Raw genomic sequence first — 56,825 nt, 5'->3', positions numbered from 1 at the left:
CAGACCAGTGCTGCTGTCTGCATGTCTCCGATAAGTGCGTAGTCCTCGATGCGCCCGGCCACGTGCATCTCCAGTCGAACGGCCACGTCGCCCCCCGAGGGGCGGTCGCTCTGCGGTCAAGGGAACGGTGTTGAAGCGTCGGTGCGAAACGTCAATTGTCGGTGCGATGAGCGGTGTGATTGTCGTTGCGCAACGAACTGACGAGCTCTCGTGGTTCCGGGATACGGGCGGGGATGGTGCCGTGTGCCGGCCGGGCTCGGCAGCGAGTGTCCGAGCAGGATACGACGCACGTGGATGATCCGCGTGCCGCTCCCGGCAACCCGGATGAGCCGATCGGGTGAGTGCCGTGCGGGGTCCGTGTCGACCTGTGTGCAGAGCGTGGCCGGAAGCGGTCTCCTCCTGTCGCTGATACCCTGGTAGCCCGTGGACCGGTGGGCAAGAAACCCCCGAACCGCAGCGACGGCGCCCCCGGAATCTTCCCGGTGGGACGCCGGCACGCACCCCATACCGCGACCACGGGAGCCCCCTCTTGGCCATGCCGCCCGCTGCTTTCCGAAACAGCACAGCCACGACGACCAAGCACATCTTCGTCACCGGGGGTGTCGCCTCCTCCCTCGGCAAGGGCCTGACCGCCTCCAGCCTGGGCGCGCTGCTCAAGGCGCGGGGTCTGCGGGTCACGATGCAGAAGCTCGACCCGTATTTGAATGTCGACCCGGGCACGATGAACCCGTTCCAGCACGGAGAGGTGTTCGTCACCAACGATGGTGCCGAGACCGACCTGGACATCGGACACTACGAGCGCTTCCTCGACGTTGACTTGGACGGCTCCGCCAATGTCACTACAGGACAGGTGTACTCGACGGTCATCGCCAAGGAGCGGCGCGGCGAGTACCTGGGCGACACCGTCCAGGTCATCCCGCACATCACCAACGAGATCAAGCACCGCATCCGCCGTATGGCGACGGACGACGTCGACGTCGTGATCACCGAGGTCGGTGGCACGGTCGGCGACATCGAGTCGCTGCCGTTCCTGGAGACCGTCCGCCAGGTCCGTCACGAGGTCGGTCGCGACAACGTCTTCGTGGTGCACATCTCGCTCCTGCCGTACATCGGTCCGTCCGGGGAGCTGAAGACGAAGCCCACCCAGCACTCGGTTGCGGCGCTGCGGAACATCGGTATCCAGCCCGACGCGATCGTCCTGCGCGCCGACCGCGAGGTGCCGACCGCCATCAAGCGCAAGATCTCGCTGATGTGCGACGTCGACGAGGCGGCCGTGGTCGCGGCCATCGACGCCAAGTCGATCTACGACATCCCGAAGGTCCTGCACACCGAGGGCCTCGACGCGTACGTCGTCCGCAAGCTGGACCTGCCGTTCCGCGACGTGGACTGGACGACCTGGGACGACCTGCTCGACCGCGTCCACAACCCGCTGCACGAGATCAACCTGGCGCTGGTCGGCAAGTACATCGACCTGCCCGACGCCTACCTCTCGGTCACCGAGGCACTGCGCGCCGGCGGCTTCGCCAACAAGGCCCGCGTGAAGATCAAGTGGGTCACCTCGGACGACTGCAAGACCCCGGCGGGCGCCGCGGGGCAGCTCGGTGACGTCGACGCGATCTGCATCCCCGGCGGCTTCGGCGACCGCGGTGTCTCCGGCAAGGTCGGCGCCATCCAGTACGCCCGCGAGAACAAGATCCCGCTGCTGGGTCTCTGCCTGGGTCTGCAGTGCATCGTGATCGAGGCCGCGCGCAACCTGGCCGACATCCCGGACGCCAACTCCACCGAGTTCGACTCCGCCACCGGCCACCCGGTCATCTCCACCATGGCCGAGCAGCTCGACATCGTGGCGGGCGAGGGCGACATGGGCGGCACGATGCGTCTGGGCATGTACCCGGCCAAGCTCGCCGAGGGCTCCATCGTGCGCGAGGTGTACGACGGCAAGGAGTACGTCGAGGAGCGCCACCGTCACCGCTACGAGGTGAACAACGCCTACCGTGCCGAACTGGAGAAGCAGGCCGGTCTGCAGTTCTCCGGCACTTCCCCGGACGGCAAGCTCGTGGAGTACGTCGAGTACCCGCGCGAGGTGCACCCTTACCTGGTGGCGACCCAGGCGCACCCCGAGCTGCGCTCGCGTCCCACCCGCCCGCACCCGCTCTTCGCGGGCCTGGTCAAGGCCGCTGTGGAGCGCAAGACGGGCAAGTGACACAAGGGTTGTACGGTGGCCGGGGTGCGCGTCCTTCACGAGGTGCGCGTCCCGGCTTTCCCTTTCCGGCTTGCTTTTTCGCCGGATTCTTTTTTGTCAGCTGCTTTTGTGTACGTGTGCGGTACGTGTGGGAGGACAGGGCATGACGATCAACGACATCGCCGAGGAGTGGGAGGTCAAGGCGACCTCGACCCCCTTCGTCGGGAACAAGACCTCCGTGCGCACCGACGACGTGGTCATGCCCGACGGCTCGGTCGTCCACCGCGACTACCAGGTCCACCCCGGCTCCGTGGCCGTCCTCGCCCTCGACGACGAGGAGCGCGTCGTGGTGCTGCGCCAGTACCGGCACCCCGTGCGCCACAAGCTCTGGGAGATCCCCGCCGGCCTGCTCGACATCCCCGGCGAGAACCCGCTGCACGCGGCCCAGCGCGAACTGTACGAAGAGGCGCACATCAAGGCCGAGGACTGGCGTGTGCTGACCGACGTCTACACGACCCCCGGCGGCTGCGACGAGGCCGTCCGCATCTTCCTCGCCCGCGACCTGTCCGAGGCCGACGGGCAGCGCTTCGAGGTCGAGGACGAGGAGGCCGACATGGAACTCGCCCGGGTCTCCGTCGACGAACTCGTCCGTGGTGTCCTGGCCGGAGACCTGCACAACAACTGTCTGGTCGTCGGCGTCCTGTCGCTGGTCGCGGCCAGGAACGGCGAGGGACTCGACGCGCTGCGCCCCGCCGAGGCGCCGTGGCCCGCCCGACCCTTCGAGGCCTGACCCCTCCGCACCGCGCCCACGACACCTCCGGTCCTACGATCGGCTGATCCGATCGGGGGATGTGTCCGCCGCGCTCCACACGGATCGTCGCAGAGCGTGAACTAGGCTCTGAAAACGCCCCGTCCGGAGTCCCGGCGGGCTTGCGCGCGCAGTGGGACGGGAGTGTGGCCCGTGACGGATCAGGCGGTGGCCAACGACGGCACGAAAGTGTCGTCACAGGGGCAGCGCCCGGCTGCCCGGTCCGCTCCCACGGAGAGTCAGTTCCTCGGCCGTACAAGAGAGTTGAGGGAACTCAGGGCCGACATCGAGCGTGCCGGCCTCGACACCCTCTCCGGCCGCAAGGCGCCCCGCGCCCGGGTGCTGCTCATCGCGGGCAAGCCCGGTTCCGGCCGCACCGCGCTCGCCGAGGAACTCGTACGGCAGGTCGCCGAGAGTTACTCCGACGGAGTGCTGCGCGCCCGGCTCACCGAGCCCGACGGCACGCCGGTGCCCCCCGAGCGCACCGCCCGCGACCTGCTCACCGCGCTGGAGCTGCCCGCCCCCGCCGGAGCCTCGGCCGACGACCTCGCCCATACGCTGCGCGAGGCCCTCGCCACCCGCCGAGCCGTCCTGCTGCTCGACGACGCCGCGGACGCCGAGCAGGTCGACGCGCTGCTGCCGGACCGGCCCGAGTGCCTGGTCGTCGCCGTCTCCGGGGGGCCGCTGACCGGCATCGCGGACGTGCGGCCCTGCACCCTGGGCGGGCTGGACACCAAGTCCGCCCTGGAGCTGCTCACCCGGCACACCGGCTCGGTGCGCATCACCGTCGACCCGCGTGCCGCCGAGGACCTGGTCGAGGAGTGCGCCGGCCAGCCCGCGGCCCTGGAGCTCGCCGGGCGCTGGCTGGCCGCCCGGCCCCAGGCAGCCGTCGCCGACCTCGCCAAGCATCTGCGCACCGAGGGCGAGGAGGGCACGGTACTGGCCCGGGCCTTCCGGCTCTCCTACGCCCTGCTGCCCAGTGCCGCCGCGCGGATACTGCGACTGCTCTCCCTCGCCCCCGCCGGCCTCGTGGACCCGCACACCGCCTCGGCGCTCGCCGGCTGTTCGGTCAACGCGGCCCGCACCACCCTGGACGACTTCGTGGCGCTCGGCCTCGTCCGGGCCGTCGACTCGCCGCTGCCGCAGTACGAGGTGCCGGGCTGCCTGCTCCCGCTGCTGGGCGCCCTCACCGAGACCCACGACCGCCCGGCCGAGCTGCAGCTGGCCCGCGCCCGCATGCTGGAGCGGACCGTACGGCTGCTGGTGTCCTGTCGCGCCATCACCGAGACCGACAGCTCGCCCGCCCGCGAGAAGCTCGCCGGGATGCCCCGTGCCCTGCGCTTCCCCAGCCCCCGGGCCGCCGAGGACTGGCTGCGCATCCGGCAGCCCGCCCTGCTCGCCTCCGCCCGGCTCGCGGTCGCCGACGGGGAGCTGGACACCCTCGCCCGGCGCCTGATGGCGGCGCTGGTGCGGGCGATGGTCGCGCACTTCGGTACGCGGGCGGCGGCGCCCGAGCTGTACGGCATCCACCGGCTCGTCCTCGATGTCGCCGAGCGCCGCGAGCTGCCCCGGGAGCAGGCCGCGGCCCTGCTGAACCTCGGCGACCTGGACGCGCAGACCGGCCGCACGACCGACGCGCTGGCCCGCTACCGGGCGGCCCTGGACGCCGGACGCGAGGCGAACGACCCGTACGCGACCGGCCGCGCGATGGAATCCGTAGGCGGCGCCCACCAGGAGCTGGAGGACTGGGACCGGGCCGCCGACTGGTACGGCAGGGCGCTCGCCCAGCGCCTCGCCCGCGACGAGCGGGTGGACGCCGCCCGGCTGTACGGCCGTATCGCCACCGCGCACACCTACGCGGGCCGCTACGGCGAGGCGCTGCGGAACTGGCGCGCCGCGCTCGCCGGGCACCGCAAGAACGGCGATGTGGGCGCCCAGGCAAGGGCGTTGAGCGAGATGGCGCGGGTGCAGGAGTACGCGGGCCGTCCCGAGGAGTCGCTGCGCACCTGCCAGGAGGCGGTCGAGTGGGCGCGTCGCGCCGAGGAGGTCCGTCTGCAGGCCGCGCTGCAGCTGCGGATGGCCGACACGCTGGACCGGCTCGGCGACTCCGCCGCCGCCCGACTGCACCGAGGGGCGGCCGAGCGCATGCTGGGAGATGAGCTCCCACAGAGCGCGACAGCCAGGGAACAAGGCGCTAACGCCTACGAAATCCGTAGTGCATCCGCAGAAGATTGATGCATTGAAAGGCTAGACAGAGAGAAACCCTTCATTAGACTGGCTCTGCCGCGTTCTTTCGTGGTGTCTCCCGGTGCGCCCCTGTGCATCCGGATATGACATGCATTGCCCCGGCTCGCATGGGCCTGGCAACCGCAGCCCCAGAACCCTCTGAGCCAAGGACCGTGATCCACGTGAAGGTCGGCATCCCCCGCGAGGTCAAGAACAACGAGTTCCGGGTGGCCATCACCCCCGCCGGTGTGCACGAGCTCGTGCGCCACGGCCACCAGGTCGTCATCGAGCAGGGCGCCGGTGCGGGCTCGTCGATCCCGGACGAGGAGTACGTCTCCGCCGGTGCCCGGATCCTCGCGACCGCGGACGAGGTGTGGGCCACCGCCGACCTGCTGCTGAAGGTCAAGGAGCCCATCGCCGAGGAGTACCACCGTCTCCGCAAGGACCAGACGCTCTTCACCTACCTGCACCTGGCCGCCTCCAAGGAGTGCACCGACGCGCTCATCGAGTCCGGCACCACGGCGATCGCGTACGAGACCGTCGAGCTCCCCAGCCGCGCCCTGCCCCTGCTCGCCCCGATGTCCGAGGTCGCGGGCCGGCTGGCCCCGCAGGTCGGCGCCTACCACCTGATGCGCTCGGTCGGCGGCCGCGGTGTGCTCCCCGGCGGCGTCCCCGGCACGCAGCCCGCGCGGGCCGTCGTCATCGGCGGCGGCGTCTCCGGCTGGAACGCCACGCAGATCGCCGTCGGCATGGGCTTCCACATCACGCTGCTCGACCGCGACATCAACAAGCTGCGCGAGGCGGACAAGGTCTTCGGCACCAAGGTCCGGGCGATCATGTCCAACGCCTTCGAGCTCGAGAAGGCCGTTCTGGACGCCGACCTCGTCATCGGCGCGGTGCTCATCCCGGGCGCCAAGGCCCCGAAGCTCGTCACCAACGAGCTCGTGTCGCGGATGAAGCCGGGAAGTGTTCTTGTCGACATCGCGATCGACCAGGGCGGCTGCTTCGAGGACTCGCGCCCCACCACGCACGCCGAGCCGACCTTCCCGGTCCACAACTCGGTCTTCTACTGCGTCGCCAACATGCCCGGCGCCGTGCCCAACACCTCGACGTACGCGCTGACCAACGCCACGCTGCCGTACATCGTGGAGCTCGCCGACCGGGGCTGGGTCGAGGCGCTGCGCCGCGACGCCGCGCTCGCCAAGGGGCTCAACACCCATGACGGCAAGGTCGTTTACCGCGAGGTCGCCGAGGCGCACGGCCTGGAGCACGTCGAGTTGGAGACTTTGCTCGGCTGAGCCCGCCGAGGGCGCCAGGAGTCGACTTACCGGCTGACTCATGACTGCCGCCCGGTCGACTCGCGGCCGACAAAAGGCGATACGTCAACACAGGTCGTCAACACCGCGCACCCGGCCGGACCTTGCCAGACAAGGTCCGGCCGGATGTGTGTCGGGTCACTTTGCGACACTCGATCAACTTGCCGCGAACGTAACTCTTTAACCGATTCGCACACCGGTGAAACCTGCTGTGCGACGGCCTTACGCCCTTGACAGAGGGGTGTTCGGTTGCCGACACATCGGGCCGGGTCCGGCGGATTGTGTTGCTGCGGACCGGTGACACGCCATAGAGTCGCCAACCGTCGGCATGGTGCCACGCTGACCTATCTAGAAGTTTCCTGGTCACCAAGGAGGTAAGACGACTTGTGAATGAGTCGACATTTACTCCCGGGGGTGGTCAACCAGGAATGCCTGCGCGGGGCCAGGGCCCGGTCGGGCTCGAGGCTGTCGGCTCCGTCGCTGTGCGTACCTTCGCCGCCCGTCAAAGTCCGCAGAAGACTCGGACAGCACACCAGAGCATGGATGGCCATCACGTGAACGCCATGGCCGGCAACGGAAGTGGCGAGAACCACACCCACTTCGCCGACTACGACGAACTGCCCGAAGGGCACTTCTACGACCCCGACGCCGAGTACGAGCCCGATCCCGAGTACGCGGCCACGCTCGCGCCCGACGCTGCCCGCCAGCGCCGCGAGCGCGTCGGTCCCACCGGGCGCCCGCTGCCGTACTTCCCGATTCCGGGCCCGCTGACCGATCACGGACCCGCGAAGATCATCGCGATGTGCAACCAGAAGGGCGGCGTGGGCAAGACCACGTCGACCATCAACCTGGGTGCCGCGCTCGCGGAGTACGGACGCCGGGTGCTGCTCGTCGACTTCGACCCGCAGGGCGCGCTGTCCGTGGGCCTCGGCGTCAACCCGATGGAGCTCGACCTCACCGTCTACAACCTGCTCATGGAGCGGGGCATGGCGGCCGACGAGGTGCTCCTGAAGACGGCGGTCCCGAACATGGACCTGCTGCCCAGCAACATCGACCTGTCCGCCGCCGAGGTGCAGCTCGTCTCCGAGGTCGCGCGCGAGTCCACGCTCCAGCGTGCGCTCAAGCCCCTGATGGCCGACTACGACTACATCGTGATCGACTGTCAGCCCTCGCTCGGTCTGCTCACCGTCAACGCCCTGACGGCCGCCCACAAGGTGATAGTGCCGTTGGAGTGCGAGTTCTTCGCGCTGCGTGGTGTCGCGCTGCTCACCGAGACCATCGAGAAGGTCCAGGAGCGGCTGAACCCCGAGCTGGAGCTCGACGGCATCCTCGCCACGATGTACGACTCCCGCACGGTGCACAGCCGTGAGGTGCTCGCGCGCGTGGTCGAGGCGTTCGACGATCACGTCTACCACACGGTGATCGGCCGGACCGTCCGCTTCCCGGAGACCACCGTCGCCGGTGAACCGATCACCACGTACGCCTCCAACTCCGTTGGTGCCGCCGCCTATCGCCAGCTCGCCAGGGAGGTGCTCGCCCGGTGTCACGCCGAGTGAGTCTGCCGGGGGCCGACGAACTGTTCCGTACCACCGGGGGAATGGCGCTGCAGGCGTCCAGCCCCTCTCGCCGGGCCAACGGCGAGGCCCGGGTGCCGGGTCCGGCGGGGGAGAGCGACGCGGCCGCCGCCGGTGACGACGCACCGCAGTCGGTGCCCGTCCAGGGCGGTGACGGCGAGGGCGACGAACATGTCGCCACCGACGCCGAGTCCGACGCGGGGGAATCCCGCAGCCGGGCCGCGGCGGCGGAGCGCTCCGGGCGACGTCAGGGACCGCAGGAAGGTTCTGCCGCGGCCGAGTCGCGCAGCAGCAAGCGCCAGCGCGCCGCCAACCGCCGCCCCAGCGGGCGGGAGCGGCACGACGAGAAGATCACGGTGTACGTGTCCGCCGAGGAGCTCATGGACCTGGAGCACGCCCGTCTGGTGCTCCGGGGCGAGCACGGGCTCGCCGTCGACCGCGGGCGGATCGTCCGCGAGGCGGTCGCCGTGGTGCTCGCGGACCTGGAATCCCGCGGCGACGCGAGCATTCTCGTACGGCGGCTGCGCGGCCGTTAGGCGATAGCCTGCGACCGCCATGACCTCGAACGACGTCCCCACCCCCGCTCCCGGCTCCGCCGGCCGTAGGCGTGCGCTGGGGCGGGGGCCCGGGGCGGTTCCCCCGCCCGAGGGGGGCGCGCCCGAGCCGCCTGTGGTGGAACCTGGACCGCCTGTGGTGGAGCCCGAGCCGCCTGTGGTGGAGTCCGAACCGCCTGTGGTGGAGTCCGAACCGCCGCCCGCGGATCCCATGCCGCCCATCCCGCCGGTGGCGGAGAGCGAGTCCCCCGGGGCGAGCGAGTCTCCCGTCGAGGACGACTCCTCGCCTGCCGCCGGCGACGGTGTCTTCAAGGTTCGCCTCTCGAACTTCGAGGGGCCCTTCGATCTGCTCCTCCAGCTGATCTCCAAGCACAAGCTCGACGTCACCGAGGTCGCCCTCTCCAAGGTGACCGACGAGTTCATGGCGCACATCCGGGCGATGGGGCCGGACTGGGACCTCGACCAGACGACGGAGTTCCTGGTCGTCGCCGCCACGCTGCTGGACCTCAAGGCGGCGCGGCTGCTGCCCACCGCCGAGGTGGAGGACGAGGCGGATCTGGCGCTGCTGGAGGCCCGGGACCTGCTGTTCGCGCGGCTGCTGCAGTACCGGGCGTACAAGCGGATCGCCGACATCTTCAACGCCCGCCTCGACGAGGAGGCCCGCCGCTACCCCCGGACCGTGGGCCTGGAGGCCCATCACGCCGAGCTGCTGCCCGAGGTCGTGATCAGCATCGGGGCGGAGGGGTTCGCCAAGCTCGCCGTGAAGGCCATGCAGCCGAGGGCCAAGCCGCAGGTGTACGTCGATCACATCCACGCGCCGCTGGTGAGCGTGCAGGAACAGGCCGGGATCGTCGTGGCGCGGCTGCGGGAGCTGGGGGAGGCCAGCTTCCGGACGCTCGTCGAGGACACCGACGACACCCTCACCGTCGTGGCCCGCTTCCTCGCCCTGCTGGAGCTGTACCGCGAGAAGGCGGTCACGCTGGACCAGGAGGACGCCCTCGGGGACCTGATCGTCCGCTGGACCGGTGGGGAAGGCGGGGACCAGCCGAGGGTGACGGACGAGTTCGACCGGCCCTTAGAGGACGCCAAGGAGGAGAAGAAGGCGTGAGCGAGCAGATCAGTGAGGCACCGGCGGGCCCGCGCACCGTCGCCGACCTCGACCTCAAGCCCGCCCTGGAGGCCGTCCTCATGGTCGTGGACGAGCCCGCGACCGAGGAGCACCTCGCGAAGATCGTGGAGCGGCCGCGGCGCCAGGTCGCGGACGCGCTGCGGGAGCTGGCCGACGAGTACACGGTCCAGGGGCGCGGCTTCGAACTGCGGCTCATCGCCGGCGGCTGGCGCTTCTACACCCGCCCCGAGTACGCGGCGGCCGTGGAACGCTTCGTTCTCGACGGCCAGCAGGCCCGGCTCACCCAGGCGGCCCTGGAGACCCTCGCGGTCGTCGCCTACCGCCAGCCGGTCAGCCGCAGCAGGGTCTCGGCGGTCCGCGGAGTGAACTGCGACGGCGTGATGCGCACCCTCCTGCAGCGCGGTCTGGTCGAGGAGGCGGGCGCGGAACCCGAAACAGGTGCGATCCTGTACAGGACGACGAACTACTTTCTGGAGCGGATGGGCCTGCGCGGTCTGGACGAACTCCCGGAGCTCGCGCCCTTCCTTCCCGAGGCGGATGCGATCGAGGCCGAGACACAGGAAGGTGTTCCGTCGTTCGACCCGGACGCTCCTGACGCGCCGGGTGAAGACGACGCAGACGACTAGACGGAACTTTGATGCGAAGCAGTAGCGGCAGGAACAGCAGCGGAAACAACGGCGGGAGCCGTGGTGGCAACAGCGGCGGCCGCGGCGGGAGCAGCGGTGGCCGCGGTAACTACCGCGGTGCCGGGAACGACCGCGACGACAAGCAGGGCGGCCGGCCGGCGGCCGGTGGAGGGCGCGACGACAGGCCGAAGCGCGCCGGAAAGCCCCGTCCCGAGGAGCGTCGTTACGACGTGGGCCCCGGCGCCACCCACGAGGGCCCGAAGTCGGGGCGCGGCAACGCGGCCCGCGGCGGCGCCAAGGGCGGCCCCAAGCAGGGGCAGCAGCGCGGCGGACGTACGGCTCCGGCCCGTTCCCGCGAGCTGGAGGCGCGGACCGAGGAGCGCAACCGCGACCGGTACGCGGGCAAGGCGGACATCAAGCCGCCCAAGACGTTCCCGGGCGCCGAGCAGGAGGGTGAGCGCCTGCAGAAGGTGCTCGCACGCGCGGGCTACGGCTCGCGGCGTTCCTGCGAGGAGCTGATCGAGCAGGCGCGCGTCGAGGTCAACGGCGAGATCGTCCTGGAGCAGGGCATGCGCGTCGACCCGGAGAACGACGAGATCAGGGTCGACGGGCTGACCGTGGCCACGCAGTCGTACCAGTTCTTCTCGCTGAACAAGCCCGCCGGTGTCGTCTCGACCATGGAGGACACCGAGGGCCGGCAGTGCCTCGGTGACTACGTGACGAACCGCGAGACGCGGCTCTTCCACGTGGGCCGGCTCGACACCGAGACCGAGGGTGTGATCCTGCTCACCAACCACGGCGAGCTGGCGCACCGCCTGACCCACCCCAAGTACGGCGTGAAGAAGGTCTACCTCGCGCACATCGTGGGCCCGATCCCGCGCGACCTGGGCAAGCAGCTCAAGGACGGCATCCAGCTGGAGGACGGGTACGCGAAGGCGGACCACTTCCGCGTCGTCGAGCAGACCGGCAAGAACTACCTCGTAGAGGTGACCCTGCACGAGGGCCGCAAGCACATCGTGCGCCGCATGCTCGCCGAGGCCGGCTTCCCGGTCGACAAGCTGGTGCGTGTCTCCTTCGGCCCGATCACCCTGGGAGACCAGAAGTCGGGCTGGCTGCGCCGCCTGTCCAACACCGAGGTCGGCATGCTGATGCAGGAAGTCGACCTGTAGTCCGACCCTGCGCCCCGACTCTCACAGTCCCAGCGCGCGCGCGTCGGCCGGTTCCGGATTTTCTCCGGGACCGGCCGATTCGTTTTCGCCGCCCCGCCGGTCTGTACCGGTGACGAAGGGAGCGGCCATGACCGCGACGACGGACCGCGACGAGTTCGTACGGCTGACGGAGACGTACCGACGGGAGCTCCTTGCCCACTGCTACCGGATGCTCGGCTCGGTGGACGACGCGGAGGACCTGGTGCAGGAGACGTATCTGCGGGCCTGGCGGTCCTACGGCGGATACGAGGGCCGTGCCTCGCTGCGCACCTGGCTGCACCGGATCGCCACGAATACGTGTCTGACGGCTCTGGAGGGCCGGATGCGCCGTCCGCTGCCCTCCGGGCTCGCAGGGCCCTCAGACACGCCTGAGGAGCCTCTGAGGGCCCCTGCGAGCGACGTGCCGTGGCTGCAGCCGCTGCCCGACGCGCTCGTCGACCCGGCGACCGTCGTGGCGGCGCGCGGCAGCCTGCGGCTCGCGCTGGTCGCCGCGCTGCAGCACCTCCCTGCCCGCCAGCGGGCCGTGCTCATCCTGCGGGACGTGCTGGCCTGGCGGGCCCCCGAGGTCGCCGCGCTGCTCGGGACCTCGACGGCCGCCGTCAAAAGCAGCCTCCAACGCGCGCGTGCCCGCCTCGACGAGGTCGCTCCCGACGAGGACCTGGTGACCGAGCCCGACGTCGCGGGGGACCGCGAGCTGATCGACCGCTATGCGGCGGCCTTCGAGCACGCCGACATGGACGCCCTGCTCGACCTGCTCCAGGACGGCGCCGAACTGGAGATGCCGCCCTACTTGGAGTGGTTCAGCGGCAAGAAGGACGTCATCCGCTTCCTGGCCGCCCGGGTCGGCGGGCCGGGACGCCTGCGGATGGTGCCAACCCGGGCCAACGGGCAGCCCGCCCTGGCGACGTACGAACGAGGCGCGGACGGCGTCTACCGGGCCTACTTCGTGCAGGTGCTCACGCTCGCCCCCGGCGGGCGGAACATCGCCCGGATCACCGCCTTCCTCGACGACCCGGAGCTCTTCGAGCACTTCCGCATGCCGCAGGTGTGGGCGTGAACTCCGGGGAGCTGCTGGAGCGTTCGCTCGCGTACGCGCTCGGAAGCGTCGCCACCGTGGTGCCCGGCAGCCTCGGGCGGGCCACCCCGTGCGCGCAGTGGGACCTCGGGGAGCTGCTGCGGCACCTCGACGACTCGGTGGACGCGCTGTACGAGGGGGTCGCAGGCGGAAGCGTCGGACTGTGCCCCGGGCGGGAGGCGGCCGATCCGGTGTGCGCGTTCCGGGAGCGTGCGGGCGCGCTGCTGGGCGCGTGGGCGGTCGCGGCGGGGGAGGTGCCGTGTGCCGACGCCCCGGTGGATGTCGGTGGACAGTCGCTGGAACTGGACGTGCTGGCCGCCGTGGGCGCCGTCGAGATCGCCGTGCACGGGTGGGACGTGGCCCAGGCGTGCGGGCGGCCGCGCCCGCTGCCGCCGGCGCTCGCCGCCGACCTGTTCCCCGTCGCGCGGTGCGTCGTCGCGGACGAGGACCGGGGAGTGCGCTTCGCCGAACCGGTCGGCGTGCAGCCCCGCTCCTGCCCCGGCGACCGGCTCGTCGCCTTCCTCGGGCGTCGGCCGGGTCCGCCGCGATTCCTTTCCGGGGCGGGGCTGGTCTGCCTTTCGTGAGGGAGCCCGTGATGTCACGGAACCTCCTTAAGTTTCCGTGTTCTCACGAAAGGTTCCGTCATGGCTGACACTGTGACCGTCCCGGTCCGCGGGCCCGCCGAACAGCAGGCGCCGCCACGACGCGCGTGGACCGTCGTACTGGCCGGGCTCGGCGCGTTGTTGTGCTCCCTGGACGTGGTGGTCGTCTCCACGGCGCTGCCCGCGCTGCGGGCCGACTTCGGGGCGAGCCTGTCCGATCTGGAATGGACGATCAACGCGTACAACCTCGTCTTCGCCTGCCTCACCCTGACGGGCGCCGCGCTCGGCGACCGGTTCGGACGGCGGCGGATGTACGTCCTCGGGCTCGCCGTCTTCACCCTCGCCTCGGCGGCGTCGGCGCTCTCGGGCGGGCCGGGTCAGCTGATCGCCGCGCGCATGGTGCAGGGCGCCGGAGCGGCGGTCCTGCTGCCGCTCACGCTGACGCTGATCAGCGACGCGTTCCCGGCCGAGAAGCGGGGCGTCGCCATCGGGCTGTGGGGCGGGGTGACCGGGGTCGGGGTGGCCGCCGGGCCGGTGCTCGGCGGGGCCGTCACCGAAGGCCTGTCGTGGCAGTGGATCTTCTGGCTGAACGTCCCCCTCGGGATCGCCATGCTTCCGCTGTCGGCGCTGAAGCTGCGTGAGAGCCACGGTCCGCGGCCCCAACTCGACGTCGTCGGACTGCTGTTGGCGGCGGTGGCGCTGACCGGGCTGGCCTGGGCGCCGGTGCGGGCCCCCGAGGCCGGGTGGGGGAGCGCCGAGGTGATCGGCGCGCTGGCGGCCGGGATCGTGTTCGTGGCCGCCTTCCTCGGCTGGGAGCGGTCCGCGGCCCGGTATCCGATGCTGCCGCTCGGCTACTTCCGGGTGCGCGGCTTCTCCACCGCGAACGGAGCGATCTTCCTGCAGCTGTTCTCGCTGCTGGGCGCGCTCTTCATGATCACGCAGCTCTTCCAGCTCGGGCTCGGGCAGTCGCCGCTGGAGGCAGGCGTACGCATCCTCGTGTGGACCGGGATGCCGCTTCTGGTCGCGCCGGTCGCGGGCGCGCTGGCGGACCGGTTCGGGAACCGGCCCTTCATGCTGGCGGGGCTGGCGCTCCAGGCGGTCGCCTACGCGCTGATGGCCTGGCAGGTCGAACCGGGGGTCGGCTACGGAGACCTGGTCGTGCCGCTGATCATCTCCGGGGTCGGCATCTCCATGGTCTTCCCCACCGCCGCGAACGCCGTGACCATGTCCGTGCCGGTGGCCGACGCGGGCGTCGCGGCCGGCGTCAACATGGCACTGCGCGAGCTGGGCGGGGTCTTCGGCATCGCCGTCGCGGCAGCCGTGTTCGCCCACTACGGCGGCTATGCCTCGCCCGCCGCCTTCGCCGACGGGTGCGGGCCCGCGCTGTGGGTCTCGGCGGGGGCTGCCGCGGCGGGGGCCGCGGTGGCGGCGCTCGCGCCGTCCCGCCCGGGCGGGACGGCTTAGCGAAAAATCCTTTCAACCACCGGAAGTTGAGCCCCTACGAGGCTTGTGCGAGCACGCCCGCCCTCTTTATAGTCGGAATGACTATTGGTCACACTGACCATTAAGGGGGGTGGGCGTGCTGACGCAGCAGGATCGCGCGCCCGGCGGCCAGGCGCCCGCCGGCTACGACAAGTACGCCTTCGAGCCCTTTGCCGTCACTGTCGACCTGGCCGTCCTGACCGTCCGCGCGGGCGTGCTCCAGGTGCTGCTCGTCGAACGCGGCCAGGAGCCGTACATGGGCCGCTGGGCGCTGCCCGGCGGCTTCGTGAAGCCGGACGAGTCCGCGGAGACCGCCGCCCTGCGCGAACTCGCCGAGGAGACCGGCCTGTCGGACATCTCCGGGCTCCACCTGGAACAGCTGAGGACCTACAGCGAACCAGACCGCGACCCCCGGATGCGGATCGTCTCCGTCGCCTTCGCCGCCCTGCTCCCGGACCCTCCCGAGCCGCACGGCGGCGGCGACGCGGCCCAGGCCCAGTGGCTGCGCTTCAACGCCCTCGGTCCGCTCGCCTTCGACCACGACCGCATCCTGGCCGACGCCCACGAACGCGTCGGCGCCAAGCTCGAGTACACCTGTCTCGCCACGTCCTTCTGCCCGCCCGAGTTCACCCTCGGCGAGCTGCAGCAGGTCTACGAGACCGTGTGGGGCACCGCGCTGGACCGCCCCAACTTCCGGCGCAAGGTCCTCACCACACCCGGCTTCGTCGAACCGATCCCGGGCGCCGCGCGGCTGACCGGCGGCCGCGGAAAGCCGGCCGCGCTGTACCGCGCCGGCGGTGCCACCGCTCTGCACCCGCCCCTGCTGCGCCCCACTTCGGAAGGACGGCCCTCATGACCACCACGACGCTCGCCAAGCGCGCCGCCACCGGAACACTGCTCGGCCTGGCCCTCGGTGACGCACTCGGCTTCCCGACCGAGTTCAACGACGTGCCGTCCATCCTCGCCAAGTGCGGGCCCTGGCGCACGATGGAGCTGCCCAGGCCCGCGTACGTCACCGACGACACGCAGATGACGCTCGCGCTCGCACGGGGGCTGCGCACGGCCACGGACCGCGGGCTGCTCGGGCCGCTGCGGATGGAGCGGCCGGTGCGCGAGGAGTTCGTGGACTGGTACCAGTCGCCCGACAACAACCGTGCGCCCGGCCGCACCTGCCTGGTCGCCTGCAACCTCCTCAAGACCGAAGGCCGCCCCTGGCAGGAGGCCAGCCAGATCAACTCCAAGGGCTGCGGCGCCAACATGCGCGTCGCCCCCGTCGGGCTCGTGCGGGGACTGAGCGACGAACAGCGCGCCGGCGCCGCCCAGTTGCAGGCCGCACTCACCCACGGGCACCCCACGGCGCTCGCCGCCTCCGACCTCACCGCGCACGCGATCCGGCTCCTCGCACAGGGCGCCGAACCGATGGGCCTGATCGGACAACTGCGGTCGTACGCCTACGAGAACCGCCAGCGCTACCACTCCCGCTGGCTCGGCGACCTGTGGTCCCGCAGTGAGGACCCCACGCCGGAGCACTTCATCGCCCGCGGCTGGGACGAGTGCCTGGAGGCTCTGGACCGGGTCCGGCACGCCGTGCGCACGGTCTCGCCCGAGACCGACCCGTGCCTGGCCACCGGCGAGGGCTGGATCGCCGAGGAGGCGCTCGCCACCGGCCTGCTGTGCTTCCTCCTCTTCGTCGACGAACCCCTCACCGCGCTGCGCCGGGCCGCCTGCACCTCCGGCGACTCCGACTCCATCGCCTGCCTGGCGGGCGCCTTCGCCGGCGCCTACCACGGCTCGGAGGCCTGGCCCACGGAATGGGCCGACCGCATCGAGTACCAGGGCGATCTCATGTCGCTGGGAGCGCTCTGGGACGCTTAGGGGATGACCGCCAGCGCCCTCGACCTCGACGACATCGACCTCGCGCCCGTGGTGGCCGAACAGCCCGATCCCGTGCTGTTCGCCACCGTCTCGGGGGCGCACCTCTACGGCTTCCCGTCGCGCGACTCGGACGTCGACCTGCGAGGTGTGCACCTGCTCCCGGCGGCCGAGTTGCTCGGACTGCGCGAGCCCGAGGAGACCCGGTCGCGGATGTGGGACCGGGACGGGGTCGAGATGGACCTGGTCACGCACGACCTGCGCAAGTTCGTACGGCTGATGCTGCGCCGCAACGGCTATGTGCTGGAGCAGCTGCTCTCGCCGCTGGTCGTGCACACCACCGACACGCACCGGGAGCTGGCGGCGCTCGCGCCCGGCGTCCTCACCAGCCATCACGCCCACCACTACAGGGGGTTCGCGGGCACCCAGTGGCGGCTCTTCGAGAAGACCGGTGAACTCAAGCCGCTGCTCTACACGTTCCGTGTGCTGCTGACCGGCATCCACCTGATGCGCAGCGGCGAGGTGCAGGCCCATCTGCCCACCCTCGTCGAACAGGTCCCGGCACCGGCGTACCTGCCGGAGCTGATCGCCGCGAAGGCCGAGCGGGAGCACGGGGAGGCGGGCGTCGGCCACGCGCGCGTGCAGGACGACGTGGAGCGGCTGCACGCCGTGCTGGACGACGCGCAGGAGGCCTCAGCGCTGCCGGACGCCCCCGCCGCGTACGACGCCCTCCACGCGCTCGTCGTCCGGGTCCGCCTGGAGGGCTGAGGCGCGACGGGCGCGGACGAGGAAGTCCTCCACGCGCGCGTGGTCGGGCTCGGACGGCAACGGGCTCGCGGCCGCCGCGCTGTCCGTCTCCGCCGCCAGACGTGACATCCAGGACTCGACCCGCGGCCAGGGGACCTCGCCGCGCTTGACCGCCAGCAGCGGTTCGCGCTGGTCGCCGACGTCGATCGTCAGCTCACCCGTGCGGAGCAGGTCGCGGCAGCTCATCAGGAGGCGCAGCAGGTGCATCGCGTGCTTCCAGCGCGGGGCGCCGTGCGTGCGGACGTCCGCGTCCAGTTTCTTGCGCTGGCCCAGTGCGTAGCGCGCGAACGTCTCGTGGGCCTGACGTGAGAGGAACGCGCCGCGCAGGGCCAGCAGTTCACGGCCCGTGTCGTCGACGTACTCCACCAGCGGGGAGTGCAGGCACTCCAGGACGTTCGGGTTCGCGCGCAGGGCCAGCTCGCAGAAGCGCTCCAGCTCCCAGCTGAACTGCTCCTCGGCCGGTCCCTCCACGTGCGTCGGCGGCTTCTCGAAGCGCCAGAACAGCGCGGTGGGCGCCAGGAACACCCCGCGCCGGTCCGTGTCGCTGCCGTCGGTGGCCAGACCGAAGGCGCGCGACCCCATGACACAGGAGTAGACGGTGTGGTCGCGGACCAGGTCGGTTGCGGGCATGGGCGCGAGCGTACGTGCCCGCTCACGCCAGGTTGATCGAATTTCCCTTCACCGTGATCTCCTTGGCGGGCAGCGGCTTCGGCGCCGGACCGCCGGCCACCGAACCGTCCGCGATGCGGTACTTGCTGTGGTGGCAGGGGCATTCGATGATGCCGTCGGAGACGGTGCCCACCGTGCAGCCCTGGTGGGTGCAGACCGCCGAGAAGGCCTTGAAGTCGCCCTTCTTCGGCTGGGTCACCACGACCTTCTCGTCCTTGAAGATCTTGCCGCCGCCGACCGGGATGTCGGCCGTCTTGGCGAGCTCCTGACCGCTGGAGGCGTTCGCGGCCGATTCCGAGGAGTTGTTGTCGCCGTACTTGCTGCACCCGCAGACCAGCGCGGCCGCGCCCGTCGCGAGAACCGTGCGACGCGTCGAGCGGTGGGTCATGTCGTCACTCCGAACGTGCGGAAGAACCAGAGGGCGGACGTCAGCCAGAGGACCGTGAGAACGGTGAAGACGAGGCCGCCGACGATCGGCAGCAGCCAGCCGGGAAGGCGCTCCGAGCGGAGCAGCAGCATCTTGGCACTGAAGGCCCCGAAGAAGAAGCAACCCAGGAGCGAGTGCCACAAGACGCGCGTTTCGTACGTCTGATAGCCGAACGCGTACAGACAGTGCACCGCGACCGGGACCGCGACCAGGAAGGCGATCCGGCCCGACCAGCGGTGCAGCACCGCCGCCCAGCTCGGCCCCGGCAGCTTCCCGTACACCATGAACGCGGAGACGAGCTGGACGAGCGCGAAGGCGAACGCGATGGTCGCCAGCCACGACTTCACCGCGCCGGTGCTGCTGAACCCCGCGAGGTTGAAGGCGGTCCCCGCCGGGTCGTGCACCTTCCCGTACGCGCCGAGGCCCACCGCGACCGCGGCGGCGACGAGGGCCGGGACGAGATAGCGGGCCGCGCCGGGACGGCGGTGGGCGGGCTCGGGGGACGGGAAGCCCTGGGTGGCTGCGTTCGGATCGATGCTCATCGCCGACTCCCTGCGTACGTCGGGTGCACGGTCATGTTCGACTCCCTGGCGGAGCGGAAGAGGTGTCAGGGGCTGGGACGGTCAGGGCGTGACCGGGCGGGCCGTGAGCTGCTGCCCGTCGACGGTCACCGCACCCGTCGCCGGGTCGATCTTCGGCGCGGCCGCGGGCTCGCCGTCGCGGTCGACGATGCCGACCTGCCGGCCGCCCGGCAGCACGATCCAGCCGCCCTCGATCTTCGCGCCGCGCACCGTGGCCGTCGCCCGGTACAGCCCGGACGGCTTGACCGCCTTGTCGGCGGTGAACCCGTAGTGGCCGCCGGCGATGTCCACGGTGCCGCGGATCAGCTTGTTGTTCTTCAGGGTGCCCGTCAGCGCGGCGCCGTCTTTGCCGGTGAGCTTCATGGTGCCGTCGTCCTTGACGTCACCCTTCAGCCAGGACTCCTTGTCGTGGCCGTCGCAGAAGTACGCGATGCCCTTGCCGTCACGCAGCGAGACGGCGACCGCGGAGGAGTCGTCGTCGGTGCGTCCCGCGTAGTCCGCGTTGGGGACGGGAGGCTTCGACGGGGACAGGCTGGGCGGCGGTGTGGTCTTGGCGGGCGGGGAAGTCGGGCTCGGCGACTTGGTCACACCGGACGGTTCCTCCCGGTACGTCGACGCGCTCTTCGTCCCTGTCGTCGCATTGAGCGACAGCATGAACAGGCCGAGCAACAGTCCTGCGAGAAGGGTGAACAGCGGTCCGGGACGCTTCATACGGGCCTCCCCCGAGGCGAGTCTTCTGCCATGAGAGCGGACCGACGCCCCCGCGTCCAGTAGCGCACTGGGGTGTTCTGCCCTCAAGTAGCGGAATAGGGACATTCAGGTGACATTGTCGTGAGTCCTCGGCCTCCCGGACGGCTGTCCCGCCGTCTCGGCAGGCGGGCGCCGCGCACCGGCCCGGTGCGGCCTGACTACGCTGGTGTGACAAGCAGCTTCCGTACATCAGCAAGGAGCATCACCGTGGCGGTACGAGCGGTCCGGGGCGCCGTCCAACTGGAGCGGGACGAGGCCGGGCACATGGACGAGCAGGTCAGCGAGCTGCTCACCGCCGTCCTGGAGCGCAACGGGCTCACCACCGACGACCTGATCAGCATCTGGTTCACGGCGACGCCCGACCTGCACAGCGACTTCCCGGCGGCGGCCGCGCGCAAGCTCGGCATCGTCGACGTACCGCTGATCTGCGCCCAGGAACTGGACATCGAGGGCGCGATGCCCCGGGTCGTACGGATCCTCGCGCACATCGAGTCCGATCTGCCGCGCTCCGAGATCGCCCACGTCTACCTCGGGGCCGCGGGCGCGCTGCGCAAGGACATCGCCCAGTGAGAACCGCACTCGTCATCGGAACGGGGCTGATCGGCACGTCCGCCGCACTGGCGCTCGTCTCGCGCGGCGTCGTCGTCCACCTCGCCGACCACGACCCGGAGCAGGCCCGCACGGCCGCCGCGCTCGGCGCCGGCACCGACGAGGCGCCCGAGGGGCCCGTCGACCTCGCGATCGTGGCGGCCCCGCCCGCCCATGTGGCCGCCACGCTCGCCGACGCCATGCGGCGCGGCGCTGCCCGTGGCTACCTCGACGTGGCCAGCGTCAAGGGCGGCCCGCGCCGCGAGCTGGAGGCGCTCGGCCTCGACCTCTCCTCGTACATCGGCTCGCACCCCATGTCGGGCCGGGAGAAGTCGGGCCCGCTGGCCGCGACCGGCGACCTCTTCGAGGGCCGCCCCTGGGTCCTCACCCCCACCCGGGACACGGACACCGAGGTCCTGAACCTCGCCCTGGAGCTGGTCTCGCACTGCCGCGCCGTGCCCGTCGTGATGGACGCCGACGCCCACGACCGCGCCGTCGCCCTCGTCTCGCACATGCCCCACCTGGTGTCCAGCATGGTCGCCGCACGCCTGGAGAACGCCGAGGAGGCGGCCGTACGCCTCTGTGGCCAGGGCATCCGCGACGTCACCCGCATCGCGGCCTCCGACCCCCGGATGTGGATCGACATCCTCTCCGCGAACCCGGGCCCGGTGGCCGACCTCCTCGCCGACGTCTCCGCCGACCTCGACGAGACCGTCCAGGCCCTGCGCGCCCTGCAGTCCTCCGACGAGGCCAAGCGCCGCGAGGGAGCCACCGGCATCGAGGACGTCCTGCGCCGCGGCAACGCCGGCCAGGTCCGCGTCCCCGGCAAGCACGGCTCCGCCCCGCGCGCCTACGAGATCGTCGCCGTCCTCATCGACGACCAGCCCGGCCAGCTGGCCCGCATCTTCGCCGACGCGGGAATGGCCGGGGTCAATATCGAGGACGTACGCATCGAGCACGCCACCGGACAGCAGGCGGGCCTGGTCCAGCTCATGGTGGAGCCGAAGGCGGCCCAGGTACTGAGCACGGCGCTGCGGGAGCGCGGCTGGGCACTGAGGGGCTGAACAGCCCGTCCGGCGTTTGAGGACGAGGCCGTCCAGGCCGATACGGGGGTCCGGGGGCGGAGCCCCCGCGGCAGTGGGCGTACAGGGCGGCACGAGGCGCCCGGTAACCTTGTGCAGGGCACCCTCCGTGCCCACCGCACCCACCACCCCGCACCAGGAAGGTGTCCCCACCGTGGAAAACGGCGCCGCCCGGACCGCCCCGGCAGTGATTGTCGCCATCGACGGCCCCTCCGGCACGGGCAAGTCGAGCACCTCGAAGGCCGTTGCCGCGCAGCTCGGCCTGAGCTACCTGGACACGGGGGCCCAGTACCGGGCGATCACCTGGTGGATGGTGAGCAACGGCATCGACGTCACGGACCGGAGCGCGATCGCCGACGCGGCCGGGAAGCCCGAGATCCTCTCCGGTACGGACCCGTCCGAGCCGACGATCACGGTGGACGGCACGGACGTCGCGGGCCCGATCCGTACGCAGGAGGTCACCTCCAAGGTCAGCGCGGTCAGCGCGGTGCCCGAGGTGCGTGCCCGGATCACCGAGCTGCAGCGCTCGCTCGCCGAGAACGCGGAGAACGGCATAGTCGTGGAGGGCCGTGACATCGGCACGACGGTGCTTCCCGACGCCGACCTCAAGATCTTCCTCACCGCCTCGCCGGAGGCGCGTGCCGCCCGTCGCAGCGGTGAGCTGAAGGGCGCGGACATCAACGCGACCCGCGAGGCCCTGATCAAGCGGGACGCGGCCGACTCCAGCCGCAAGACCTCGCCGCTCGCCAAGGCGGACGACGCGGTCGAGGTGGACACCTCCGACCTCACGCTCCAGCAGGTCATCGAGTGCGTCGTCACCCTCGTCGAGGAGAAGCGGGCCGCGAAGTGAGCCAAGCCGTGTCCGCCCCGTCGCTGCGGGGTGCCGAGGTCGGCCGCCGTATCGGCGTCGGCCTGATGTACGGCCTGTGGAAGCCGCGCGTCCTGGGCGCCTGGAAGGTCCCCGCGACCGGCCCGGTGATCCTGGCCGTGAACCATTCGCACAACATCGACGGCCCGATGGTCATGGGCACGGCACCCAGGCCCACACACTTCCTGATCAAGAAGGAAGCGTTCATCGGCCCGCTCGACCCGTTCCTGCTCGGCATCGGGCAGGTCAAGGTGGACCGCACGACCGCCGACCGCACCGCGATCACCCACGCCCTGGGCGTGCTGGACAACGGCGGCGTCCTCGGGATCTTCCCGGAGGGCACCCGAGGCGAGGGCGACTTCGCGTCGCTGCGGGCCGGGCTCGCGTACTTCGCCGTGCGCGGCGGCGCCCCGATCGTCCCGGTCGCGGTGCTGGGAAGCACGGAGCGGCGCGGACGGTTGATAAAGGGGCTGCCTCCGCTCAGGAGCCGGGTGGACGTCGTCTTCGGCGACCCCTTCGAAGCGGGCGACGGCAGCGGACGGCGCACGCGCAAGGCCCTCGACGAGGCGACCGTGCGCATCCAGAAGCAGCTCACCGCGCACCTGGAGCACGCCAGGCGGCTGACCGGTCGCCCGGAAAACGCCGGGCGCTCCACCGAGCACTAGGCGACACTTGAGTAGTGGATCTCCCGATATCCGGGCGTTCCACCGATCACCACGATGAACGACGAGGTACGGACTTCATGAACGACCAGATTCAGCCCGACGGCTCGGCACACGAGCACGGGGCACTTGGCGATGCCGAGTTCGCGGAGTTCATGGAGCTCGCCGCGGAGGAGGGCTTCGACGCCGAGGACGTCGAGGGCGCGATCGACGAGGCGGGCCACGGCCCGCTGCCCGTCCTCGCCGTCGTCGGCCGTCCGAACGTCGGCAAGTCGACCCTGGTGAACCGCATCATCGGCCGCCGCGAGGCCGTCGTCGAGGACAAGCCGGGCGTCACCCGCGACCGCGTCACCTATGAGGCCGAGTGGGCGGGCCGCCGCTTCAAGCTGGTCGACACCGGCGGCTGGGAGCAGGACGTCCTCGGCATCGACGCGTCCGTGGCCGCGCAGGCCGAGTACGCGATCGAGGCCGCCGACGCGGTCGTCTTCGTCGTCGACGCCAAGGTCGGCGCCACCGACACCGACGAAGCGGTCGTACGGCTGCTGCGCAAGGCCGGCAAGCCCGTCATCCTGTGCGCCAACAAGGTCGACGGCCAGAGCGGCGAGGCCGACGCCTCGTATCTGTGGGCGCTGGGTCTCGGCGAGCCGCACCCCGTCTCCGCGCTGCACGGCCGCGGCACCGGCGACATGCTGGACGCCGTCCTGGAGGCGCTGCCCGAGGCCCCGGAGCAGACCTTCGGTACCGCGGTCGGCGGTCCTCGCCGCATCGCGCTGATCGGCCGTCCGAACGTCGGCAAGTCGTCGCTGCTGAACAAGGTGGCGAACGAGGACCGCGTCGTGGTCAACGAGATCGCGGGCACCACCCGTGACCCGGTCGACGAGCTCATCGAACTCGGCGGCGTCACCTGGAAGTTCGTCGACACGGCGGGCATCCGCAAGCGGGTCCACCTCCAGCAGGGCGCCGACTACTACGCCTCGCTGCGCACGGCCGCCGCTGTCGAGAAGGCGGAGGTCGCGGTGATCCTGATCGACGCCTCCGAGTCCATTTCCATCCAGGACCAGCGCATCGTCACGATGGCGGTCGACGCGGGCCGCGCGATCGTCCTCGCCTTCAACAAGTGGGACACCCTCGACGAGGAGCGCCGCTACTACCTGGAGCGGGAGATCGAGACCGAGCTCGGCCAGGTGGCCTGGGCGCCGCGGGTGAACGTGTCCGCGCGCACCGGCCGCCACATGGAGAAGCTCGTCCCCGCGATCGAGACGGCGCTGGACGGCTGGGAGACCCGTGTTCCGACGGGCCGGCTGAACGCGTTCCTCGGCGAGCTCGTCGCCGCCCACCCGCACCCGGTCCGGGGCGGCAAGCAGCCGCGCATCCTCTTCGGCACGCAGGCGGGCACCAAGCCGCCGCGGTTCGTCCTCTTCGCCTCCGGCTTCATCGAGGCGGGCTACCGGCGCTTCATCGAGCGCCGGCTGCGCGAGGAGTTCGCCTTCGAGGGGACGCCGATCCACATCTCCGTGCGGGTGCGCGAGAAGCGCGGCAGCAAGAAGAAGTAGCGGTGCCGGCGGTACCGACGACGAAGCGGGGGGCTCCCCAGGGAGCCGCCCGCTTCGTGTTCAGAACCCCCGGCGCGGCCCGGGAGGCAGCGCGGCGGGGATGTGGTGCATCCCGGTGGGGTGCTGTCGCCCGCTTGTCTGCCATACGGCGGTCGCGGTGGCCGCGTGGCCGGCTCCCGTCTCGGAGCGGGTGGCGAGGTGGCCGGTCGCGTGCTGGGCGGCACCGTGGCGTGCGTTGTACGCCCCCGCGCTGTACGCGCTGAAGGAGTTGAACGAGCCGCCGCTGTACGAGCCGCCGTACGCACTGGCACCGTGCGGAAGGCTCCCGAAGGCCGTGAAGCCGAGCTCCTCCTCGCCGTGGCGGTCGCCGGGCAGCGCCCTGAAGGATCTGACCCACTCCTTGTAGAGCGCGTCGTAGATCGGCGTGGCCGATGGGCCCCCAGGGGGGTCTTGAGCCGGTCGCGAGGACAGGACCGGCTGGAACGACTGGCGGCGGGGGACGTCGTATGCGTGCACGTAGGTGCCAACGACCCCGCCGCTCAACGGATGCGGCCGCCGTCCCGGTTTCGCAGGTCACCCGGAGTGTGCCCGGCGCCCCGCGAGCCCGCGCGCGAGCCCCGGCTCGGGCGGGCGGGCGTGACGCGGGGCGGGCGCGCACCCTGCACCCGGCCGGAGCAGTGCGCCCGCCCGCCGACGCGACCGCTCAGGTTCCCGCGAGCGGCATCGCGCTTCCTACCAGCTTGCCGTTGGCCGCGGCCTTGTCCAGGGCGTCGCGCAGGAGGTCCTCGCGGGGCTGGCGGCCGATGGAGCCCACGGGGGCCGCGAACAGCAGGACCTGCTGGTGCTTGTTGGCGGCGGCCCGCCAGCTCTCGGTGACCTGGAGCGCCTGGTGGGCCTGCCACCAGGCGACGGGCGAGCCGCCGCCCGTGCCGGGCTGCAGCACGGCGTGCAGCTGGCCCATGGCGAGCAGCACGGACCAGCCGTGCAGCACCGGTGGCGGCGAGTTCAGCTCGGTCAGCGGCATGAAGCCCTGCTCGATGAGCAGCGGCAGGAAGTCGTCGCCGATGTCGGTCGAGCCGGGCCGCACGATCGGCCCGGTCGGCTCGACGACGAGCGCCGGATGCAACTCCCCGGCGATCAGGACGAGTCCGCTGGTGACACCGAGCACGGCCTGTTCGGGGCCGGTGTTCGCGGGCCCGTCGGCGGAGATGGAGCGGACGGCGCCCTGGAGCTGCTCCTCGGTGACCTGGACGACCTGCGAGGGCAGGCAGGTGGCGTGGGCGAACGCGAGGACGGCGGTCTCGTCGCCGATGAACAGGACGGTGCTGGTGCGCTCCTGTTCCGAGTCGCCCTGGGTGCGGCAGGACGTGCAGTCGTAGCTGCCGGGGGCGTTCTCTCCGGCGAGCAGCCGGTCGGCTTCTTCGTCGCCGATCTCGGCGCGTACGTCGTCGCCGACGTCGAGCATGCGCGGCACGGGTGGCTCCTCGGGATGCGGTGCGTGGCGATGCCGGGTGGCTCCCGGCCCATGAAGCCGGTGGCCCCGGCTCATGAAGAAGACAACGGGTGATCTGTGGCCGGAGTCACGCCCGAGAGCGAACGGAATCGAACCATCCGACGCACAGGGTGAACCCGACCGCGGAATCCGTCACTCCACGCCAACTCGTAGGAGTTCCAAGGAAGTTGGTTGCGTGAAGTGGGTCACAGATCACCAGGGCGACAGGTCGACAAATCCGGATATCAGTGAATGAAGTGGGTGGCCGAAAATCGCCGATACCCACGGTAACGGCTAACTGGCCTGGAATGACAAGGAGTTGGTTGATATCGGACCGCCCGGCTCCCTAGATTCCTCGGCCGTGTGCAACGAGCACCGCTCGGGATCGTCCGCCGGCCGCACCACAGCCAGCTCGCAGCACAGCCTCCGGCGGACGGGGCGGAGCGCGACGACCGCGTCCTACGCGACGGGAGCCGCGCCCCGCCTTGGGGGACCCCGGGTACGTCGAGAGGGAAATACATGTCCGCATGTGCCGAGAACACTCGTCAGCCCAGTAAGGCTCGTACGGCTCGCACGACTCGTACGACGGCGGTCCTCGCCGGCGCGGCACTGCTCGCCCCGCTCGGACTGCTCGCCGCGACCGGCAACGCCGCCGCGGCCGACAGCGGAGTGTGGGACCGCATCGCCAAGTGCGAGAGCGGCGGGAACTGGCACATCAACACCGGCAACGGCTACTACGGAGGACTCCAGTTCTCCGCGGGCACCTGGCGTGCGTACGGCGGAGCGGCCTACGCGTCGACCGCCGACAAGGCCTCCAGGTCCGCGCAGATCGCCGTCGCCACCAAGGTCCAGCGCGCACAGGGGTGGGGCGCGTGGCCCACCTGCTCGGCGCGCGCCGGAGCGTACGGCGGCGCGCCCGCCTCCTCGGGCGGCTCGGCCGGCTCCGGCTCGGCCACCACCAAGTCCGCCCCCGTGAAGACGCACAAGTCCGCTCCCGCGAAGACGAAGCCGTCGAAGACGCCGGCTCGTTCGCAGGGACACGCCGACCGCGGTACGTCCCGCGGCAACTACACCGTCCGCAGCGGTGACACGCTGAGCACGATCGCGGCACAGCACGGGACCACCTGGCGGAACGTCTACGCCGCCAACAGGGCCGTCATCGGCGGTGATCCCGACCTGATTCTGCCCGGGCAGCGGCTCGCACTCTGAGCCCCGCTCCTCCCGCCCCCGGGCAACGGCGCCCCATCCGGTCCTCCGACCGGGTGGGGCGCTCGCGGGGGCGGGCGCGGCTCGACGGACGGCCGGGGCGGGCTGCATAGCGTGGGCCGATGTACCCCATGTCGACGAGCAAGCGCGTTCGGTACGCGGCCGTGGTCGCCGCCGCCCTGACCGTCCTCGCCCCCGCCCGGGCGAGCGCGGGGGCACCACCGCCGCCGCTTCCGGGCCCCCAGGCGGGCCGTGTCCCGTACGACTGCGTCGAGGACCAGTGGCCCTGGGGCTGTCTCGCCGAGTGCGAGAGCAGCAGGCGCTGGGACGCGAACACCGGCAACGGCTTCTACGGAGGGCTGCAGTTCTGGCAGCCCAGCTGGGAGGGTTTCGGCGGTCTCGCGTACGCCCCGCGCGCGGACCTCGCCTCACGCGCGGATCAGATCACGGTCGCCGAGAAGGTCCTCGCCGCCCAGGGGTGGGAGGCGTGGCCCGTCTGTTCCAGGAGGTACGGGCTGGCGGGTCGCATGCACGTGGTGAAGTCCGGCCAGACGCTGTCGTCGATCGCCCGCCTGTACCAGGTGAAGGGCGGCTGGCGGGCGTTGTACAAGGCCAACGAGCAGATGGTCGGGCCGCATCCGGACCGGCTGAACCCGGGCACGCTGCTGCTGATCCCGAAGGGGTCGGGTGTCCCGAAGGACACGGCAGCCGCCACCGGGGCAGGCGCGTCCAAGAGCCCGGCCACGGCTATGGGCCCTGGAGGCGTCCAGGCCTCGTCCCCGGCCCTGTTCGGCCCGCCCCTCTCTCCCCTTCCGCCCCTCGCACCCGCCTCACCTCTGCCGCCTCTCCGCTGAACACGACGGCACCACGGCGCAGTTCATGGACGTACGTCGTCCGGCCCGCGGACGCCCGCAGGCCGGGCGGCAGCCGCTGCTCGGCGATCACCACGCAGGCGTCGAGGCCGCTCAGCAGTTCGTACGTGCGGGCCGCCACCGCCGGCGACATGCCCTGCGTGGGTTCGTCGACGAGCACCACGCGCGCGTGTGACAGCAGGGCGCGGGAGAGCGCGAGCATGCGCTGTTCGCCGCCGGAGAGGGTGCCCGCGCGGCGGGGGAGCAGCGGGCGCAGTGGGGGGTAGGAGTCGAGGGCGAGGTCGAAGGAGCGCGTCCCCGAGGCCAGTTCGAGGTTCTCGCGGACCGTGAGGGAGCCGAAGACGGCCCGGCGTTCCGGGACGAGGCACAGGCCGCGGCGGGCGCGTTCGTACGCGGGCAGCCGGGTCACGTCGGCGCCGTCCCAGACGACGGCACCACCGGACAGCGGGAGCGTCCCGGCCAGGGCGCGCAGTGCGGTCGTACGGCCGGAGCCGTTGCGGCCGAGCAGCACGGTGAGGCCGGGGCCCGGGGCGAGGAGGGTCACGCCGTGCAGGGCCTCAAGGGGGCCGTAGCGCACGCGCGCGCGGCGCAGGGCGATGCTCATCGGCCGGTTCCTGTCTCGATCGTCGGCTCGCCTGCCGTCTCGATCGTGCCGAGTGTCTCCAGTACGCGGTCGGCGGGCCCGGAGGCCACGATGCGGCCCGCGGCCATGACATGCACCGTGTGGGCGAGGTCGGCGACCAGGTCGAGGTCGTGCTCGACGACGAGCAGGGCCATGCCGTCCGCGGCGAGGGCCCGCAGCAGCCGGGCCAGTGCGGTGACTTCCCTGCTGTCGAGCCCCGCGGCCGGTTCGTCCAGCAGCAGCACCCGTGGGCTGCCGGCGAGCGCCCGGGCCAGTTCGACACGCCGCAGGGTTCCCGTCGGCAGCTCCGCCGCGGGCAGTGTCCGTAGCGGCCCGTCGAGGTTCAGCAGCCGCAACGCTCGCTCCGCGGCGCCCCGATCGGTGACGCGGCCCTGCTCGGCCCCCACCCGTACGTTTTCGGCCACGGTCAGCGACGGGAAGACGGCCAGCTGCTGAAAGGTCCGCGCCACCCCGAGCCGCGTCCGCGCATGCGCCGCCCGCCGCGTCACCTCCCGCTCCCCGAGCAGCACCCGCCCGCTGTCGGGCCGCACGGTCCCGGCCAGACAGTGGAACAGGGTGCTCTTCCCGGCCCCGTTGGGTCCTACGACCGCGGTGATCCGCCCCGCCGGGACGTCGAGGTCGACACCGTCCAGTGCGGTGAACCCGCCGTAAGTGACGTGGAGTCGGCGAGCCCGCAGGAGGGGGTGCAGGGCGGACGAGGCGGCCGGCACCCGTCCGGCCGGGCCCGGCCGCGCCGCAGGGCGCCCCGGCGCGGCGGCACCCTCGGAACTCCTCGGCTGCCCCGTCCCGTCGGGCTGCGCCGTACCGTCCGCGCTTGGCCCGCTCAGGGCTTCACCGGCGCTGCGCGACTGCGTCGGCTGCGGCGTCCCACCCTCGCTCCGGACCGCCCCGGCCCCGCTGCCGTGATCGCCGATCCCGGCTCCCGCGGCCCCCAACCGCCTCCGCGCCTGCGCACCCACCGGCGTGAGTGCCACTCTCCGTCGTAGTCGCAGGCGGGACGCCGCCAGGCGCAGGGCCTCGTAGGGGCCGCCGGGGAAGCGGCCCACCAGGACGGCGAGAAGGCCGATCGAGGCTGCCGCGACGCCCCCGCGGGTGCCCGCGTCGAGGCCGACGAGAAGGGCCGCGGCGGCCAGGGCGCCCAGGACACTGTCGGCGCCGAGGACGACGATCGCGGCGAACCAGAGGAGACCGCGGACGGGGTCGTAGGCACCGGGGTCGAAGGCGCGCAGGCCCATGCCGAGCATGCCGCCGCCCAGGGCCGCCAGCGCGGCGCCCGCCACGAACGCCGTCAGTTTCAGGGCCGGGACGCGTACTCCCGCCGCCGAGGCGCCCGACTCGTGGTCCCGCATGGCTGCCAGGGCTCTGCCGGTGCGGCCGCGGCGCAGGGCGCGGGCCGCGAGCAACGCCCCGGCCAGGAGGGCGAGTTCGAGGACGTAGTACGCGCGGTCGCCGTCGAAGCCGGTGGGGCGGTCCAGGGAGAGGCCCGCCGTGGCGTACGGCTGGGCGAAGACGAAGCGGCTGACACCGACGCCCACCGCGAACGTGGCGAGGGCGAGGGCCAGGCCGTGGCGGCTGATCGCGGGCCGGCCGGTCAGGACGCCGAGGGGGGCCACCAGCACCACCGCCAGGGCCAGCGCGGCCAGTTCGGGCAGGCGCGGCAGGCCGGGGAAGCGGCCCGCGGCGAGCAGGGCCGTGAAGAGGGCGCCCAGGCCCGCGTACGCCGCCTGGCCGAGGGAGATCTGGCCGCCGCGGCCGGTGACGACGACCAGGGACAGCAGCACCACGCCGAGCGCCGGGACCTGGACCGAGGTGTGCAGGTCCGAGCCCGCGAAGCCGAGCGGGAGCAGGAAGAGGACCACGGCCACGATCCACGCCCCCGGCGGCGTGGGCACGCGGGCCGTCGCCGTGCGCGGGAGCGCGTCGCGCGTGCCGATGCCGGGCAGGACGAGGGCCGCGACGAGCAGGGCGACCACGAACAGGTTGGCGCCCACGGCCTGGAACAGCGGTTCCGCCCAGCCCGACGGATGCAGACGGGTCAGCTGGCTCTGCGCGACCGCGATGCCCAGCGCCGCCACGACGGCCACCGGCAGGCTGCGCATCCGGGCGGCCACCGCGACGGCCATCACCTCCATGACGAGCAGCGGCATCCCGTACGGGTCCAGGCGCACGTACGGGGCGAGCAGCACACCCGTCAGGCCCGCCGTGAACGAGCCGAAGGCCCAGCCCGCCGCGGCCACCCGGTCCGCGTCGATGCCGCCGAGCACGGCGAGCGAGCGGTCGTCGACGACCGCGCGCAGTTCCCGGCCGAAACGCGTCCAGCGGGTCACGGCCCCGACACCGGCGGCCAGGACGACCGCCACCGCCAGCTGCCCCCACGGATCCGCCGACACCAGCGTCGGCGCGTCCGCGCGCGCACCGGGTCCCCACACCAGGGCCGCCCCGCCCACCAGCAGCACGAACAGCCCGATGGAGGCCACCAGGGTCTGCGCGGGATCACTGCCCAGCACGGACAGCGGTCGGAAGACGAAGCGCTCCAGGACCACGCCGATCGCCGGAGCCACCACGAGCAGTGTCACCGCGGCCCCGAGCGCGAGCGGCCAGTGCCACTCCACCGTGAACTGCCGCAGCACGTACGCGCAGACCATCGCGATCGCGCCGTGCGCGAAGTTCAGGACGCCCGTCGCGCGGTGCGTCACGATCAGGCCGATTCCGGTGAGCGCGGCGGCGCTGCCGACCGAGAGACCGGCGAGCGTGAGGTCGTACGTCAGGGACGCCATCACCGACCCGGACGCCCGGGGCCGGTCGCGGGCGGTTCGCAGATGGGGCACGGCCCGAGGTCCCCGCCCCCAAGGACATGCGAGTCCACCGGTACGGCCTCGGCCTTGCCGGCGACCAGCGGGCAGTCCGCGCGGTGCCAGAGCGTGCCGCCCGGCACCATCAGCAGCTCCCCGCTGGTGGCCACGGGTTCGGCGGCCGGCTGCCCGGACTCCTCGCCGTCGGCGGGTCCGGCCGCCACCAGCAGGCCGTACAGCTCCTCCACGCGCGCCGCCGCCAGCGCGTTCCTGCCGTGCGTGAGCAGCACCGCGCCCGCGATGATCAGGGCGGCGCCGGGCACCGTGCAGGACGCGAGGTAGGGCAGCTGCCGCTCCGCGTACCGCTCGCCCGAGATGCCGTACCAGCCGATGACGCACAGCACCGCGCCGGTGGCGAGCGCCGCCCACCCGGCCCAGAGGACGGGGTGCACGGTCCGCAGTCGAGCTGTCCGCATCCGGGGCTCCCACATGTCGGGTCTCTGTCCGGCCCTTCCAAGTCCACCGATGGACTTGCACTATGCCTTCTGCAAGCTGACCCTGAAAGCACCGGGCGCACTTGGCCCGGACCGACACCCGGTGGTGAGCCAGATGGTTCTCGGGAGCGACCTCAGGCGAGGGAACGGCCGGCGGGGACGCGGGCCCGGGAGGGCCACCGGACGGCTGACGGCACTGGGAGCCGCCGCCGTCCTCGTCCTCGCCCCGGCCCTCGCGGCGTGCAGCGACGACAGCGGCGGGAGCAGCAGCGCACCGCCGACCCCCTCGGTCGAGAAGCCGACCAGTGCCCAGCCGAGCCCGACGGCCCCGTCGGACCCCGCGGCGGCCGAGAAGGAGATCAAGCAGAACTGGGAGAAGTTCTTCGACCCTGCCGTCTCCATGAAGGACAAGCAGGCGGTTCTGGAGAACGGCGACAAGATGACCGCCGTACTGAAGGGCTTCAGCGGTGACCAGCGCGGTCAGCAGGTCAAGGCGCACGTCGAGAAGATCGAGTTCACCTCGCCGACCGAGGCGAACGTGACGTACGCGCTGCTGCTGAAGGGCGCCACCGCGTTGCCGGGAGCCGCCGGGACCTCCGTCGAGCAGGACGGCACCTGGAAGGTCTCCGTGAAGACCCTGTGCGCCCTCGTCCAGCTGAGCGGCGATGCGTCGTCGAGCCCGGCCGCGGGTTGCTGAGACGGTTGCCGCGGGCCTGCTGCTCCTTGTGGGCACGGCCTGCGGCAGCCGCCTTCCCGAGAGCGACTTCGAGCACCGCGCCACATCGTCCGTACCGGGCGGCGCCGAACCGATCCGGGTCGGCATCATCACCAGCGTCACCAGCCCGGTCGGCGGCTCCACGTTCACCGGCCCGCGCGACGGGGCGAAGGCCTGGTTCGACCGGCTCAACGCGCGCGGCGGCATCGGCGGCCGCACGGTCGAGGTGCACACCTGCGACGACGGCGGCAGCGGCGTCGGCGACAACGAGTGCGTGCACAAGCTGATCGACGAGGACCGGGTGACCGCCCTGGTCGCCACCACTGCCCTCGACTACGCGGGCGCCTCCCGCGTGTCCGACGCGCGCGTGCCCGACATCGGGGGCCAGCCCATCGGCGCCGCCTACGACACCTACCCGCACCTGTACGGCATCTACGGCAGCCTCGCGCCGCGCACCGGCACGCCGGGCTGGGACGGAAAGCTGTACGGCGGCACCGAGGTCTACCGCTACTTCAAGCGCGAGCAGGGCGCCCGCACGGCGGCCGTGGTCTCCTACAACCAGTCCGCGTCGGCCTCCTACGCCCGCCTCGTCACCCAGGGCCTGAAGGCCGAGGGCTACAAGGTGGTCAGCGAGCAGGTCGACTTCGCGCTGCCCAACTTCCGCGCCGTCGCGGCCGATCTGAAGGACCAGGGCGCCGACCTCGTCTTCGACGCCATCGACACACACGGCAACGCCCAGCTGTGCGAGGCGATGGACGACGTCGGCGCCGAGGCCATCGCCAAGGTCACCAACGTGCAGAACTGGGCGTCCACCGTCCCCGAGGACTACAAGAACGCCCCGCGCTGCCGCAACGCCCTGTGGGCAACCGGTTCCAGCCGCAGCTACGAGGAAACGGGCAACCCGGCCGTACGGGAGTTCCGGGACGCGACCAAGGGCCTCAAGACGCACTCCCAGTGGCAGTTGGAGGGGTGGGCGGCCGCGAAGTGGTTCACCGACGCGGCCGAGTCCTGCGCCGGGACGGGCATCACGCGCGCGTGCGTGGACCGCTTCATGAACCGCAGCGAGCCCTACACCGCCGACGGTCTGCTCGTCCCGGTCGTCCACGAACGCCTGCCCGAGCCCCCGAAGACCCGCAGGACATGCCTGTCGGTGGCCCGCTGGAAGGACGGCAAGGGCTGGGTCTCCCAGGGCGACATGGACAAGAACTGCTTCGACGTACCGCAGTTGCCCTACACACCCTGAAGTGGCGTGGTGAAGGCAACCAATGGGCCGGGTCGGCGGTCTAACCCCCAAAGGCGAACGCACGCGGTGCCGGACGCATCGCACGCACGAGGGGGCGCCCGCATGACGACGTCGGCTCCGCGGACCGCGCGTCGGCGCGCCGGAGAGGACGCCGCCATGCCTCCGCGCGCCGACTGCATCGCCGACTCCGCGGGCGGACTGACCTTCGACGTCACGGAGACCGGCGAGCAGGGTGCCGCGCTGCTGGTGCTGCGCCGCCGCGACCGCGACGAGGAGGTCAGCCTGCCGCTGACCCCGGTCGGCAACGGCCGGCTGCGCGCCGCGTTGCCCAGCGGCGTCGCCCTGGCCGAGGGCCGCTGGGACGCCTACGCGCAGGTCGCGGGCGGCGAGCCGCGCCGCCTCGCCCCCGGCGTCAACGACCTGCGCTCCCTCGTCGACCGCGTGCCGAGCGGCTCCCTCGGCCATGTCGCCGTCCGCATCCCGTACGTCACCCGGCAGGGCAACCTCAGCGTCCGCAGCTGGCTGCGCGCCCCGCACGCCGAGGCGCACGAACTGCGGCCCGCCGAGGACGGGTTGGTGGTGCACGGCCGGGTGTACGGCACCGCACTCGCACCGGCCGCCCGCGCCGAGGCCCGCCACCGGGGCTCCGGCGCCCTGCTGCATGCCGAAGTGGTCGCCGAACAGGCGGAGTTCGGCTTCGCCCTGGCCTACGGAGTGCTGCCGCCCGGCATCTGGGACCTGTGGCTGCGCCCGGCGGGGGAGAGCGGGCCGCGGGTACGGATCGCGCGGCTGCTCGACGACATCGCCGACAAACAGCCGGTGCTCACGTATCCGCGCACGGCCCTGGACACGGAGTACGGCCCGGTGCAGGCCGGGCCGTACTTCACGCGGGACAACGACCTGTCCGTGTCCGTCGTGGCGAAGGGGGCCGTCGCCCCCGTCACCGGAGCGGACGGAAGAACTCCCTGACGTCACCGGTCAGCAGGTCCGGCGTCTCCAGCGCGGCGAAGTGCCCGCCCTGGTCGAACTCGGCCCAGTGGGCGACGGTGTTGGACCGCTCGGCGACCACCCGGACCGCGCGGTCGACCGCGAAGTTCGCGACGCCCGTGGGCACGCCCGAGGGGGCGGGCGGGCTTCCCCAGGTGCTCGCGGACTCGTAGTAGAGCCGGGCAGAGGAGCCCGCGGTCCCGGTCAGCCAGTACAGCATCACGTTCGTCAGCAGCCGGTCCCGGTCCACCGCGTCCTCGGGCAGCACCGCCGACGGATTCGTCCACTCCTGGAACTTCTCGACGATCCAGGCGAGTTGGCCCACCGGAGAGTCGTTCAGCCCGTACGCGAGGGTCTGCGGGCGCGTCGACTGGATCGCCACGTACCCCAACTGGTCCCGGCCGAACTGCTGCAGCGCGAGCCGTTCGCGCTCCCGGTCGCTCAGCGCCGCCCGGTCCTCGGCGGAGAGCGGGCCGAGCGGCGTGAAACCGGCCGACGCCGCGTTCACATGGACACCCACGACGGCGTCCGGCGCGACCCGGCCCAGCTCGGGCGAGATCACCGCACCCCAGTCGCCGCCCTGGGCACCGTAGCGCTCGTATCCGAGCCGGCGCATCAGCTCGGCCCACGCCTGGGCGATCCGCTGCACGTTCCAGCCACGCTCGCGGGTGGGCCCGGAGAAGCCGAAGCCGGGGATCGCCGGGATCACCAGATGGAAGGCGTCCGCCGGATCGCCGCCATGGGCACGCGGGTCGGACAGCGGGCCGATGACGTCCAGGAACTCCACGACCGACCCCGGCCAGCCGTGCGTGAGCAGGAGCGGCAGGGCGTCCGGTTCGGGGGAGCGGACGTGCAGGAAGTGCACCTGGGTGCCGTCGATCTCGGTGACGTACTGCGGGATCTCGTTCAGGGCGGCCTCGTGCTTGCGCCAGTCGTAGCCACTGCGCCAGTGCGCCGCGAGGTCGCGGACGTACGACAGCGGGGCCCCGTACTCCCAGCCCGCGCCCGGGAGTTCGTCGGGCCAGCGGGTCAGGTCCAGACGGGTGTGCAGATCCTGGAGCTGTGCCTCGGGGATCTCGATCCGGAACGGTCGTACCTCTTGGGTCGAGCTGTTGTCTGCCATGAACCCAACGTACGTACCCTTGCGGACAGTTACTGTCCTCAAAGGCTGGCAGACTCGGATCCATGTTGGAGACCTCGGCACGACTGCTGCGCCTGCTCTCGCTCCTGCAGGCCCACCGCGACTGGTCCGGCGCCGACCTGGCGGACCGCCTGGGCGTCACACCGCGCACCGTGCGGCGCGATGTGGACCGGCTGCGCGAACTCGGCTACCCCGTCAACGCCAGCCCCGGCACGGGAGGCGGCTACCAGCTCGGCGCGGGGGCCGAACTGCCGCCGCTGCTCCTCGACGACGACGAGGCGGTCGCCGTGGCGGTGGGCCTGCGCACGGCCGCCGGACAGGGCATCGAGGGCATCGGCGAGACCTCCGTACGCGCGCTCGCCAAGCTCGAACAGGTGCTCCCGAGCCGGCTGCGCCGCCGAGTGGGCGCCCTGAACGCCTTCACCGTGCCGATGCTGCGCGGCCCCCAGCCCTCCGCCGTCGACCCCGCCGTACTCACCGAGATCGCCCATCTGTGCCGGGACGCGGAGCGGCTGCGCTTCGAGTACCGCGACCATGGCGGCTCCTCGACCCGGCGCACCGTGGAACCGCACCGCCTGGTGTGCACCGAGCGCCGCTGGTACCTGGTCGCCTGGGACGTCGACCGCGACGACTGGCGTACGTTCCGGGTCGACCGCATCACGCCGAAGCCGCCGCACGGCCCGCGCTTCACGCCGCGCAATCCCCCCGCGGAGGACCTCGCCGCCTATGTCTCCCGGGGCGTCTCCGTGCGCGCGTACGCCTCGCATGCCGTCGTCCGGCTGTTCGTGCCCGTGGAGGAGGCCGCCGACCGTGTCTCGCCCTCCGCCGGGACGCTGGAGGCGGAGAGCGAGGGGACCTGTCTGCTGCGCACCGGGGCCGCGAGCCTCGATGTGATGGTGATTCACGTGATGCTGATGGGCTTCGAGTTCGAGATCCTGGAGCCGGCCGAGTTCACCGAGGCGGTCAGGACGGCGAGGGACCGGCTGACTCGGGCTCTTGAGCGGGTGCAGGAGCCAGCGCCGCGTACTCGGGATGGTGCAGGTCGAACGCCGGGGACTCGGAGCGGATCCGGGGCAGGGTGAGGAAGTTGTGCCGGGGTGGCGGACACGAGGTCGCCCACTCCAGGGAGCGGCCGTAGCCCCAGGGGTCGTCGACCTCGACCTTCGTGCCGTATTTGGCGGTCTTCCACACGTTGTAGAGGAAGGGCAGCGTGGAGAAGCCCAGCAGGAACGCGCCGATCGACGAGACGGTGTTCAGCGCGGTGAAGCCGTCGGCGGCCAGATAGTCGGCGTACCGGCGCGGCATGCCCGCGGCGCCGAGCCAGTGCTGCACCAGGAACGTGGTGTGGAAGCCGACGAAGAGCGTCCAGAAGTGGATCTTGCCCAGGCGCTCGTCGAGCATCTTCCCGGTGAGCTTCGGCCACCAGAAGTAGAAGCCCGCGAAGGTCGCGAAGACGACCGTGCCGAAGACGACGTAGTGGAAGTGGGCGACCACGAAGTACGTGTCCGTGACGTGGAAGTCGAGCGGCGGCGAGGCCAGGATCACCCCCGTCAGCCCGCCGAACAGGAACGTCGTCAGGAAGCCGGTCGCCCAGAGCATGGGCGTCTCGAAGGACAGCGAGCCCTTGAGCATCGTGCCGGTCCAGTTGAAGAACTTCACGCCCGTGGGCACCGCGATCAGGAACGACACGAAGGAGAAGAACGGCAGCAGCACCGCCCCCGTCGCGAACATGTGGTGCGCCCACACGACCACGGACAGACCGGTGATGGCCATGGTCGCGCCGACCAGGGTCAGATAGCCGAAGATCGGCTTCCGGCTGAAGACCGGCAGGATCTCCGTGATGATGCCGAAGAACGGCAGCGCGATGATGTAGACCTCGGGATGGCCGAAGAACCAGAAGAGGTGCTGCCACAGCAGCGCGCCTCCGTTCGCCGCCTCGAACACCACCGATCCGAAGCGCCGGTCCGCCTCCAGGACCAGCAGCGCCGCCGCGAGCACGGGGAACGCGAAGAGGATCAGGATCGAGGTGAACAGCGTGTTCCAGGTGAAGATCGGCAGCCGGAACATCGTCATGCCGGGGGCGCGCATGCCGATGATGGTGGTGATGAAGTTGACCGCGCCGAGGATCGTGCCGAAGCCGGCCAGCGCGAGCCCCATGATCCACATGTCGGGGCCGGGGCCCGGCGAGCGTTCCATGCTGTTGAGCGGGGCGTAGGCGAACCACCCGAAGGCGGCCGGCCCGTCGGTCACGAAGATCGAGCCCAGCACGATCAGGCCGCCGAAGAGGAAGAGCCAGTACGACAGCATGTTCAGCCGGGGGAAGGCGACGTCCGGCGAGCCGATCTGCAGCGGCATGATCTCGTTGGCGAACCCGGCGAAGGTCGGCGTCGCGAACAGCAGCAGCATGATCGTGCCGTGCAGGGTGAACAGCTGGTTGAACTGGTGGTTGTCGATGAGCTGCAGGCCGGGCCGGGCGAGTTCGGCGCGCATCAGCAGCGCCATGAGCCCGCCGACCAGGAAGAAGCCGAACGACGTGATCAGGTAGAGGTGGCCGATCTTCTTGTGGTCGGTGGTCGTGAGCCACTCGATGATCAGCCGTCCCGGCTGCTTCACCGCCGCGGGTCGCTCTGTCGCCAGCACGGTGTCCGTCCCCATCGCCCGCCCCTTCGCCATCGCGTCCTGGGCCTGCTGAAGCACCCGCCATGATGCTCGCGTCGCCCGTGCTCCGACAGGGGGCGTTCGGGTGACGTGTGGGGGATGCGTGTATTTCTCATGCGGTGTCAGATTCCGCGGGGAACACCGGAATCGGCGGAAAAGGATTCCTGCGGCAGGGTTCTCGGCCGTTTTCCATCGGATTGTTGAAGCGGCGGAAGGACGGCTGCGAATTACGTTCGAAGGCGTGCGGAAGGCGTACGGAACCCCTCGTACGTGTGACGGCCCGTCGCGCGGCAGCCGGTGTTATGGCGGCCGATACGCGTGTCGTGATCCTGTGACAGAAGCGTGACCGCGGACGGACCGCGGGGCGATAGGCCGGGCAAGGCAGGGGCGATAGGCCCGGCAAGGCAAAGCAAAGGACCCGCACTTCCCCGGCGGCGACGGGCGGCCTAACGTGGCCGTCATGGCACCCATTCCCACTCCTCCCGCAGAGCCCCACGACAGCCCGGACAGCTACGTCGGACTGGACGCGCCGGGCGCCGAGAGCCGTGCCCGGGAGCGCGGCTGGTCCACGGTGCGCTCGCTGCCACCGGGCGCGATCATCACCATGGAATACCGCGTGGGACGGCTGAACTTCGAGGTCACCGAGGGCAGGGTGACCCGCTGCTGGAAGGGCTGACCGCTCTTCGCCGACCTGCGGCTCGTCGATCTGCTGTGCGAAGGCCCCCGGCTCGTCAGGAGCCGGGGGCCTTCGCGGTGCGGGGAGGGGTTGTGCGTACCGGCCCCGCTGTCCGAGGGTGTCGGCCCGCTCAGCCGCCCGTCAGGGGGCGGGCCGGGCTGGAGCCGCGCGGCACCCGGTCCGAGTGCGGCGGGCGGCGGCTGCCGACCGGGGTGACCGGGGTGCGCTCGGAGCGGGCCGTGTGCGGGCCGGGGGCGAGGTAGCCGGGCGCCCTGGCGGAGCGGGCGGCGCCCACCGGCTCGCGGACCGGAGCTTCGTCGTCCGCAGGGGCCGGGGAGCGCTGTGCGAGCAGGGCGGGGGCGCCGACCGGAACGGCGACGGGGGCGGGCGCGGTACGGCGGCGGCGGTTGCGCAGGGAGTCGCGCAGGCCGAAGATCGCGGCCTCGGCGCGGGCGATGACCGGCTCGCACCACGGAAGCGCCAGCAGGATCAGCAGCCCGGCGGCCCAGCCGAGGAGGACATCGCTCAGCCAGTGCGTACCGAGGTAGACGGTGGTGAGGCCGACGCCCAGCGAGGTCACGGCGGAGATGGCGGACAGCCAGCGCCGGGCGCGCGGGGTCGAGGCCAGGTACGCCAGGATGCCCCAGGTCACGACGGCGTTGGCGGTGTGACCGGAGGGAAATATATCGCCGCCGAGCCCCATCTCGTTCGAGCCGATCGTGATGGCGTAGTGCGGACCGAGACGGCCCATGCCCAGCTTGGCGGCGCCGACCGTGATGTTCAGCAGCAGCAGCGAGGCACCGAGCGTCAGCAGCGGACGCAGGGTGTGCTGCCGCCAGGAACGCCAGCCCAGCCAGGCCGCGACCATCACCGCGGTGGGGCCGCGCTGGCCGAGCACCACGTAGTAGTCGAGGAACGCGTGGATCTCCGGCCACTGCTGGTAGGGCCGGAAGAACATGACCTGCCAGTCGAACCGGACCAGCCACGACGTGATCGCCACGGCCCACACGATGGCCACGTAGAAGGCCAGGGTGGCTACGAGCAGCACCACCCTGTGCCGCGACATCCGCGGCACATCGATGTGGGCCGGTCGTTCCGGCTCACGGTCCAGCCGGGCGAAGACCCGGTCCAGACGGGTGAGGTTTCGTTCGGTACGCACCCAATCGACGTTACAGCGAGTGAGCTGCGTTCCAGGCCGAATCCCTGTGTTTGTGATGACGATGTGATGTGGGATTGCTCTCAGGATCAGGTTTATTTCTATGGATTCCCTATTTGCCGGAGTGCTCGGCCTTCAATTCCATTGATCATCGCCTGTTCTTGTTTTATGGCCCTTTTGAATTCGTTCACCGAATGCTGGGCCGGAATTCCCCGGCTGCTCACCGGCGCCGCCGGGCGGCGCCGAGCCGATCATGGCGGTCCGGAGCCGTTCAGCCAGAAGGCCCCGTAGACGGCCGAAGCCACCGCCACACCCCCGGCCACCAGGGCCGACCTGGACGTTCGCAGCCGGGACAGGGCCAGTGCGAGGGGCAGCAGCAGGGGGAAGGCGGGCATCAAGAGGCGCGGTTTCGAGCCGAAGTAGCTCGACGCGCACAGAGCGAGCGCGACGACCACCCCGGAGTACACGAGCAGCGGCAGCGGCTGCCCCTGCCGTACGCCCACCACGTACAGCCAGATGACCAGGGCGACCCCGACGAGGATCGCGAGACCCGCCAGGGCCGCGGGGAACGACGTGAGCTTGTCGCCGACGAACCGGGCGAAGGCGTAGCCGCCGTCGAAGCCGTTGCGCCAGCCCGCCTGGACGTCGAGATAGCCCAGCGGGCCGTCCCCGGTGCGATGGCCGACCCACAGGACGTAGCCGGCGGCGCCCAGCGGCGCGAGCAGCATGCCGAGGGCGCGCCGCCACCGGGGCGCGCCGCCCGCCGGGAGCGCGCTTCTCTCCCGCACGAACGAGGTGATCGCGGCCACCCAGAGGGCCGCGACGACCGCGGCCCCGACCGGGCGGGTCAGCCCCGCGAGCGAGGCGAGCAGGCCCGCCGTCAGCCAGCGGCCGGTCAGCACCGCGTACAGCGACCAGGCGGCGAGCGCCGTGAACAGGGATTCGCTGTACGCCATCGACTGCACGACACCCACGGGCAGCAGCGCCCACACGAGCACGGCACAGACCCCGGCACGGGCCCCGTACACATGGTCCGCGACCGCGAAGATCCCCCAGGCCGCGGCCGGCGAGGCGAGCGTGCTCACCAGCAGCCCGGCGTCCGCGTACGACAGCGGGGAGAGCGCGTGGACGAGCCGCTCCAGCCAGGGCAGCAGCGGGAAGAACGCCAGGTTCGAGTGCACGTCACCGTTCGGCAGGCGCACCTCGTAGCCGTAACCGAGATCGGCGACCCGCACGTACCAGAGCGAGTCCCAGCGGGCGCTGAGCAGGGTGTGCGCGCTCTTGCCGCGCGCCGCGCTCCAGACGGCGAGGGTGATCAGGCCCAGGGCGCGCACCGCCACGTACCCGAGAAGGGCGGGTGCGGCCCGGCGCAGGGCGCCCGTGCGGGGCCGCGTCACGACAGGCGTCTCAAGATCGGTCACGGGTCCGATTATCGACGGCGTACGGAACCGGGCGGTCGAGGAATGCGGAATCCGACGGTCCATGGGGGTGCGGTGCACCCCTGGGGGGCGTGGTGCACGCCACACTCCGCGTGGGAGAACGTGAGAGGTCCACCACGCGTCATCGGCGAGAACTCGCGTACGCTGGCCGCTCACTCGCCTTTGTTGCGTGGGCGCCGGGAGTCCGCTCCTCCCGAGCCACGGCCGCTGGGAGTCCCCACCCCGCGGTCCCGCCGAACGCGAGGGATCATCTGGGAGGTACGTACATGTCCGGGACGACCACGGCCGCAGCGCGTTGCCGTCGGGAGGCCGGGGCCGGTGCAAACCGCTGGGTCGTTCTTGTGGTGCTGTGCGTCAGCCTGCTCCTCGTCGCCCTCGACGCCACCGTGCTGCATGTCGCGGTGCCCGCCGTCACCGAGGACCTCAAGCCCGGCGCGATAGAACTGCTCTGGATCGTCGACGTCTACCCGCTCGTCTGCGCCTCGCTGCTGATCCTCTTCGGCACGCTCGGCGACCGCGTCGGCCGCAGAAGGATCCTCCTTTTCGGATACGCCCTCTTCGGCGTCGCCTCGGCCCTCGCGGCCCTCGCCGACAACGCGCAGGTCCTCATCGCGGCGCGTGCCCTGCTCGGCGTCGGCGGCGCGATGATCATGCCCGCGACCCTGTCGATCCTCCGCCAGGTCTTCCCCGACCGGCGCGAACGGGCGCTCGCCATCGGCATCTGGAGCGCCGTGGCAGCCGTGGGCGCGGCGGTCGGACCGCTGCTCGGCGGCTTCCTCCTCGAACACTTCTGGTGGGGCTCCGTCTTCCTCATCAACATCCCGCTGATGCTGGTCAGCCTGCCGGTCGGCCGGATGCTGCTGCCCGAGTCGCGCGGCGATCGCAACGGCCCCTGGGACGTCGTCGGCGCCCTGATGGCAGCCGCCGGGCTCTTCGGTCTCGTCCTCGGCGTGAAGCGGCTGGGCGGCGGCGAGGCCCCGCTCAGCCCGTACACACTGCTGCCGCTGCTGGTCGGCGGTGTGCTGATGGCCGGCTTCGTCCGGCGCCAGCGGCGGCGCGAGCACCCGCTCGTCGAGCTGCGGATGTTCGCCCGGCCCGCCTTCAGCACGTCCGTCGGCTGCATCGTGCTCGCCATGCTGGCCCTCGTCGGTCTTGAGCTGATCGCCGCGCAGTACCTCCAGCTGGTGCTGGGGCTCTCCCCGCTGGAGACCGGGCTGCGGCTGCTGCCGCTCACCGTCGCGGCGATGGCCTCCGGGCTCGCCGGAGCGAAGCTGCTGCGGCAGTTCGGGCCGCGCACGATGGTCTGCTTCGGCTTCTGCCTCACCGCCGCCGCCGTCGTCACGCTCACCGCGATGGGCGGCGACGACAACGCCGGACTGCTGCTCTTCGGCTTCGTGCTCCTCGGGTTCGGTCTTGAGACGACACTCTTCGGCGCGTACGAGTCCATGCTGAGCGAGGCGCCACCGGCCCAGGCGGGGGGCGCCGCCGCCATCGGCGAGACCTCCTACCAGCTGGGCGCCGGCATCGGTATCGCCCTGCTGGGCAGCGTGATGAACGCGGCCTACGCACCCGGGCTGTCGTCGGTGCCCGGAGTCCCGGCCGCCGACTCGGCCGCGGCGGGGCACTCGCTCGGGGAGGCGTACGACGTCTCGGCGCGACTGGGCGGGGAGCGGGGCGAGGCGCTGCGGCATGCCGCGCGGGAGTCCTTCGTGCACGGGCTGCATGTGACCCTGCTGGTCAGCGCGGGGCTGCTGCTGCTCGGGGCCGTGATGGCGCTGCGGTTGCCGCGGGTCATGGAGTGCGGGGTGCCTGCGGCGGGCTCGGCTGAGATTCCGGCGCCCCGGGATGTCATGGAGCCCAGGGTCTCCGCGTAGGGCCGCCTGGGCCTTCGGCCCGGCGGATCGTCTCCCACCCGCGCACCGCCCGTGCTACTCGGGTTGCCAGTGCTGCTCTCCTGTGCCGACCGCTCGCCGTCGGCGGCTGCGGGTTCGGGTTCCTCTGGACTTGCGGGACACTGCGTCGTAACGTCGGGTCGACATCGTAACTAGCGGTGCTAGTTTTAGTGTTCCGGAGGCTCCCCCTATGTCCGCGTCCTCGAAGCTGCCCCCCTTCGACCCCGCCGACCCCCTCGGCATCGACGACCTGCTGGACGCGGAGGACCTCGCGATCCGCGAGACCGTGCGGACATGGGCGGCGGACCGGGTGCTGCCGCACGTCGCCGAGTGGTACGAGAAGGGGGAGCTGCCGGACATCCGCGAGCTGGCGCGGGAGTTGGGGTCCATCGGCGCGCTCGGGATGTCCCTGGAGGGATACGGGTGCGCGGGCGCGTCCGCCGTGCAGTACGGGCTCGCCTGCCTGGAACTGGAGGCCGCCGACTCCGGGATCCGGTCCCTCGTGTCCGTGCAGGGATCCCTCGCCATGTACGCCATCCACCGCTTCGGCAGCGAGGAGCAGAAGCAGCGCTGGCTGCCCGGCATGGCCGCCGGCGAAATCATCGGCTGCTTCGGGCTCACCGAGCCCGACCACGGGTCCGACCCGGGAGCCATGCGGACCCACGCCAAGACCGACGGCGGGGACTGGGTTCTCAACGGGCGCAAGATGTGGATCACCAACGGGTCGGTGGCGGGCGTCGCCGTCGTCTGGGCGCAGACCGACGACGGGATCCGCGGCTTCGTGGTGCCCACCGACGCGCCCGGGTTCTCCGCGCCCGAGATCAAGCACAAGTGGTCGCTGCGGGCGTCCGTCACGAGTGAGCTCATCCTCGACGACGTCCGGCTGCCCGCCGATGCCGTCCTGCCCGAGGTGGTGGGGCTGAAGGGACCGCTGAGCTGTCTGTCCCACGCGCGCTACGGAATCGTGTGGGGCTCGATGGGGGCGGCGCGGGCCAGTTTCGAGGCCGCCGTCGAGTACGCGAAGACGCGGGAGCAGTTCGGCAAGCCCATCGGTGGCTTCCAGCTCACTCAGGCCAAGCTCGCCGACATGGCGGTCGAGCTGCACAAGGGCATCCTGCTCGCGTACCACCTGGGGCGGCGGATGGACGCCGGCCGGCTGCGCCCCGAGCAGGTCAGCTTCGGCAAGCTCAACAACGTCCGGGAGGCGATCGAGATCTGCCGTACGGCACGGACGATTCTCGGCGCCAACGGGATCTCGCTCGAATACCCCGTGATGCGGCACGCGACCAATCTGGAGTCCGTGCTCACCTACGAGGGCACCGTCGAGATGCACCAACTGGTACTGGGCAAGGCGCTCACCGGGCTGGATGCCTTCCGGTAAGCCCTGTGCGGGCTGAACAACCCTGCGGGGGCAGGGCCGGTGAGCGGCCCTGCCTCAGCTCTGGTTGAAGAAACCGTCCTGCTGACGGCCCGCGGCCTCACCGCTGACGATCTCCGTGTTCGCCGGAGTCAGCAGGAAGACACGGTTGGCGACCCGCTCGATCGTGCCGCGCAGGCCGAAGGTCAGGCCGGCCGCGAAGTCCACGACGCGCTTGGCGTCGGCGGGCTCCATGGACGTGAGGTTCATGATGACCGGGACGCCGTCCCGGAAGAGTTCGCCGATGCCGCGTGCGTCCCGGAAGCTGTCCGGGGTGACCGTGCCGATCCGGCGGCCCTTCTCCTCCGCCGTTTCGGACGCGACCTTCACGCGCGGGTCGGTGACCCAGGCGTCTCCGGATTCCTGACCCTCGGCGTAGTTGTCGTCGTCGTAGTAACGCTCGTCATCGTTGTCGTCGACGAGGCCAAGCCAGGCACTCGCCTTGCGCACCGATCCCATGGACGCCTCCTCTCACAGCGGTCTTTCTTGCTTTCCGCATCCCCATGGTCGTCCATGATGCGGATGTCGCGCCAAGTGGATAGACGCCGCGCGGGGGTTTCGTGACGGTACTGGTGCACAACGAATCCGTCGAGAGCCCGCGTCTCCCAAGGGTCTTGCTGTGAACGGCTGCTGACTGAGAGTGAAATATGATTTCTCATGGCGGACGGGTGACGGGTGGTGCGTACGGGTGAACGGAGTGGTCGATACGATGCCGCAGCTCAACGTCGTACGTGTTGTCGTACTTGTGTCGTCGTATCTGTCGCGGTGTCACGGGATCTCGGGGGAGTGTCGTGTTCGGAATCGTGAGGCCTTGCAGCCACCGTCTCGGTGAGGGGCTGAAGGCGCAGTGGATGGCGCATCTGTGCGGGCTCTGCCTCGCGTTGCGCGGGGACCATGGGCAGCTCGCGCGGGTCGTCACCAACTATGACGGGCTGCTCATCTCGGTTCTGACGGAGGCTCAGGCCGGTCAGGAAAGCGGTGGGCGGCGGACCGCCGGACCCTGTCCGCTGCGCGGCATGCGCACGGCCTCCGTCGCCCAGGGGGAGGGCGCGCGCCTCGCCGCCGCCGTCTCCCTCGTGCTGGCCTCGGCCAAGGTGCGCGACCATGTCGCCGACGGGGACGGTCTCTTGGCGCGCAGGCCCGTGGCCCTCGCCGCGCGCAAGGTCGCCGCGAGCTGGGACAGGGCCGGGGCCCGGACCGGGTCCGACGTCGGGTTCGACACCGCCGTACTGGTCGACGCCGTGGACCGGCAGCTCGGCATCGAGACGCTCGCCGGTCCCGGCACACCGATCCTGACGGTCACCGAGCCGACCGAGACGGCGACCGCCGCGGCCTTCGCGCACACCGCGATCCTGGCCGGCCGCCCCGGCAACGCCGAGCCTCTCGCCGAGGCCGGACGCCTCTTCGGGCGGCTCGCGCATCTGCTGGACGCCGTGGAGGACAGGGAGACCGACGCCGCGTCGGGTGCCTGGAACCCGCTGACGGCCACGGAGACCTCGCTGACCGAGGCCCGGCGGCTCGCCGATGACGCGCTGCACGGGATACGGCTCGCGCTGCGCGAGGTCGCCTGGGGGGCCGAGGGCTCCCGGGGCCGGCACGGCTCCGACGGCAAGCTGGCGCATCTGCTGCTCGCGCACGAGCTGGGGCGCTCGGTGGACCGGGCGTTCGGGACAGCGGCCTGCTCGCACGGGGGCGCGCACGGCGCGGAGGGTTCCTTCGGGCCGCCGCCTCAGCAGGGCGGGCCGTCCAGCCCGCAGAATCCGTACGTCGGTGGTGGCAACCCCTTCGCCGGCGGCAATCCCTTCGGCGGTGAGCCGCCGCGGCCCGGCAAGCGTGGCTTCTGGGCGGGGTGTGCGGCCGCGATCGGAGTGTGCTGCACCTGCAAGGTGTGCTGCGCCGACGAGTTCGAGGGCCCGTGGTCCCGCAAGAAGCGCGAAGGGTGCCTGAGCGGCTGCGACTGCGACGGCGGGTGCTGCAACTGCTGCGAGGCATGCGAATGCTGTGAGTGCTGCTCGTGCTGCGACTGCGGGCTGTGACGGGGCAGGCCGCGCCGTTTCCCGGGTCCTTTGCTGTTCCCGTGCTGTTCCCCGGGCCCTTTGCGGGGCCCGGGGAACGGCCGGTCTAGTTCTTCAGCTCCGGCGGCGAGATCTGTGACTTCTCGATCGCCGAGCCTGTCGTGCCCCACTTCTTGAGGATCCTGTCGTACGTCCCGTCGGCGATCAGCTTGTTCACCGCGGCCTGGAAGGCGGGCGCCAGTTCGGTGCCCTTCTTGAAGGCGAAGCCGACGTCGAGACGGTGGAACTCGTTCAGGAACTTCACGCCGTCCTGGTGGGCGACGGCGTAGCGCAGTCCGTTGATGGTGCTCATCACCACGTCGCTGCGGCCCTGTTGCAGCGAGGACCAGATGGCGCCCTGTTCGCTGTAGGTCTGCACCTGGTACGCCTTCTTGCCCGCTTCGGTGCAGAGCTTCTTGTTGTCCTCCAGCGTCGCCTCGAAGGTGGTGCCCGCGCCGGTCGCGACGTTCAGCCCGCACAGCTGCCGCAGGTCGGTGATCTTCCCCAGCCTGCTGTCCTCGCGGGCGGCGAAGCCCTGACCGTCGTTGATGTACGTGACGAAGTCGATCGCCTTGCGCCGCTCGTCGGTGACCCCGAAGTTGCTCGCACCGAAGTCGTACTTGCCGCTGTCGAGGGCCGGCAGGATCGCCTCGAAGCCGGCGGCCTCGCGCTTCAGTCGGATGCCGAGCACCTTGGCGACGGCGGCCGCGAAGTCGACGTCCTGGCCGGTCAGCGTCTTGCCGTCGGACAGATAGGTGGTGCCGGGCGGAGCGCCGCCGACGCTGATGGCGACGGTCAGGCTGCTGACGCCGGAGGGCAGCAGTTTCGCCGCCGTCTCGTCCTTCGGGATGGACGAGACCACATCCGTGGTCGGGATCCGGTCGCTCCTGGCGGCGGCCTGGGCGGTACCCGAGCCACCGCCGTCGTCGGAGTCGCCGGAGCCGCAGGCCGTGAGCAGCAGCGTGGCGGACGTGATCAGGGCGAAGGGCAGGAAAACACGGCGGCGGGGCCGCGTGGACGTACTCATGGCGTACGGATCTCCTGAACAGGCAGAAGGCAGAAGGCAGAAGGCAGAGGGCAGACGGCAGACGGCAGACACGGGTCGGCGGAATGCCTGCCGAACCGGGCTGTGTCGAGTGGACAGCGCGAGGGGAGGGGAGCGCGGGCTACGCGTGTGTGAAGGCGTGGGCAACGGCGCGAAGGCGCCGGGACAACGCAGAAAGCGCCCGTTCAGAAGGGGCGCGGAAGGTCAGCTCAACAGGAAGAGGACCACACTCGACCGAAGTCGATGTGGGAGCGCGTGACCAGCCACTGCTGCGAATGCATGGGCCCAAGTGGAACAGGCATCCGTTTCCGCGTCAACTGACGTGAGACGTACGGCTCACACTCTGGACAACCTTGACAGCCATGGGAAACAGCCCCGTACTCTCGACGGACGGCCCTGCTGAGGGGCTCGGCCGTACGGCGCTCTCGCGGGCGCCGCCTGTGAAGGCATCACCGTGTTCGACTCACGCATCACGGAGCCTTCGCATGTCCTCCGACACCCTCGTCAAGGTGGCCGCTGCGCACAACGCGGCGCCCTTGCGCATCGTTCCGCGCCGCCGCCCCGGTCTGTGGGCCACCGCCGCCGCCGTCCTCGTACTGCTCGGGCTCGCCGCCACCTCCGTCGTCCGCAACGAGGCGTTCCAGTGGGACGTCGTCGGCGACTACTTCACCTCGGCCTCGGTGCTGCGCGGCCTGTGGCTCACCCTCTGGCTGACCGCGGTCGTGATGGCGCTCGGCTTTGCGCTGGGCACCCTGCTCGCCGCGTTCCGTCTCTCGTCCAATCCGGTGCTGCGGGCGGTGAGCTGGGGGTACGTCTGGCTGTTCAGGTCCATGCCGATCCTGGTGCAGCTGCTGTTCTGGTTCAACATCGGGGCGCTGTACCCGCAGATCCTCGGCGTGCGGACGGTGAACCTGCTCGGCCCGGTCACCGTCGCCATCGTCGGCCTGACACTGCACGAGGCCGCGTACGCCGCCGAGGTGGTGCGCGGCGGCATCCTCTCCGTCGGCCGCGGCCAGATCGAGGCCGCGCAGGCGCTGGGGCTCGGCCGATGGCGTCGTTGGCGCCGGATCGTGCTGCCGCAGGCGATGCGCTCCATCGTGCCGCCGGCCGGGAACATGCTGATCGGCACCCTCAAGGGCACCTCCATCGTCAGCGTCATCGCCGTGCAGGACCTGCTCTACTCCGTGCAGCTCGTCTACCACCGCACCTACCAGGTCATCCCCCTCCTGATGGTCGCCACGATCTGGTACATCGTCGTCACCTCGGTGCTCAGCGTCGGCCAGTACTACGTCGAGAAGCACTACGCGCGCGGTTCGGAGCGGACGCGATGAAGCCGAGTGACGTGCTGAACCCGAGTGACGCGCCGAAGCCCGGCCATGTGCTGAAGCCGAGTCTGGTGATCGTGGGGGCCGGTCCGCGGGGGACCGGCCTGCTGGAGCGGATCGCCGCCAACGCGCCCGAGCTGTACGCCGGTTCGGGACTCGACGTGCACCTGGTCGACCCCCATCCGCCGGGCGGCGGACGCATCTGGCGCGAGGAGCAGTCACCGCTGTTGTGGATGAACTCGCAGGCCCAGGACGTCACGATGTTCACCGACGAGACCGTCGCCATGGCCGGACCGGTCCTCGAAGGCCCCAGCCTGCACGAGTGGGCGGGCCTCGACGGGCGGACCTTCGCCGACCGGCAGCGGCAGGGCGCGTATCTGCGCTGGGTGTACGAGAACACCGTCGCCGCCCTGCCCCCGGGTATCACCGTCCACCACCACCCGGCCCGCGCCCTGCGCGTCGGCGGGCCCCGCGCGGGCCGCCAGCAGGTCTGGCTCGAAGGCCGCCCCCGGCCGCTCCTCGCCGACCTCGTCGTCCTCGCACTCGGCCACCTCGACGCCGAACTCGACGAGGAACAGCGCGAGTTGGCCGCGTACGCGCGGGAGAACGGGCTGCTCCACCTGCCGCCGGACTTCACCGCCGACAGCGACCTCTCCGGGCTCGCTCCCGGCGAACCGGTTCTCGTCCGCGGCTTCGGGCTCGCCTTCGTCGACCTGATGGTGCTGCTGACGGAGGGCCGCGGCGGACGCCACGACGGCGAGGACTATGTTCCGTCCGGGCGCGAGCCCGTCCTGTACGTCGGCTCCCGGCGCGGAGTCCCCTACCACTCCAAGATCGGCTACGACTGGGAGGGCGAACGCCCGCCGCTGCCGCGCTTCTTCGGGCCCGGCGAGGTCGACGAACTGCTCGCACGCCCCGCCGGCTTCGACTTCCGCCGCGATGTGTGGCCGCTGGTCGAGAAGGAACTGGGCTTCGCGCACTACCACCGGCTGTTCACCTCCCACCCCGAGCGCACGGCCCTTTCCTGGGCGGAGTTCGAGGAGAAGTACGCGGCGGGCGACGGCGCCGACCTCCAGGCGCTGGTGGCGTCCGCCGTGCCCGACCCGGCCGACCGGCTCGACCTCGCCGCGCTCGACCACCCGCTGGACGGGGTGCGCCACACCTCGCCCGAGGAACTCCAGACCGGTCTGCGCACCTACATCGAGAACGATCTGACTCGCCGTCACAACTCCTCGTACAGCCCGGACTTGGCAGTCTTCCTCGGGCTGCTCTCGGTGTACGGCCAGCTGGTCCGGCTCGGTGACATCGGCTCCTGGTGGCACGGCTTCTTCAGCTACCTCGCGTCGGGGCCGCCCGGGCCGAGGCTGCGTCAGATGCTTGCCCTGTCGCGGGCGGGCGTCCTGAGGTTCCTCGGCGCCGGCATGACCGTCACGGCAGAGGACGGTGTCTTCCGGGCGCGCAGCGCCACCGTGCCCGGCGCGGTGACCGAGGCCCGTGCCCTCGTCGAGGCACGGCTTCCGCACCCCACGGTCGCCCAGACCCGGGACGCGCTGCTGCGCGCGCTGTGGGAGGACGGCGCGGCGGCGACCCCCGAGGGGCTGCTCGCCGTCGACCCCGCCGACGGCCGCGTCCTCGATCGCTCCGGCACCCCGCACCCCCGGCGCTTCGCGCTCGGCCCGCACACCGACGCCCGGGGCTCCGGCGCGTTCACCCGGCCCCGCACCGGCGGCCCGGCCTTCCGGCAGAACGACGCGACGGCGCGCGCCGCGCTGATGTTCCTGCGCGACCTTCAAGACCACGGCGTTCACGACGGCGACGTTCACGACGGCGACGTTCACCACCGTGAGGTTCAAGACCACGACGTTCACGACCACGACGTTCACGACCGCGGCGTTCAAGAGCGCGGCCTTCACCCCGCCCGAGGAGCAGCCTGATGAGCGCCCCCGTCACCCCCGCCACGACCACGGCATCCGCCATGGTCGACATCAGGTCCGTGCGCAAGAGCTTCGGTTCGCTGGAGGTGCTCAAGGGCATCGACCTCGAAGTCCGCGCCGGCGAGGTCACGGTGATCCTCGGCCCCTCCGGCTCCGGCAAGTCGACGCTGCTGCGCACCATCAACCATCTGGAGAAGGCCGACGAGGGCTCGATCAGCGTCGACGGCTCGTACGTCGGATACCGGCGCTCGGGCGACACGCTGCACGAGCTGAGCGAGCGGGAGACCCTCAGGCAGCGCACCCGGATCGGGTTCGTCTTCCAGAACTTCAACCTCTTTCCGCACCTCACAGTGGTGGACAACATCATCGAGGCCCCGGTCTCCGCACTGAAGCGCCCCCGCAAGGACGCCGTGGAGACCGCGCGCCGTCTGCTAGACCGGGTCGGGCTCGCCGACAAGACCGACGCCTACCCGGGACAGCTCTCCGGCGGCCAGCAGCAGCGCGTCGCCATCGCCCGCGCGCTCGCCCTGGAGCCGAAGCTGCTGCTCTTCGACGAACCGACCTCGGCGCTCGACCCCGAACTGGTCGGCGAAGTCCTCGACGTCATCAAGGACCTGGCCCACCAGGGCACCACGATGATCGTCGTCACGCACGAGATCGGCTTCGCCCGCGAGGTCGCCGACACCGTCGTCTTCATGGACGACGGCCGCATCGTCGAACAGGGCGCCCCCGGCGACGTACTCGACCGGCCGCGGCACGACCGCACCCGCGCCTTCCTGTCCAAGGTTCTGTGAACCCCGGGTTCCGTGAACCTCCTTACCCCGACCAGGAGTTCGTCACATGACCGGATCGCACGGCCGGGGGTTGCCGCACCTGGCCGCGGCTCTCGACCAGCAGGGGGCGCACGACTCCGCCCCGTACGAGGAGGCGGTTCGGCTCGCGGAGCGGGGTGGACTCGACTTCGTGACGCTCGGCGACACCTTCGCCGGCCCCGGCCCCGACGCCCTCGCCGTACTGTCCCGACTCGCGCTCGGCACCCGGCGCATCGGCCTGGTGCCGACCGTGGACAGCCCGCACACCGAGCCCTTCCGGGTGCCGGCCGCGGTGACGGCCCTCGACAGGGTCAGCCGAGGCCGCGCCGGCTGGCACATCGGCGTGTCGACTACCGAGGGCGAGGACCGGCTCTCGGGCCGCCGTCATGACGCGGCCGCCCGGCTGTGGGACAGCTGGGAGGGCGGCGCCGACTCCTCGATGAAGGGCTCCTCGGCCGTGCCGCGGCCCCCGCAGGGGTATCCGGTGCGGATCGTGGACGCCACGGAGAGGAGTGCGCGACCGGTCGCCGCCCGGTACGCCGACGTGGCGCTGGTCCGGGTCGCGGATCCCGCCCAGGCCGCCGCCGTACGGGCCGAACTGCGCTCCGCGGTACGGGAGTTCGGGCGGGACCCCGACCGGTTGCGTGTCCTCGGCTCGCTCCACGTGGACCTCGGAGGCGGCGAGCGGGCGGCCGCACCGGGCCACGGCGGCGGGGGACCCCGGCAGACCGCGCAGGGTCCGCTCTACCGGGGCGGCCCCGTCGACCTCGCCGAACTGATCACCGACTGGCATGAGGCCGGTGCCGTCGACGGCTTCCACCTCACCCCGGTCGAGCCGCTCCGTGACCTGGAACGACTGGTCAACGGCACGGTGGCGCTGCTCCAGCACCGCGGCCTGTTCCGCACCTTCTACCCGGGCAGCACCCTCCGCGAGCACCTGGGCCTGGCCCGGGCCGCCAACAGGCTCGGGCTTCCGGACCCCGTATGGAAAGGTTGATCACATGACGACGGACGCATCCGACGACTGGAAGCGGTGGCACGAGCACCGCACCGAAGCGGTGTCGGCGCCCCACGGACCGCTCTCGCTCACGGGCACGCACTGGCTGGAGGACTATCCGGAGGGGCGACTTCCGGACATCCCCGGGCGGTGGACCGCCGCCGGTGACGCGGTGGTGCTCGCCGTCGGCGAGACGGACGCTCTCCCGGACGGCGGCCTCACGGTCGACGGGAAGCCCTTCACCGGCGAGATCCGCCTCGGCGCCGACTCCGGGCCCGCGGCCGCCTCCCGTGTCGCGCACGGCGGGCGCCGGCTCGTCGTCCTCGTCCGCGAGGGCATCTGGGGCGTCCGCGACTTCGACCCCGACGCGCCCGCACGCGCAGCCTTCCGGGGCATCGAGGCGACCGCGTACGACGCGCGCTGGTCGGTGCCGGGCCGCTTCACGCCGTACGGAGAGGACCGCACCGTACGCGTCGAGAACGCGGACGGACGTGCGCGCGGCCTCGGCCTCGGCGGCGAACTCGCCTTCTCGCTGGACGGGCAGGACCGCACGCTCCAGGTGTCCGTGCAGGGCGACGGATCCCTGTGGGCCGTCTTCGCCGACGCGACCAGCGGGGGCAGCAGCTACCGTTTCCGGTTCCTCCACCCGTCGGCGCCCGACGCCGAGGGGCGTACGACGGTGGACTTCAACCGCACGCAGTTGCCGCCGTGCGCCTTCGCCGACCACTTCATCTGCCCGTTCCCGCCGCCCGGCAACACCCTGGACACGGCGGTCGCGGCGGGGGAGCGGCACCTGATCTGAGCCTTCGCGAGCGGAGTCGTCCGCCTCGAAAGATCAACTCCCTGACGGCATACGCAAGTTGAACACTGCACGGCCGAAAGGCGCCCTTGCGCCCGTCGGCCGTGCGGTCGAATACTCCCCCACAGCGCTTGTCAGGAGCACGGCTTGTCCGGAATCCGGACGAGCTGCCCCCGGCTGCGCCTCACGGGCCCCGACCCCACGCGGGCCCCCGACTTCCCCAGTGGAGGAACGACAAGTGAGGATCAAGCGCACCACCCCCCGTAGTGGCATAGCGAGACGGACCCGGCTGATCGCCGTGGCCACCGGATTCGCGGCCGCCGCAGCGTTCGCCGTCCCCACCGCGAACGCGTCCGACGCCCACACGTTCAGCACCACCGAGCTGAGCAGCGCCAAGGCCTCGGTACTCAAGTCCGACGTCGCGGGCACCGCCTGGGCGGTCGACGCCAAGACGAACCGCGTGGTCGTCACCGTCGACAGCACGGTCTCCAAGGCCGAGATCGCCAAGATCAAGAAGGACGCGGGCAGCACCGCCGGCGCCCTCACGATCAAGCACACCCCCGGCAAGTTCAAGAAGCTGATCACCGGCGGCGACGCCATCTACGGCGGCCAGTACCGCTGTTCGCTCGGCTTCAACGTGCACAGTGGGAGCACCTACTACTTCCTGACCGCAGGCCACTGCGGTGAGGTCGCCTCCACCTGGTACTCCAACTCGGGTCACACCACGACCCTGGGCACGAACGTCAGCTACAGCTTCCCGACCAACGACTTCGCGCTGGTGCGCTACACCGGCTCGACCGCCCACCCGAGCGCGGTCGGCAGCCAGACCATCAGCAGCGCCGCGACGCCGAGCGTGGGCACGACGGTCTACCGTCGCGGCTCCACCACCGGCACGCACAGCGGCCGGGTCACGGCACTGAACGCCACGGTCAACTACGGCGGCGGCGACGTCGTCTACCAGATGATCCAGACCACGGTCTGCGCCGAGGGCGGCGACAGCGGCGGTCCGCTGTACGCGGGCTCCGTCGCCTACGGTCTGACCTCCGGCGGCAGCGGCAACTGCAGCTCCGGTGGCACGACCTTCTTCCAGCCCGTCACCGAGGCTCTGAGCTACTACGGCGTGAGCGTCGGCTGACACCTTCGACCAGCCGGCAGCAGGCGAGCCCCCGTACGCGACGGCGTACGGGGGCTCGTCGTACCGCTTTCCAGCCGGGCACTTCAGTCGCATCCTCAGGGGGAGCGGGACATGCACGAGGACGCCCAACGCCGAGTACGCCGCAGCCCCTTGCTGTCCATCACGCCGATCGTGCTCCTCGCCGTACTCACCCTCGTCCTGCTCTGGGAGATCGTGCGGGCGAACGTGACCGGGGAGGCCGCCCGGCAGTGGCCCTGGCGGTTGCAGCTCATGGACATGAACCCGCTGGGCAGTCTGCTGGCGGTCGCCGTCGCCGGTGTGCTGGCCCGGGCGCAGTACGCGCGCACGGTGCGGCCGGCGCTCGGCTGGCGCTCCACCTGGGTGCGCGGTGAGCTGGAGCCGGACGAACGCGCGTGGCGCGTGGGCGTCCTCAACGGCGGCCAGCACCACGCGGTGGTGGAGCGGGTGGACTACCAGTGCGTGCCGCGCGGCGGGGAACCCGGCCCGTGGACCGATCACGCCGGGCTGATCGCCGAACTGGCCGCAGCCCGGTTCGTGTTCGGCAAGGACTATCGGATGGGGACGTTCAGCCCTGGGTTCCCCCTGTCGGGCAGTACCGGGCACAGCACCGTGGAGGCAGGCGTGTTCGCGCAGCGGTTCGTCGACGAGATCGACGTGCTGCTCATGCGGGTGCGGGTCACGGACGCCGTGGGCGACAGCCATGAGCGGAGCATGGACCTCATGCGGGGGGCCAGGGTGGAGCGCGAGGGATTCCCGGACTGAGCCCTCAGCACGGGTGTGCCGACTGAGCCCTCCCCTTTGGGTGTGCCGGGAGTTACCGTCGAAGTACATACCTGGTGCGCCGACTTTGGACCCCGGGGGGTCGTCATGGTCGAGGAGCTGGTGGCCGCGGGAGTTTCCCTCGCGTCCGTGGGGCTGGTCTACGTGATGGCGGGAGCCCGCGTCGTCAGACAGTACGAACGTGGTGTGGTGCTGCGGCTGGGGCGGCTGCGCTCGGAGGTGCGCGGCCCCGGGTTCACCATGGTCGTGCCCTTCGTCGACCGGCTGCAGAAGGTCAACATGCAGATCGTGACGATGCCGGTGCCCGCGCAGGAGGGCATCACGCGCGACAACGTCACGGTGCGGGTCGACGCGGTCGTGTACTTCAAGGTGGTGAACCCGTCGGACGCGATCATCCAGGTCGAGGACTACCGCTTCGCGGTCTCCCAGATGGCGCAGACTTCACTGCGGTCGATCATC

General features: G+C 71.4%; 54 protein-coding genes (1 of these 54 running past the window's edge). 38 read left to right on the top strand and 16 right to left on the bottom strand.

Features of this window, described 5'->3' with window-relative positions; translation table 11 throughout:
- Positions 1–62: the 5' end (the start) of a glycoside hydrolase family 15 protein gene (locus ACN6LB_RS27645; RefSeq protein ID WP_356140822.1), read on the bottom strand. It extends 1,741 nt beyond the left edge of the window; only the first 62 of its 1,803 coding nucleotides appear in the window; its start codon is at positions 60–62; its stop codon lies off the left edge, out of view.
- A 473-nt stretch (positions 63–535) separates the two neighbouring features.
- On the opposite strand from ACN6LB_RS27645, the gene ACN6LB_RS27640 reads away from it, so the two are divergent.
- The 15 genes from ACN6LB_RS27640 to ACN6LB_RS27570 all read left to right on the top strand — a co-directional run bounded on the left by ACN6LB_RS27640 (position 536) and on the right by ACN6LB_RS27570 (position 17,422).
- Positions 536–2,203: a CTP synthase gene (locus ACN6LB_RS27640; protein WP_356140793.1), complete on the top strand. Its 1,668-nt coding sequence runs from the start codon at positions 536–538 to the stop codon at positions 2,201–2,203.
- 142 nt (positions 2,204–2,345) lie between these two features.
- Positions 2,346–2,972 (top strand): NUDIX domain-containing protein, encoded by a 627-nt coding sequence (locus ACN6LB_RS27635; protein WP_445028262.1) that lies wholly within the window; start codon positions 2,346–2,348, stop codon positions 2,970–2,972.
- 171 nt (positions 2,973–3,143) lie between these two features.
- Complete coding sequence (locus ACN6LB_RS27630; RefSeq protein WP_445028261.1) at positions 3,144–5,225, top strand: tetratricopeptide repeat protein; 2,082 nt, start codon at positions 3,144–3,146, stop codon at positions 5,223–5,225.
- A gap of 173 nt (positions 5,226–5,398) precedes the next feature.
- The gene (gene ald / locus ACN6LB_RS27625; RefSeq protein WP_445028273.1) at positions 5,399–6,514 is read left to right on the top strand and encodes an alanine dehydrogenase; all 1,116 of its coding nucleotides are present in this window, start codon (positions 5,399–5,401) and stop codon (positions 6,512–6,514) included.
- Between the two features lie 446 nt (positions 6,515–6,960).
- Positions 6,961–8,088 carry a ParA family protein gene (locus ACN6LB_RS27620; protein WP_445028260.1) on the top strand — a complete coding sequence of 376 codons (1,128 nt, stop codon included), beginning with the start codon at positions 6,961–6,963 and terminating at the stop codon, positions 8,086–8,088.
- Positions 8,073–8,642 (top strand): hypothetical protein, encoded by a 570-nt coding sequence (locus tag ACN6LB_RS27615; protein ID WP_445028259.1) that lies wholly within the window; start codon positions 8,073–8,075, stop codon positions 8,640–8,642. The genes ACN6LB_RS27620 and ACN6LB_RS27615 overlap by 16 nt, the downstream gene beginning before the upstream one ends.
- Before the next feature lie 19 nt (positions 8,643–8,661).
- On the top strand, positions 8,662–9,768 hold the full coding sequence (locus ACN6LB_RS27610; RefSeq protein WP_445028258.1) for a segregation and condensation protein A: 1,107 nt from the start codon (positions 8,662–8,664) through the stop codon (positions 9,766–9,768).
- On the top strand, positions 9,765–10,415 hold the full coding sequence (scpB, locus tag ACN6LB_RS27605; RefSeq protein WP_445028257.1) for an SMC-Scp complex subunit ScpB: 651 nt from the start codon (positions 9,765–9,767) through the stop codon (positions 10,413–10,415). Before ACN6LB_RS27610 ends, scpB begins: the two co-directional genes overlap by 4 nt.
- A gap of 11 nt (positions 10,416–10,426) precedes the next feature.
- Positions 10,427–11,584 (top strand): pseudouridine synthase, encoded by a 1,158-nt coding sequence (locus ACN6LB_RS27600; RefSeq protein ID WP_356140779.1) that lies wholly within the window; start codon positions 10,427–10,429, stop codon positions 11,582–11,584.
- Positions 11,585–11,711: 127 nt separating this feature from the next.
- Positions 11,712–12,680, top strand: coding sequence for a sigma-70 family RNA polymerase sigma factor (locus ACN6LB_RS27595; RefSeq protein WP_445028256.1), 969 nt, complete (start codon positions 11,712–11,714; stop codon positions 12,678–12,680).
- A complete protein-coding gene (locus ACN6LB_RS27590; RefSeq protein ID WP_445028255.1) occupies positions 12,677–13,282 on the top strand; it encodes a TIGR03086 family metal-binding protein in 606 nt (201 codons plus the stop codon). Before ACN6LB_RS27595 ends, ACN6LB_RS27590 begins: the two co-directional genes overlap by 4 nt.
- 60 nt (positions 13,283–13,342) lie before the next feature.
- The gene (locus tag ACN6LB_RS27585) at positions 13,343–14,764 is read left to right on the top strand and encodes an MFS transporter (protein ID WP_445028254.1); all 1,422 of its coding nucleotides are present in this window, start codon (positions 13,343–13,345) and stop codon (positions 14,762–14,764) included.
- A gap of 115 nt (positions 14,765–14,879) precedes the next feature.
- A complete protein-coding gene (locus ACN6LB_RS27580; RefSeq protein ID WP_445028253.1) occupies positions 14,880–15,638 on the top strand; it encodes an NUDIX hydrolase in 759 nt (252 codons plus the stop codon).
- The gene (locus tag ACN6LB_RS27575) at positions 15,635–16,657 is read left to right on the top strand and encodes an ADP-ribosylglycohydrolase family protein (protein WP_445028252.1); all 1,023 of its coding nucleotides are present in this window, start codon (positions 15,635–15,637) and stop codon (positions 16,655–16,657) included. The genes ACN6LB_RS27580 and ACN6LB_RS27575 overlap by 4 nt, the downstream gene beginning before the upstream one ends.
- Before the next feature lie 3 nt (positions 16,658–16,660).
- Entirely contained in the window at positions 16,661–17,422 is a 762-nt protein-coding gene (locus ACN6LB_RS27570) for a nucleotidyltransferase domain-containing protein (RefSeq protein WP_445028251.1), read from the top strand.
- Here ACN6LB_RS27570 and ACN6LB_RS27565 read toward each other — a convergent pair.
- The 4 genes from ACN6LB_RS27565 to ACN6LB_RS27550 all read right to left on the bottom strand — a co-directional run bounded on the left by ACN6LB_RS27565 (position 17,348) and on the right by ACN6LB_RS27550 (position 19,849).
- A complete protein-coding gene (locus ACN6LB_RS27565) occupies positions 17,348–18,091 on the bottom strand; it encodes a nucleotidyltransferase domain-containing protein (protein WP_445028250.1) in 744 nt (247 codons plus the stop codon). The genes ACN6LB_RS27570 and ACN6LB_RS27565 overlap by 75 nt on opposite strands.
- A gap of 22 nt (positions 18,092–18,113) precedes the next feature.
- Positions 18,114–18,518 (bottom strand): Rieske (2Fe-2S) protein, encoded by a 405-nt coding sequence (locus ACN6LB_RS27560; protein ID WP_445028249.1) that lies wholly within the window; start codon positions 18,516–18,518, stop codon positions 18,114–18,116.
- Entirely contained in the window at positions 18,515–19,099 is a 585-nt protein-coding gene (locus ACN6LB_RS27555; RefSeq protein ID WP_445028248.1) for a DUF6529 family protein, read from the bottom strand. The genes ACN6LB_RS27560 and ACN6LB_RS27555 overlap by 4 nt, the downstream gene beginning before the upstream one ends.
- An 81-nt stretch (positions 19,100–19,180) precedes the next feature.
- Positions 19,181–19,849: a hypothetical protein gene (locus ACN6LB_RS27550; protein WP_445028247.1), complete on the bottom strand. Its 669-nt coding sequence runs from the start codon at positions 19,847–19,849 to the stop codon at positions 19,181–19,183.
- A 246-nt stretch (positions 19,850–20,095) separates the two neighbouring features.
- Here ACN6LB_RS27550 and aroH point away from each other — a divergent pair, with 246 nt between their 5' ends.
- The 5 genes from aroH to der all read left to right on the top strand — a co-directional run bounded on the left by aroH (position 20,096) and on the right by der (position 24,641).
- Entirely contained in the window at positions 20,096–20,458 is a 363-nt protein-coding gene (aroH, locus tag ACN6LB_RS27545) for a chorismate mutase (protein ID WP_356140757.1), read from the top strand.
- Complete coding sequence (locus ACN6LB_RS27540) at positions 20,455–21,540, top strand: prephenate dehydrogenase (RefSeq protein ID WP_445028246.1); 1,086 nt, start codon at positions 20,455–20,457, stop codon at positions 21,538–21,540. Before aroH ends, ACN6LB_RS27540 begins: the two co-directional genes overlap by 4 nt.
- 172 nt (positions 21,541–21,712) lie before the next feature.
- Positions 21,713–22,408, top strand: coding sequence for a (d)CMP kinase (cmk, locus tag ACN6LB_RS27535; protein ID WP_445028245.1), 696 nt, complete (start codon positions 21,713–21,715; stop codon positions 22,406–22,408).
- Complete coding sequence (locus ACN6LB_RS27530; protein ID WP_356149443.1) at positions 22,366–23,091, top strand: lysophospholipid acyltransferase family protein; 726 nt, start codon at positions 22,366–22,368, stop codon at positions 23,089–23,091. The genes cmk and ACN6LB_RS27530 overlap by 43 nt, the downstream gene beginning before the upstream one ends.
- Before the next feature lie 77 nt (positions 23,092–23,168).
- Entirely contained in the window at positions 23,169–24,641 is a 1,473-nt protein-coding gene (gene der / locus ACN6LB_RS27525) for a ribosome biogenesis GTPase Der (protein WP_445028244.1), read from the top strand.
- 60 nt (positions 24,642–24,701) lie between these two features.
- On the opposite strand, the gene ACN6LB_RS27520 is transcribed toward der, so the two are convergent.
- Complete coding sequence (locus tag ACN6LB_RS27520; protein ID WP_445028243.1) at positions 24,702–25,157, bottom strand: hypothetical protein; 456 nt, start codon at positions 25,155–25,157, stop codon at positions 24,702–24,704.
- 187 nt (positions 25,158–25,344) lie between these two features.
- Entirely contained in the window at positions 25,345–26,115 is a 771-nt protein-coding gene (locus ACN6LB_RS27515) for a hypothetical protein (protein WP_356140651.1), read from the bottom strand.
- A 537-nt stretch (positions 26,116–26,652) separates the two neighbouring features.
- Between ACN6LB_RS27515 and ACN6LB_RS27510 the strand changes: the two genes are divergently transcribed.
- Both ACN6LB_RS27510 and ACN6LB_RS27505 read left to right on the top strand, forming a co-directional pair.
- Positions 26,653–27,342 (top strand): transglycosylase family protein, encoded by a 690-nt coding sequence (locus ACN6LB_RS27510; RefSeq protein ID WP_445028242.1) that lies wholly within the window; start codon positions 26,653–26,655, stop codon positions 27,340–27,342.
- A 128-nt stretch (positions 27,343–27,470) separates the two neighbouring features.
- Positions 27,471–28,193 (top strand): transglycosylase family protein, encoded by a 723-nt coding sequence (locus ACN6LB_RS27505; protein WP_445028241.1) that lies wholly within the window; start codon positions 27,471–27,473, stop codon positions 28,191–28,193.
- Here ACN6LB_RS27505 and ACN6LB_RS27500 read toward each other — a convergent pair.
- The 3 genes from ACN6LB_RS27500 to ACN6LB_RS27490 are packed head-to-tail and all read right to left on the bottom strand — an operon-like array spanning position 28,087 to position 32,122.
- Positions 28,087–28,815, bottom strand: coding sequence for an ATP-binding cassette domain-containing protein (locus ACN6LB_RS27500; protein WP_445028240.1), 729 nt, complete (start codon positions 28,813–28,815; stop codon positions 28,087–28,089). The genes ACN6LB_RS27505 and ACN6LB_RS27500 overlap by 107 nt on opposite strands.
- A complete protein-coding gene (locus ACN6LB_RS27495) occupies positions 28,812–31,631 on the bottom strand; it encodes an ABC transporter permease subunit (protein ID WP_445028272.1) in 2,820 nt (939 codons plus the stop codon). The genes ACN6LB_RS27500 and ACN6LB_RS27495 overlap by 4 nt, the downstream gene beginning before the upstream one ends.
- Positions 31,631–32,122: a hypothetical protein gene (locus tag ACN6LB_RS27490; protein ID WP_445028239.1), complete on the bottom strand. Its 492-nt coding sequence runs from the start codon at positions 32,120–32,122 to the stop codon at positions 31,631–31,633. Before ACN6LB_RS27490 ends, ACN6LB_RS27495 begins: the two co-directional genes overlap by 1 nt.
- Before the next feature lie 133 nt (positions 32,123–32,255).
- Here ACN6LB_RS27490 and ACN6LB_RS27485 point away from each other — a divergent pair, with 133 nt between their 5' ends.
- The 3 genes from ACN6LB_RS27485 (at position 32,256) to ACN6LB_RS27475 (ending at position 35,067) form a co-directional block, all read left to right on the top strand.
- Complete coding sequence (locus ACN6LB_RS27485; RefSeq protein WP_356140659.1) at positions 32,256–32,837, top strand: hypothetical protein; 582 nt, start codon at positions 32,256–32,258, stop codon at positions 32,835–32,837.
- Entirely contained in the window at positions 32,806–34,098 is a 1,293-nt protein-coding gene (locus ACN6LB_RS27480; RefSeq protein WP_445028238.1) for an ABC transporter substrate-binding protein, read from the top strand. Before ACN6LB_RS27485 ends, ACN6LB_RS27480 begins: the two co-directional genes overlap by 32 nt.
- Before the next feature lie 102 nt (positions 34,099–34,200).
- Complete coding sequence (locus tag ACN6LB_RS27475) at positions 34,201–35,067, top strand: hypothetical protein (RefSeq protein ID WP_445028237.1); 867 nt, start codon at positions 34,201–34,203, stop codon at positions 35,065–35,067.
- Here the strand turns inward: ACN6LB_RS27475 and ACN6LB_RS27470 are convergent.
- Entirely contained in the window at positions 35,039–36,208 is a 1,170-nt protein-coding gene (locus ACN6LB_RS27470; protein ID WP_445028236.1) for an epoxide hydrolase family protein, read from the bottom strand. The genes ACN6LB_RS27475 and ACN6LB_RS27470 overlap by 29 nt on opposite strands.
- Before the next feature lie 62 nt (positions 36,209–36,270).
- Between ACN6LB_RS27470 and ACN6LB_RS27465 the strand changes: the two genes are divergently transcribed.
- Positions 36,271–37,308, top strand: coding sequence for a helix-turn-helix transcriptional regulator (locus ACN6LB_RS27465; protein WP_445028235.1), 1,038 nt, complete (start codon positions 36,271–36,273; stop codon positions 37,306–37,308).
- Here ACN6LB_RS27465 and ctaD read toward each other — a convergent pair.
- Entirely contained in the window at positions 37,190–38,881 is a 1,692-nt protein-coding gene (ctaD, locus tag ACN6LB_RS27460; protein ID WP_445028271.1) for an aa3-type cytochrome oxidase subunit I, read from the bottom strand. The genes ACN6LB_RS27465 and ctaD overlap by 119 nt on opposite strands.
- Before the next feature lie 463 nt (positions 38,882–39,344).
- Between ctaD and ACN6LB_RS27455 the strand changes: the two genes are divergently transcribed.
- A complete protein-coding gene (locus tag ACN6LB_RS27455) occupies positions 39,345–39,560 on the top strand; it encodes an I78 family peptidase inhibitor (RefSeq protein ID WP_445028234.1) in 216 nt (71 codons plus the stop codon).
- A 130-nt stretch (positions 39,561–39,690) separates the two neighbouring features.
- Here ACN6LB_RS27455 and ACN6LB_RS27450 read toward each other — a convergent pair whose 3' ends face one another.
- Both ACN6LB_RS27450 and ACN6LB_RS27445 read right to left on the bottom strand, forming a co-directional pair.
- Positions 39,691–40,719 carry a phosphatase PAP2 family protein gene (locus ACN6LB_RS27450; RefSeq protein WP_445028233.1) on the bottom strand — a complete coding sequence of 343 codons (1,029 nt, stop codon included), beginning with the start codon at positions 40,717–40,719 and terminating at the stop codon, positions 39,691–39,693.
- 248 nt (positions 40,720–40,967) lie between these two features.
- Positions 40,968–42,137, bottom strand: coding sequence for a glycosyltransferase family 39 protein (locus ACN6LB_RS27445; protein ID WP_445028232.1), 1,170 nt, complete (start codon positions 42,135–42,137; stop codon positions 40,968–40,970).
- Positions 42,138–42,421: 284 nt separating this feature from the next.
- Here ACN6LB_RS27445 and ACN6LB_RS27440 point away from each other — a divergent pair, with 284 nt between their 5' ends.
- On the top strand, positions 42,422–44,029 hold the full coding sequence (locus tag ACN6LB_RS27440; protein WP_445028231.1) for an MFS transporter: 1,608 nt from the start codon (positions 42,422–42,424) through the stop codon (positions 44,027–44,029).
- Between the two features lie 208 nt (positions 44,030–44,237).
- Positions 44,238–45,428: an acyl-CoA dehydrogenase family protein gene (locus ACN6LB_RS27435; protein WP_445028230.1), complete on the top strand. Its 1,191-nt coding sequence runs from the start codon at positions 44,238–44,240 to the stop codon at positions 45,426–45,428.
- 54 nt (positions 45,429–45,482) lie between these two features.
- Here ACN6LB_RS27435 and ACN6LB_RS27430 read toward each other — a convergent pair whose 3' ends face one another.
- Positions 45,483–45,923, bottom strand: coding sequence for a cell division protein SepF (locus ACN6LB_RS27430; protein WP_356140623.1), 441 nt, complete (start codon positions 45,921–45,923; stop codon positions 45,483–45,485).
- Between the two features lie 332 nt (positions 45,924–46,255).
- On the opposite strand from ACN6LB_RS27430, the gene ACN6LB_RS27425 reads away from it, so the two are divergent.
- Positions 46,256–47,500 (top strand): DUF5685 family protein, encoded by a 1,245-nt coding sequence (locus ACN6LB_RS27425; protein ID WP_356140621.1) that lies wholly within the window; start codon positions 46,256–46,258, stop codon positions 47,498–47,500.
- Between the two features lie 85 nt (positions 47,501–47,585).
- Here ACN6LB_RS27425 and ACN6LB_RS27420 read toward each other — a convergent pair whose 3' ends face one another.
- Positions 47,586–48,545 (bottom strand): ABC transporter substrate-binding protein, encoded by a 960-nt coding sequence (locus ACN6LB_RS27420; RefSeq protein WP_445028229.1) that lies wholly within the window; start codon positions 48,543–48,545, stop codon positions 47,586–47,588.
- 503 nt (positions 48,546–49,048) lie between these two features.
- Here ACN6LB_RS27420 and ACN6LB_RS27415 point away from each other — a divergent pair.
- The 8 genes from ACN6LB_RS27415 to ACN6LB_RS27380 form a co-directional block, all read left to right on the top strand.
- The gene (locus ACN6LB_RS27415; RefSeq protein ID WP_445028228.1) at positions 49,049–49,894 is read left to right on the top strand and encodes an amino acid ABC transporter permease; all 846 of its coding nucleotides are present in this window, start codon (positions 49,049–49,051) and stop codon (positions 49,892–49,894) included.
- 50 nt (positions 49,895–49,944) lie between these two features.
- On the top strand, positions 49,945–51,822 hold the full coding sequence (locus ACN6LB_RS27410) for an FAD/NAD(P)-binding protein (protein WP_445028270.1): 1,878 nt from the start codon (positions 49,945–49,947) through the stop codon (positions 51,820–51,822).
- Positions 51,822–52,616: an amino acid ABC transporter ATP-binding protein gene (locus tag ACN6LB_RS27405; protein ID WP_356140612.1), complete on the top strand. Its 795-nt coding sequence runs from the start codon at positions 51,822–51,824 to the stop codon at positions 52,614–52,616. Before ACN6LB_RS27410 ends, ACN6LB_RS27405 begins: the two co-directional genes overlap by 1 nt.
- Before the next feature lie 46 nt (positions 52,617–52,662).
- Complete coding sequence (locus tag ACN6LB_RS27400) at positions 52,663–53,631, top strand: LLM class flavin-dependent oxidoreductase (RefSeq protein ID WP_445028227.1); 969 nt, start codon at positions 52,663–52,665, stop codon at positions 53,629–53,631.
- Between the two features lie 4 nt (positions 53,632–53,635).
- Positions 53,636–54,433, top strand: coding sequence for a DUF1684 domain-containing protein (locus ACN6LB_RS27395; protein ID WP_445028226.1), 798 nt, complete (start codon positions 53,636–53,638; stop codon positions 54,431–54,433).
- A 235-nt stretch (positions 54,434–54,668) separates the two neighbouring features.
- A complete protein-coding gene (locus ACN6LB_RS27390; RefSeq protein ID WP_356140605.1) occupies positions 54,669–55,565 on the top strand; it encodes a S1 family peptidase in 897 nt (298 codons plus the stop codon).
- 111 nt (positions 55,566–55,676) lie between these two features.
- On the top strand, positions 55,677–56,348 hold the full coding sequence (locus ACN6LB_RS27385; protein ID WP_445028225.1) for a hypothetical protein: 672 nt from the start codon (positions 55,677–55,679) through the stop codon (positions 56,346–56,348).
- 105 nt (positions 56,349–56,453) lie between these two features.
- Positions 56,454–56,825 (top strand): SPFH domain-containing protein (locus tag ACN6LB_RS27380; RefSeq protein ID WP_445028224.1); only part of this gene is annotated, 372 nt, incomplete at its 3' end.

The organism is Streptomyces sp. SAS_270 (genome assembly GCF_052543295.1).
This window is presented reverse-complemented; position numbering and strand designations above follow the sequence as displayed.

Bases quoted from the DNA above. Each gene is read 5' to 3' on its own strand.
- ACN6LB_RS27640 (WP_356140793.1), top strand. From the start codon at position 536: ATGCCGCCCGCTGCTTTCCGAAACAGCACAGCCACGACGACCAAGCAC.
- ACN6LB_RS27635 (WP_445028262.1), top strand. From the start codon at position 2,346: ATGACGATCAACGACATCGCCGAGGAGTGGGAGGTCAAGGCGACCTCG.
- ACN6LB_RS27620 (WP_445028260.1), top strand. From the start codon at position 6,961: ATGCCTGCGCGGGGCCAGGGCCCGGTCGGGCTCGAGGCTGTCGGCTCC.
- ACN6LB_RS27610 (WP_445028258.1), top strand. From the start codon at position 8,662: ATGACCTCGAACGACGTCCCCACCCCCGCTCCCGGCTCCGCCGGCCGT.
- ACN6LB_RS27600 (WP_356140779.1), top strand. From the start codon at position 10,427: ATGCGAAGCAGTAGCGGCAGGAACAGCAGCGGAAACAACGGCGGGAGC.
- ACN6LB_RS27595 (WP_445028256.1), top strand. From the start codon at position 11,712: ATGACCGCGACGACGGACCGCGACGAGTTCGTACGGCTGACGGAGACG.
- ACN6LB_RS27585 (WP_445028254.1), top strand. From the start codon at position 13,343: ATGGCTGACACTGTGACCGTCCCGGTCCGCGGGCCCGCCGAACAGCAG.
- ACN6LB_RS27575 (WP_445028252.1), top strand. From the start codon at position 15,635: ATGACCACCACGACGCTCGCCAAGCGCGCCGCCACCGGAACACTGCTC.
- ACN6LB_RS27570 (WP_445028251.1), top strand. From the start codon at position 16,661: ATGACCGCCAGCGCCCTCGACCTCGACGACATCGACCTCGCGCCCGTG.
- ACN6LB_RS27565 (WP_445028250.1), bottom strand. From the start codon at position 18,091: ATGCCCGCAACCGACCTGGTCCGCGACCACACCGTCTACTCCTGTGTC.
- ACN6LB_RS27560 (WP_445028249.1), bottom strand. From the start codon at position 18,518: ATGACCCACCGCTCGACGCGTCGCACGGTTCTCGCGACGGGCGCGGCC.
- ACN6LB_RS27555 (WP_445028248.1), bottom strand. From the start codon at position 19,099: ATGAGCATCGATCCGAACGCAGCCACCCAGGGCTTCCCGTCCCCCGAG.
- ACN6LB_RS27550 (WP_445028247.1), bottom strand. From the start codon at position 19,849: ATGAAGCGTCCCGGACCGCTGTTCACCCTTCTCGCAGGACTGTTGCTC.
- der (WP_445028244.1), top strand. From the start codon at position 23,169: ATGAACGACCAGATTCAGCCCGACGGCTCGGCACACGAGCACGGGGCA.
- ACN6LB_RS27510 (WP_445028242.1), top strand. From the start codon at position 26,653: ATGTCCGCATGTGCCGAGAACACTCGTCAGCCCAGTAAGGCTCGTACG.
- ACN6LB_RS27505 (WP_445028241.1), top strand. From the start codon at position 27,471: ATGTCGACGAGCAAGCGCGTTCGGTACGCGGCCGTGGTCGCCGCCGCC.
- ACN6LB_RS27500 (WP_445028240.1), bottom strand. From the start codon at position 28,815: ATGAGCATCGCCCTGCGCCGCGCGCGCGTGCGCTACGGCCCCCTTGAG.
- ACN6LB_RS27495 (WP_445028272.1), bottom strand. From the start codon at position 31,631: ATGGCGTCCCTGACGTACGACCTCACGCTCGCCGGTCTCTCGGTCGGC.
- ACN6LB_RS27490 (WP_445028239.1), bottom strand. From the start codon at position 32,122: ATGCGGACAGCTCGACTGCGGACCGTGCACCCCGTCCTCTGGGCCGGG.
- ACN6LB_RS27485 (WP_356140659.1), top strand. From the start codon at position 32,256: ATGGTTCTCGGGAGCGACCTCAGGCGAGGGAACGGCCGGCGGGGACGC.
- ACN6LB_RS27480 (WP_445028238.1), top strand. From the start codon at position 32,806: ATGCGTCGTCGAGCCCGGCCGCGGGTTGCTGAGACGGTTGCCGCGGGC.
- ACN6LB_RS27475 (WP_445028237.1), top strand. From the start codon at position 34,201: ATGACGACGTCGGCTCCGCGGACCGCGCGTCGGCGCGCCGGAGAGGAC.
- ACN6LB_RS27470 (WP_445028236.1), bottom strand. From the start codon at position 36,208: ATGGCAGACAACAGCTCGACCCAAGAGGTACGACCGTTCCGGATCGAG.
- ACN6LB_RS27465 (WP_445028235.1), top strand. From the start codon at position 36,271: ATGTTGGAGACCTCGGCACGACTGCTGCGCCTGCTCTCGCTCCTGCAG.
- ctaD (WP_445028271.1), bottom strand. From the start codon at position 38,881: ATGGGGACGGACACCGTGCTGGCGACAGAGCGACCCGCGGCGGTGAAG.
- ACN6LB_RS27455 (WP_445028234.1), top strand. From the start codon at position 39,345: ATGGCACCCATTCCCACTCCTCCCGCAGAGCCCCACGACAGCCCGGAC.
- ACN6LB_RS27440 (WP_445028231.1), top strand. From the start codon at position 42,422: ATGTCCGGGACGACCACGGCCGCAGCGCGTTGCCGTCGGGAGGCCGGG.
- ACN6LB_RS27435 (WP_445028230.1), top strand. From the start codon at position 44,238: ATGTCCGCGTCCTCGAAGCTGCCCCCCTTCGACCCCGCCGACCCCCTC.
- ACN6LB_RS27430 (WP_356140623.1), bottom strand. From the start codon at position 45,923: ATGGGATCGGTGCGCAAGGCGAGTGCCTGGCTTGGCCTCGTCGACGAC.
- ACN6LB_RS27420 (WP_445028229.1), bottom strand. From the start codon at position 48,545: ATGAGTACGTCCACGCGGCCCCGCCGCCGTGTTTTCCTGCCCTTCGCC.
- ACN6LB_RS27415 (WP_445028228.1), top strand. From the start codon at position 49,049: ATGTCCTCCGACACCCTCGTCAAGGTGGCCGCTGCGCACAACGCGGCG.
- ACN6LB_RS27405 (WP_356140612.1), top strand. From the start codon at position 51,822: ATGAGCGCCCCCGTCACCCCCGCCACGACCACGGCATCCGCCATGGTC.
- ACN6LB_RS27400 (WP_445028227.1), top strand. From the start codon at position 52,663: ATGACCGGATCGCACGGCCGGGGGTTGCCGCACCTGGCCGCGGCTCTC.
- ACN6LB_RS27395 (WP_445028226.1), top strand. From the start codon at position 53,636: ATGACGACGGACGCATCCGACGACTGGAAGCGGTGGCACGAGCACCGC.
- ACN6LB_RS27385 (WP_445028225.1), top strand. From the start codon at position 55,677: ATGCACGAGGACGCCCAACGCCGAGTACGCCGCAGCCCCTTGCTGTCC.